General features: G+C 44.7%; 48 protein-coding genes (2 of these 48 only partly in view). 20 read left to right on the plus strand and 28 right to left on the minus strand.

The window, feature by feature from the left end; genetic code table 11:
- Positions 1–847, plus strand: partial view of a maltose ABC transporter permease MalF gene (malF, locus tag AC3CKG_RS21230; protein WP_017108968.1) — the 3' portion only. The gene continues 725 nt to the left of window position 1, outside the view; only the last 847 of its 1572 coding nucleotides appear in the window; its start codon lies beyond the left edge, outside the window; it ends in the stop codon at positions 845–847.
- Positions 848–858: 11 nt separating this feature from the next.
- Positions 859–1749: a maltose ABC transporter permease MalG gene (gene malG, locus AC3CKG_RS21235; protein WP_010431447.1), complete on the plus strand. Its 891-nt coding sequence runs from the start codon at positions 859–861 to the stop codon at positions 1747–1749.
- A gap of 671 nt (positions 1750–2420) precedes the next feature.
- Here the strand turns inward: malG and AC3CKG_RS21240 are convergent.
- The 4 genes from AC3CKG_RS21240 to AC3CKG_RS21255 form a co-directional block, all read right to left on the minus strand.
- Positions 2421–2666: a hypothetical protein gene (locus tag AC3CKG_RS21240; RefSeq protein ID WP_029223283.1), complete on the minus strand. Its 246-nt coding sequence runs from the start codon at positions 2664–2666 to the stop codon at positions 2421–2423.
- 300 nt (positions 2667–2966) lie between these two features.
- Positions 2967–3470: an acyl-CoA thioesterase gene (locus tag AC3CKG_RS21245; RefSeq protein ID WP_017104899.1), complete on the minus strand. Its 504-nt coding sequence runs from the start codon at positions 3468–3470 to the stop codon at positions 2967–2969.
- Between the two features lie 427 nt (positions 3471–3897).
- Positions 3898–5520, minus strand: coding sequence for a peptide ABC transporter substrate-binding protein (locus AC3CKG_RS21250; RefSeq protein WP_488529297.1), 1623 nt, complete (start codon positions 5518–5520; stop codon positions 3898–3900).
- Between the two features lie 211 nt (positions 5521–5731).
- A complete protein-coding gene (locus tag AC3CKG_RS21255) occupies positions 5732–6625 on the minus strand; it encodes a DMT family transporter (RefSeq protein WP_428780803.1) in 894 nt (297 codons plus the stop codon).
- 98 nt (positions 6626–6723) lie between these two features.
- On the opposite strand from AC3CKG_RS21255, the gene AC3CKG_RS21260 reads away from it, so the two are divergent.
- Positions 6724–7512: an AraC family transcriptional regulator gene (locus AC3CKG_RS21260; RefSeq protein WP_017104902.1), complete on the plus strand. Its 789-nt coding sequence runs from the start codon at positions 6724–6726 to the stop codon at positions 7510–7512.
- 253 nt (positions 7513–7765) lie between these two features.
- Positions 7766–8560 carry an endonuclease I family protein gene (locus AC3CKG_RS21265; protein ID WP_488529298.1) on the plus strand — a complete coding sequence of 265 codons (795 nt, stop codon included), beginning with the start codon at positions 7766–7768 and terminating at the stop codon, positions 8558–8560.
- A 177-nt stretch (positions 8561–8737) separates the two neighbouring features.
- Here AC3CKG_RS21265 and cyaB read toward each other — a convergent pair whose 3' ends face one another.
- From cyaB to AC3CKG_RS21290, 5 genes are all read right to left on the minus strand, one after another.
- Positions 8738–9289: a class IV adenylate cyclase gene (gene cyaB / locus AC3CKG_RS21270; protein ID WP_488529299.1), complete on the minus strand. Its 552-nt coding sequence runs from the start codon at positions 9287–9289 to the stop codon at positions 8738–8740.
- A gap of 101 nt (positions 9290–9390) precedes the next feature.
- Positions 9391–10524 carry a lipocalin-like domain-containing protein gene (locus AC3CKG_RS21275; RefSeq protein WP_488529300.1) on the minus strand — a complete coding sequence of 378 codons (1134 nt, stop codon included), beginning with the start codon at positions 10522–10524 and terminating at the stop codon, positions 9391–9393.
- On the minus strand, positions 10524–13064 hold the full coding sequence (locus AC3CKG_RS21280; protein ID WP_488529301.1) for an ABC transporter permease: 2541 nt from the start codon (positions 13062–13064) through the stop codon (positions 10524–10526). Before AC3CKG_RS21280 ends, AC3CKG_RS21275 begins: the two co-directional genes overlap by 1 nt.
- Positions 13051–13788 carry an ABC transporter ATP-binding protein gene (locus AC3CKG_RS21285; RefSeq protein WP_488529302.1) on the minus strand — a complete coding sequence of 246 codons (738 nt, stop codon included), beginning with the start codon at positions 13786–13788 and terminating at the stop codon, positions 13051–13053. The genes AC3CKG_RS21280 and AC3CKG_RS21285 overlap by 14 nt, the downstream gene beginning before the upstream one ends.
- Positions 13789–14210: 422 nt before the next feature.
- Positions 14211–14540 carry a winged helix-turn-helix transcriptional regulator gene (locus tag AC3CKG_RS21290; protein ID WP_102560424.1) on the minus strand — a complete coding sequence of 110 codons (330 nt, stop codon included), beginning with the start codon at positions 14538–14540 and terminating at the stop codon, positions 14211–14213.
- An 89-nt stretch (positions 14541–14629) separates the two neighbouring features.
- Here AC3CKG_RS21290 and AC3CKG_RS21295 point away from each other — a divergent pair, with 89 nt between their 5' ends.
- Positions 14630–14917 (plus strand): YciI family protein, encoded by a 288-nt coding sequence (locus AC3CKG_RS21295; RefSeq protein ID WP_102560636.1) that lies wholly within the window; start codon positions 14630–14632, stop codon positions 14915–14917.
- Positions 14918–15242: 325 nt separating this feature from the next.
- Here the strand turns inward: AC3CKG_RS21295 and AC3CKG_RS21300 are convergent, their stop codons facing one another.
- From AC3CKG_RS21300 to AC3CKG_RS21340, 9 genes are all read right to left on the minus strand, one after another.
- On the minus strand, positions 15243–17147 hold the full coding sequence (locus tag AC3CKG_RS21300; protein ID WP_488529303.1) for a bifunctional metallophosphatase/5'-nucleotidase: 1905 nt from the start codon (positions 17145–17147) through the stop codon (positions 15243–15245).
- Between the two features lie 290 nt (positions 17148–17437).
- A complete protein-coding gene (locus tag AC3CKG_RS21305) occupies positions 17438–18427 on the minus strand; it encodes a zinc-dependent alcohol dehydrogenase family protein (protein WP_488529304.1) in 990 nt (329 codons plus the stop codon).
- Positions 18428–18447: 20 nt separating this feature from the next.
- The gene (locus AC3CKG_RS21310) at positions 18448–19236 is read right to left on the minus strand and encodes a phytanoyl-CoA dioxygenase family protein (RefSeq protein ID WP_488529305.1); all 789 of its coding nucleotides are present in this window, start codon (positions 19234–19236) and stop codon (positions 18448–18450) included.
- A 256-nt stretch (positions 19237–19492) separates the two neighbouring features.
- A complete protein-coding gene (locus tag AC3CKG_RS21315; RefSeq protein ID WP_102340494.1) occupies positions 19493–20611 on the minus strand; it encodes an HlyD family secretion protein in 1119 nt (372 codons plus the stop codon).
- Positions 20611–20919 (minus strand): DUF3302 domain-containing protein, encoded by a 309-nt coding sequence (locus AC3CKG_RS21320; protein ID WP_102291407.1) that lies wholly within the window; start codon positions 20917–20919, stop codon positions 20611–20613. The genes AC3CKG_RS21315 and AC3CKG_RS21320 overlap by 1 nt, the downstream gene beginning before the upstream one ends.
- 174 nt (positions 20920–21093) lie before the next feature.
- Positions 21094–21993: a LysR family transcriptional regulator gene (locus AC3CKG_RS21325; protein WP_017108982.1), complete on the minus strand. Its 900-nt coding sequence runs from the start codon at positions 21991–21993 to the stop codon at positions 21094–21096.
- Positions 21994–22217: 224 nt separating this feature from the next.
- Positions 22218–22463 carry a hypothetical protein gene (locus AC3CKG_RS21330; protein ID WP_488529306.1) on the minus strand — a complete coding sequence of 82 codons (246 nt, stop codon included), beginning with the start codon at positions 22461–22463 and terminating at the stop codon, positions 22218–22220.
- Positions 22464–22700: 237 nt separating this feature from the next.
- Positions 22701–23582, minus strand: coding sequence for a multidrug transporter (locus AC3CKG_RS21335; protein ID WP_488529307.1), 882 nt, complete (start codon positions 23580–23582; stop codon positions 22701–22703).
- A gap of 142 nt (positions 23583–23724) precedes the next feature.
- Positions 23725–25056, minus strand: coding sequence for an MFS transporter (locus AC3CKG_RS21340; protein ID WP_488529308.1), 1332 nt, complete (start codon positions 25054–25056; stop codon positions 23725–23727).
- A gap of 318 nt (positions 25057–25374) precedes the next feature.
- Between AC3CKG_RS21340 and kduD the strand changes: the two genes are divergently transcribed.
- Positions 25375–26136, plus strand: a complete 762-nt coding sequence (kduD, locus tag AC3CKG_RS21345) for a 2-dehydro-3-deoxy-D-gluconate 5-dehydrogenase KduD (RefSeq protein WP_488529309.1) — start codon at positions 25375–25377, stop codon at positions 26134–26136.
- Between the two features lie 53 nt (positions 26137–26189).
- A complete protein-coding gene (locus tag AC3CKG_RS21350; protein WP_488529310.1) occupies positions 26190–26828 on the plus strand; it encodes an RpiB/LacA/LacB family sugar-phosphate isomerase in 639 nt (212 codons plus the stop codon).
- A 133-nt stretch (positions 26829–26961) separates the two neighbouring features.
- On the opposite strand, the gene AC3CKG_RS21355 is transcribed toward AC3CKG_RS21350, so the two are convergent.
- Both AC3CKG_RS21355 and AC3CKG_RS21360 read right to left on the minus strand, forming a co-directional pair.
- On the minus strand, positions 26962–28473 hold the full coding sequence (locus AC3CKG_RS21355) for a DUF1214 domain-containing protein (RefSeq protein ID WP_372145158.1): 1512 nt from the start codon (positions 28471–28473) through the stop codon (positions 26962–26964).
- 124 nt (positions 28474–28597) lie between these two features.
- Positions 28598–29386 (minus strand): hypothetical protein, encoded by a 789-nt coding sequence (locus tag AC3CKG_RS21360; protein ID WP_102328230.1) that lies wholly within the window; start codon positions 29384–29386, stop codon positions 28598–28600.
- A gap of 129 nt (positions 29387–29515) precedes the next feature.
- On the opposite strand from AC3CKG_RS21360, the gene AC3CKG_RS21365 reads away from it, so the two are divergent.
- On the plus strand, positions 29516–30442 hold the full coding sequence (locus AC3CKG_RS21365) for a LysR family transcriptional regulator (RefSeq protein ID WP_488529311.1): 927 nt from the start codon (positions 29516–29518) through the stop codon (positions 30440–30442).
- Positions 30443–30455: 13 nt separating this feature from the next.
- Positions 30456–30734 carry a hypothetical protein gene (locus AC3CKG_RS21370; RefSeq protein WP_281054163.1) on the plus strand — a complete coding sequence of 93 codons (279 nt, stop codon included), beginning with the start codon at positions 30456–30458 and terminating at the stop codon, positions 30732–30734.
- 94 nt (positions 30735–30828) lie between these two features.
- On the opposite strand, the gene luxN is transcribed toward AC3CKG_RS21370, so the two are convergent.
- Together luxN and AC3CKG_RS21380 are read right to left on the minus strand one after the other, a co-directional pair.
- Entirely contained in the window at positions 30829–33477 is a 2649-nt protein-coding gene (gene luxN, locus AC3CKG_RS21375) for a quorum-sensing autoinducer 1 sensor kinase/phosphatase LuxN (protein WP_488529312.1), read from the minus strand.
- Complete coding sequence (locus AC3CKG_RS21380; RefSeq protein ID WP_488529313.1) at positions 33470–34723, minus strand: acyl-homoserine-lactone synthase; 1254 nt, start codon at positions 34721–34723, stop codon at positions 33470–33472. Before AC3CKG_RS21380 ends, luxN begins: the two co-directional genes overlap by 8 nt.
- A 439-nt stretch (positions 34724–35162) precedes the next feature.
- On the opposite strand from AC3CKG_RS21380, the gene AC3CKG_RS21385 reads away from it, so the two are divergent.
- Positions 35163–37622, plus strand: a complete 2460-nt coding sequence (locus AC3CKG_RS21385) for a M9 family metallopeptidase (protein ID WP_488529314.1) — start codon at positions 35163–35165, stop codon at positions 37620–37622.
- A 258-nt stretch (positions 37623–37880) separates the two neighbouring features.
- Positions 37881–38282 carry a cystatin domain-containing protein gene (locus AC3CKG_RS21390; protein ID WP_076666980.1) on the plus strand — a complete coding sequence of 134 codons (402 nt, stop codon included), beginning with the start codon at positions 37881–37883 and terminating at the stop codon, positions 38280–38282.
- Positions 38283–38414: 132 nt separating this feature from the next.
- Here AC3CKG_RS21390 and AC3CKG_RS21395 read toward each other — a convergent pair whose 3' ends face one another.
- Both AC3CKG_RS21395 and AC3CKG_RS21400 read right to left on the minus strand, forming a co-directional pair.
- On the minus strand, positions 38415–39008 hold the full coding sequence (locus tag AC3CKG_RS21395) for a hypothetical protein (protein WP_488529315.1): 594 nt from the start codon (positions 39006–39008) through the stop codon (positions 38415–38417).
- A gap of 189 nt (positions 39009–39197) precedes the next feature.
- Positions 39198–40796 (minus strand): isocitrate lyase, encoded by a 1599-nt coding sequence (locus AC3CKG_RS21400; RefSeq protein WP_017097741.1) that lies wholly within the window; start codon positions 40794–40796, stop codon positions 39198–39200.
- 141 nt (positions 40797–40937) lie between these two features.
- Between AC3CKG_RS21400 and AC3CKG_RS21405 the strand changes: the two genes are divergently transcribed.
- Both AC3CKG_RS21405 and AC3CKG_RS21410 read left to right on the plus strand, forming a co-directional pair.
- On the plus strand, positions 40938–41891 hold the full coding sequence (locus tag AC3CKG_RS21405; RefSeq protein ID WP_009845781.1) for a LysR family transcriptional regulator: 954 nt from the start codon (positions 40938–40940) through the stop codon (positions 41889–41891).
- 155 nt (positions 41892–42046) lie between these two features.
- Positions 42047–44233: a malate synthase G gene (locus AC3CKG_RS21410; protein ID WP_488529316.1), complete on the plus strand. Its 2187-nt coding sequence runs from the start codon at positions 42047–42049 to the stop codon at positions 44231–44233.
- Positions 44234–44428: 195 nt separating this feature from the next.
- Here AC3CKG_RS21410 and AC3CKG_RS21415 read toward each other — a convergent pair whose 3' ends face one another.
- On the minus strand, positions 44429–45856 hold the full coding sequence (locus tag AC3CKG_RS21415; protein ID WP_488529317.1) for an NAD-dependent succinate-semialdehyde dehydrogenase: 1428 nt from the start codon (positions 45854–45856) through the stop codon (positions 44429–44431).
- Between the two features lie 147 nt (positions 45857–46003).
- A complete protein-coding gene (locus tag AC3CKG_RS21420; protein ID WP_016790487.1) occupies positions 46004–46786 on the minus strand; it encodes an IclR family transcriptional regulator in 783 nt (260 codons plus the stop codon).
- Between the two features lie 153 nt (positions 46787–46939).
- Between AC3CKG_RS21420 and pta the strand changes: the two genes are divergently transcribed.
- Complete coding sequence (pta, locus tag AC3CKG_RS21425) at positions 46940–48013, plus strand: phosphate acetyltransferase (protein ID WP_488529318.1); 1074 nt, start codon at positions 46940–46942, stop codon at positions 48011–48013.
- Between the two features lie 65 nt (positions 48014–48078).
- Positions 48079–48846, plus strand: coding sequence for a TSUP family transporter (locus tag AC3CKG_RS21430; RefSeq protein ID WP_488529319.1), 768 nt, complete (start codon positions 48079–48081; stop codon positions 48844–48846).
- Positions 48847–49012: 166 nt separating this feature from the next.
- Here AC3CKG_RS21430 and AC3CKG_RS21435 read toward each other — a convergent pair whose 3' ends face one another.
- On the minus strand, positions 49013–50731 hold the full coding sequence (locus tag AC3CKG_RS21435) for a cobaltochelatase CobT-related protein (protein ID WP_488529320.1): 1719 nt from the start codon (positions 50729–50731) through the stop codon (positions 49013–49015).
- Positions 50732–50734: 3 nt separating this feature from the next.
- Positions 50735–51718: an AAA family ATPase gene (locus AC3CKG_RS21440; protein WP_050650932.1), complete on the minus strand. Its 984-nt coding sequence runs from the start codon at positions 51716–51718 to the stop codon at positions 50735–50737.
- Positions 51719–51980: 262 nt separating this feature from the next.
- Here AC3CKG_RS21440 and xsc point away from each other — a divergent pair, with 262 nt between their 5' ends.
- From xsc to AC3CKG_RS21465, 5 genes are all read left to right on the plus strand, one after another.
- Positions 51981–53792: a sulfoacetaldehyde acetyltransferase gene (gene xsc, locus AC3CKG_RS21445; RefSeq protein ID WP_488529321.1), complete on the plus strand. Its 1812-nt coding sequence runs from the start codon at positions 51981–51983 to the stop codon at positions 53790–53792.
- A 365-nt stretch (positions 53793–54157) separates the two neighbouring features.
- Positions 54158–54973 (plus strand): FRG domain-containing protein, encoded by an 816-nt coding sequence (locus tag AC3CKG_RS21450; RefSeq protein ID WP_488529322.1) that lies wholly within the window; start codon positions 54158–54160, stop codon positions 54971–54973.
- A gap of 264 nt (positions 54974–55237) precedes the next feature.
- Positions 55238–55675, plus strand: coding sequence for a nuclear transport factor 2 family protein (locus AC3CKG_RS21455; protein ID WP_102541315.1), 438 nt, complete (start codon positions 55238–55240; stop codon positions 55673–55675).
- Positions 55676–55723: 48 nt separating this feature from the next.
- Positions 55724–57190: an NAD(P)/FAD-dependent oxidoreductase gene (locus AC3CKG_RS21460; protein WP_135441940.1), complete on the plus strand. Its 1467-nt coding sequence runs from the start codon at positions 55724–55726 to the stop codon at positions 57188–57190.
- Positions 57191–57307: 117 nt separating this feature from the next.
- On the plus strand, positions 57308–57671 hold the 5' end (the start) of the coding sequence (locus AC3CKG_RS21465; protein WP_488529323.1) for a TRAP transporter substrate-binding protein. The gene runs 638 nt beyond the window's last position; 364 of the gene's 1002 nt are visible here — the first part of the coding sequence; the start codon lies at positions 57308–57310; the stop codon falls past the right edge of the window.

A 57671-nucleotide genomic window follows, 5' to 3' on the forward strand; every position in this document is an offset into this window, starting at 1 on the left:
AGAGGGTTTCTATCAACCTGTCGATGCCAATGGTGAGTTTACTGGTAACACCATCTCTCCGGGCTTTGTGGTTAACATTGGCACACATAACTTTGAACGTGTTTGGAAAGATGATGGTATTAAAGAACCATTCATCAGCATCTTTATTTGGACGGTGATCTTCTCGGTATGTACCGTAGCGTTCACACTTGTTATCGGGCTTGTACTTGCAAATATCGTGCAATGGGAAGAGCTAAAAGGTCGTTCAATCTACCGTGTTCTACTGATTCTGCCTTACGCAGTACCCGCGTTCATCTCGATTCTTATCTTTAAAGGTCTATTCAACCAGAGCTTTGGTGAGATCAACATGGTGCTTGAGAATATCTTCGGCTTAAGCCCGAACTGGTTCTCTGACCCAATTCTTGCGAAAACCATGGTGTTGATGGTTAACACGTGGCTAGGTTTCCCTTACATGATGATTCTATGTATGGGTCTGCTTAAAGCGATTCCTGATGATTTGTACGAAGCGTCAGCGATTGATGGTGCGAACTTCCTTGATAACTTCAAGCGTATTACATTCCCATTGATGATTAAGCCGCTTACACCGCTATTGATTGCAGCGTTTGCCTTTAACTTCAATAACTTTGTAATGATTCAACTATTGACGAACGGTGGCCCGAACATGATTGGCACCTCAGAGCCAGCGGGCTACACAGATTTGCTTGTAAGCTACACCTACCGAATCGCATTCGAAGGCGGCGGCGGTCAAGACTTTGGTCTAGCAAGTGCAATCGCAACGCTTATTTTCCTATTGGTTGGTGGACTTGCGTTACTAAACCTTCGTTTCACTAAACTGTCTCAAGATTAAGGAGCACGACAATGGCTATGGTACAAGGTAAAGGCCTTAAATACCGAGTATGGGCAACGCATGCAGTGTTGTGGTGCTTCTTGGCGATGATTATCTTCCCACTACTAATGATCATCGCGATCTCGTTCCGTGAAGGTAACTTCGCAACAGGTAGTCTGATTCCTGATAACCCTTCACTGGAGCACTGGAAACTGGCTCTTGGTATGTCGGTAACGAATGCTGACGGTTCGGTGACACCACCTCCTTTTCCAGTACTGACTTGGTTATGGAACTCGATCAAAGTGGCGGGTGTTACATCGATTCTAATCGTGGCACTGTCAACGACATCGGCTTACGCATTTGCTCGTATGCGCTTCAAAGGTAAAGAAACTATCCTGAAAGCGATGATGATTTTCCAAATGTTCCCAGCGGTACTTGCTCTTGTAGCTATCTACGCGCTGTTCGACAAACTTGGTCAATACATTCCGTTCTTAGGCTTGAACACGCATGGCGGTCTGATCTTCTCGTACTTGGGCGGTATCGCACTACATGTATGGACGATTAAGGGCTACTTTGAAACGATTGATAACTCATTGGAAGAAGCGGCTGCACTTGATGGTGCAACGCCTTGGCAAGCATTTAGACTGGTTCTACTGCCATTGTCTGTGCCAATTCTAGCGGTTGTGTTTATTCTTTCGTTCATCGCAACAGTGGGTGAAGTGCCTGTAGCGTCTATCCTGCTAACCGATGTGAACTCTTACACGCTAGCGGTAGGTATGCAGCAATACCTATACCCTCAGAACTACCTATGGGGTGACTTTGCGGCAGCGGCTGTACTTTCAGCACTTCCAATTACTATCGTGTTCTTACTTGCTCAACGTTGGTTAGTTGGCGGTTTGACGGCAGGTGGTGTAAAAGGATAAGCTGTACCCTATAAGAAAGACAAAGAGCGACCTTATAGGTCGCTCTGTATTGGCATTTTTATTACATCATTTGGTTTGGCCGCCGATCAGTAATAAAAATAACCCTCAGGTTACGCATAGCTGGCTACTAATCAGGTTCCTTACGCTATTAATGATTAGTGGTTTTTGTAACTCTAACCCAGGTATTTACTTGGGTTTTTTTATGCCTGCTACTTTTTACTTTCTACTTGGTCTTCGCTTTATCTGTCAATTTTTTTGCTTATAGCTGCTTTATCCATTAAAGCTTCGAGCCATTTCTCTCCTGAATCTCACCTGTCTCATTCTTCTTACTTGAAGACATGAACGAGTCTCACAAATCAGACACTCAGTATAAAGGGCTGTTGGCCTATTGATATATTGCTAATAATCCAATGCGTGATACTTCAATGATTTGCGTGCAACAAATACAGAAGTTACAGAGAAAATGTATATAGAGGCAGTCGGTAGCTGTGGATTGCAGGAAACTATATCCCTGACCTATGGAATGGGTTGGAGAAGTATTGAATGACTAACGGTTGATATCGGCCGCTGATTCAAGCTAGATGCAGATAGCTGTGATTAGTTAGGAAAATGATTCGCTAGGACTAATGATCAGTTAGGACCTATGAACGACTAGCGATGAACTATAAAAGCTAGAATTCTTTGCTTGAGGGAGCACAGCCCAAGTGTTGCAACAACACATAGATGCTTTCTTGATCGAGTGCGACACGGCGAAAGAGATCCGCAAACGTGTTGTCCCCGCCAAAACAAGTCTGGATATAGTGGTTAATTTCATTGCTATCGTAACCTTCTACGTACAATGTTCTGACCCATTGGTACTCAACTGCCTTGAGGTTGTTCAGTGTAGATTCGCTAAGAGTGGTGCGTGTGACGCTCAAGAGTAGCTCCGGGAAATTCAAATACATCCATTATGATTGGCGGTATTTAACCAGAGCTAAATGACGACTTTATTACAGTTCAAGCAAATCGCTCAACAACAGTGAGTTCATTTCAACCCTTGGCTGAGTATCACGCTATATAAGCCTTGCTGACATAAGTAGTATTGAGATAGGCAGTATTGGTTAAGACGCAGCTTTGTCTGTGAGAGTTTGTATAGGGGAGCTGAGTTAGATAAACAAATGCCAAGCATGGGCTTGGCATTGTAATTAGGTTTTGTAGGTTAGGGCTAGTGATTGACCTTATTTAAGGTACTTCACGTGCGCTTCCATCTCTTCACCTATCTGCTTTCGCATGTTCATCAGGCGAATAGCCGAATCTCTTAATTCAATGTCTTCTGGCGTTTCTGGCACCCATTCTGGCACCTTAGTCGGGTTACCATTCTCATCAACAGCGACCATAATAACGATACAGTGAGTCGTTAGGCGGTTGTTGAGTTCTTTAGGGTCACTAGCTTGAACGTCGATAGCGATGTGCATGGAAGATGAACCGGTATAGATGACCTTCGCGCTTACTTCAACAAGGTTGCCCACATGGATTGGCGCAACGAATCGAATACCACCTGCGTAGGCGGTAATACAATATTTACCACTCCATCCAGCAGAACAAGCATAAGCCGCTAAATCGACCCATTTCATTACTGCTCCACCATGAACTTTACCACCAAAGTTCACATCCCCGGGTTCAGCTAAAAAACGCAGAGTAACGTCTCGTTTACCATCTTGTCGGCTATTGTTACTGCTCATCTATCTTCCTTCATTATTATTGTGCTGCATAACATGCTTGTTACTTGCTAATAACAATATACTTAAGATGACATAAATTAAAGTGGATAATCTCACGATCGAGACTATTTTTTCAAACAAGTGATCAACGGGTGAATATTGATGTTTAAAGGCGGTTGGGGCAAGTGGCAAACACGGATGAAGCAATATTGAACACTTGGTTAGAAATTATTGATCAAGCAATTAGAAAGTTTGATCAGCGAGCTAGAAAGGTTGATAGCAAAAAAAAACACCTAGCGCAGTGCTAGGTGTTTTCAAGCCGTTAGGTACTCATGTCGGTACCTTTTTATGTTTGCCAACTAACCGCTGTTAATCTGGTTTAGTTAAAATGATTCTAGTGTTTTTACCACTAAAGTGGTAGTAAAATCTTTTGTTATTTAGCTCATTTTTACTCTTGAACAAAGTATAGATCCTTTGCGTAGATATTTCCTTTCGGATTATTGTTCGGGAAGCCTTTAAGTGTATTTCGCACTAATCGAGTGTGATTGTAGTGGTATAAAGGCATAACTGCTGCAGATTCGTTCAGAAGCGATTCAGCATGCTGATATAGAGCGAAACGTTTAGATTGATCTTCCGTTTTACTCGCTTGCTGTAAGAGCTCATCATAATCAGAGTTACAGTAACCACTCTCATTGGCCGTGTGCCCACAAGTGAAGGCTTCTAACAGAGCTGAAGGCTCTGGATAGTCCCCAAAGGCCCAAGAACGAGCAAGCTGATAATCTCCCGCTCCTTTAGCGGCGACATACGCTTTCCACTCCATGTTCTCTAGCTTTACCTTCACGCCAAGTGGCTTCCACATTGATGCAATTGCGATGGCGATCTTTTTGTGATTTTCACTGGTGTTGTACGTGAGTGTAAATTTAAGAGGATTCTCTTGGTTATAGCCAGCCTCTTCTAATAGCTGTTTGGCCTTGGCTTGACGTTTTGAGCTATCTAGCGCTTCGAATAAAGACTTAGGAGCCGTGTAGTTCGGGATGTTATTAGGCGTCACGCTGTAGGCTTCAGGCTCTCCTTGTCCCGTCACTTTATCGACTAAAATCTCTCGGTTTACTGCCATGCTTAATGCTTGTCGAACTCTTACATCATCAAACGGAACTTGACGCGTATTGAACGAATAAACATATGACCCTAACAAAGCCTGTGCTTTAATCTGTTCAGGGCTTTCTTTGACAAGCTTTTGGTAATACTCAAGTTGCACGCGGTTCGTCATATCAATCTCACCGGATTGATAACGAATCAGTTCAGCATTTTGAGATGATAAACCAAGGTAAGTAACCTTATTGATGACGGTTGAAGCGTTATCCCAGTAATTCGGGTTTCTGGTCACTTCTACGTATTCGTTAGGGACCCATTTACTCAGAGTATAAGCGCCGTTGGTTGCAATGTTCTCTGCGCGAGTCCACTGGTCGCCTTTCTCTTCAACCAACTTAGTAGGCAGAGGGAAGAAGGTTTTGATGCTCATTAAACTCATGAAGTAGGGCGTAGGCTTTGAAAGCGCAATTTCAACCGTGTGTTCATCCAATGCTTTAATGCCGAGTTCCGACGGGTCTTTATCTCCTTCAAGAATCTCACTGGCGTTAACGATATTCGCCGTCGAGAAAACAAAACCTGTATTGTTACCCGTTTTAGGTGACACGGCACGTTGCCAGCCAAAGACAAAGTCTGATGCTGTCACTGGCTCGCCGTTTGACCATTGAAGACCTTCTTTCAACATAAACGTGACGGTTTTGCCGTCTTTGCTGAACGACCATTCTTTAGCTTGTCCTGGGATGATCTGCCCATCGCTGTTCTCGATCACAAAGCCTTCAAACATATCATTGACGATAATGTCACCGGGCATACCAGAATTAACAAAGTTTGGATCGAGAGTGTTGGGCTCTGCGCCATTGCCACGCACAAAATGTTGTTCTTTAGCTAATGGTGTATCAGTAGGAACTGTGGCAGCAAAGCTTGAGGCAGAGGATAGAGCAAGCAGTGACGATATGATCACTGGGATCCTTGGTTGAGTCATTGTAATTCCTTTTACAACTTAAACAGTACTCAATACATTAAACATGAGTCAGCTCAAGGTTGCAACAACAGTCAGTACGCATTAAAGGAATTTGAAAACGGTGTGAACAGCACAGTTGAACAAAACAGGAAAACAACAATGCCTGCTGAGGGAGCAGGCATTATAAGGAGAGGTTGATTCGCGAATTTTCGTTCGTCTAATCTAAGAAAAGCTAGCTTTGCTGAGGTAGAGCAACCTCAAGCCTTGGTTTTCTTTTGATTTGAGCAAGAATGACACCCGAAATAACCATCACACCACCAATAATATGGAACTGATTAATCTCTTCGCCTAGCCAAGTGGAGGCTAATACAATCGCGATAACGGGCATCAAGTTCATAAACATCGCACTTGAATCTGCACCAATGGTGTCAATCGCTTTCACCCACATCCAAGGCGCCAAAATAGAAGCAGCAACCGCGGCATAAGCGATCAAAGGAATAGCTTGCTGTGATGGTAATAGTTGTTCGCTCGTTAACCAAAGAGGAGTCAGCATCGCGACAGCAAATAACCCTTGAATATAAATCACGACCCAACTACTAATTGGCATTTTCCAGCGTTTGAGTAACACGCAGTAAGAAGCGTAGACACAGGCCGCGATTAACATATAACCATCGCCTTGGGTAAGGTTTTGATGGATGAAGAACAGAGGGTCGCCTTTACCGAGCATTAACGCCAACCCAGCCAGAGACAAAACACCGCCTACAATACTCAGGCTAGAAATAGACTTGTTCAACAAAGGCACACTAAGGAACACACTGATGAGTGGAACCAAAGACGTAATTAATGCCATGTTAGAAGCGGAAGTGGTTAGGCCTGCGTAATAACCCAAAGATTGGTTTAGCACCATGCCCAAAAAACCAAGGAAAGCTAATTTAGACAAGTTCGGTTTAATGATTGGCCACTGTTTAATCACAGACCGGATGCAGAAAGGCGTCAAAATTAACATCGCAATAAACCAACGGTAAAAACTCATCGCACTTGGTTCTATCGTGCTCGCTGCTAGCTTGTTGACGATCGCATTTGCACCCCAGATACAGACTGTGAAAAATGGTAATAGATAATACATGTGAATTCCGTCGCAAATGACTTGATGCGGCTAGTTTGACAGGTCGTTATACTTACAGATATCTTTAAAAAGACATCAGACGCGATAGGAAGACAAGTTTGAAAAAACACTCAAGAAACCTTCACCCGTCCTTATCAATTGATAAGGCACCATCCAACGTATTTATGAATTTCGAAGCTTTCTTATCGAACACCGAAACTCGTATACATAGCCACCCTTGGGGGCAGGTTCAGTTGATCAGCGGTGGGATTCTTGAAATGGAAGCAGAAGGCATACGCTTTCTCGCGCCGCCACATCTCGCTATTTGGGTACCAGCTGGGGTCATGCACTGCAGCTACAACCGTAAGCCACTGGATTACTGCTCACTGAACATTGCTCATGAGTTAACTCAGCATCTGCCTGAGAAAACCAGCCTCATTAAGATCACCCCAATCGTGTCTTCGATTATCGATGACTTTCGCCAACGCGATATCAACGTTGCGCAAAGCGAACAAGATCAAAGGCTTGTTCGGGTGTTACTTGATCAACTTGCAGAGCGTCAAGTCGAGCATCACTTCTTACCTTCAACTGATAACAAGTATCTTGCCCCAATTCTTGCAGCAATAGAAGAGAACCCAACAGACGATATCTCGCTAAAGGATTGGGCAGAGAAAGTGCACGCAACCGAGCGTACTTTGTCGCGTCATTGCCAAAGTGAATTAGGTATGAGCTTCACGGAATGGCGACTACGAGTTCGCTACCTGTACTCAATGGATCTATTAAGAAATGGGCAGTCGGTTAAAGAAGTCGCACTCACATTAGGTTACAACCAAGCCAGCCCCTTCATTAGTATGTTCAAGAAATATTCAGGCCAAACGCCAGAGCAATATAAGAATCGTTTGTTGTAATTAGTATAGGGAGAGGCATCGGTTTGGAAACGGGTGTCTGTCACGGCAAAAATGTTAAGTCTTGCCAAACTAAAGTACCTAGAATCCATTGCGAGTTATTACTTATCAAGAACTGGATATTGATCCCTTCAATAATAAGGCGCTAGACTTCCCTTTTTATAAATAAAACGATTGCATATAAATTGTGTTTTGTAGAGTCTTAGGGCACTCATCAATGATGAGTGATTAAAACAATAATAAGGATACTAAAACAATGAAAATGCGTTTAAATCTAAGCCTTTTCCTAATTTCTACAGCTCTTAGTCCAGTTGCGCTTGCAGATATTACATACCCTGACGGCTACTACCTTGAAGCTGAAGGAATCAACGGAAATGCGTTAAAAGACATGCTCGGTGTCATTGCTGCTCGTGGGCAAAAGCAATTATCGTATACCCAGGTATGGTCGGCATTAAAAGATACTAACGAAGACCCGAATAACTCGAACAACGTGATTCTGTATTACAGCGGCCGTTCACAATCTAAAGATTTTACGTCGTCGGGAAATAACGATAAAAATGCATGGAACCGTGAGCACCTTTGGCCTAAATCTTTTGGTTTTAAGCGTAAAGATCAGTGGGGCTATACAGACATTCATCACCTGCAACCCACCGACGCAGAGATTAACTCTATCCGCTCAAACAAAGACTTTGATTTTGGTGGTTCGCCATTGAGAAAGTCTCCGTTGAACAAAACCGATTACGACAGCTTTGAACCTAGAGATGCCGTAAAGGGTGATACTGCTCGTTCGATTTTCTACATGGCCGTACGTTATGAAGGTAACAACGCAAACATGCCTGATTTGTATCTGGTTGATGATGTTTCGAGTACGTCAGGCAAGCCTAAGGTTGGAAAGCTATGCACATTACTCCAATGGCATAACGCCGATCCAGTAGACAATTGGGAGCGTAACCGCCATGAAAAAGCCGTGCAGTGGCAAGGTAACCGTAACCCGTTCATTGATAACCCAAGTTGGGTAAATGATATTTATGGCAGCCGATGTAATGGTTGATTGGTCGCTTTGTCGTCTGAACAGCGCTAAGCAGTAGGTACGCCTCTGTAATTCGTATTAAAAAGCCATCTTCGTGATGGCTTTTTTGATGTGAATCGGTCTTGGTCTTTAAGGCTATTTATGTACATTGTCTGCGGTATGAAGCTGAAAAATTAGCTATCGACGCTATAGCTTCTGTTATGCACCTTTTTCCACGAACATTTGCTTGTACGATTTCGTTTGCAAGGCTGTGGATGCTAAGCCAAATTTATTAGCCAAAACTTCCAACTCTACTTTGTAGGCTGATAACGTTGATTCATCATCAGTCATTATTGCGAATTCGGCAAAATCACCGATACCCGGCAAGGAATCGACGGTAATATGAAAATCTCCAACAAAGTAGATACTCCGCGTTTTCTCCGCTTTTAGTACCACTTCAAATCCCATAGTTTCCAACATGCTCCGAGCTTTCGAGGCGTCAGTAATGTTTGTCGCTTCACATCGGTCTGATTCGGGGCCTTTGACTATCCACAGCTTGATACCTGAAGGTTCCATTGTTCGAATGCACACGCTTTTGTTCTCGGCATGCAAGGCTTTATCTGATAAATCAAAATACCAGTCACATTCAACATTATCTTCGAGCAAAACTTCGTGAGGAATTAACCGTAAGACTTCGAGGAAGTCCGATTTCGAGTCAATCCGATACTTTAGCTCAACTTCGTATTTACCTTGGAAGTGATTGTGGTCCATAAGTTACTTCAACGTAAAAATGGAACTCTAACATAGGAGTAAATGGTAAAACTTGAATAGGCGCATAGTACGGTATTAAGAAAGTGTTCGTGCCGGTCTGCTTAATATCCCGTCAACTCCATATAGCCAGACCCAGAATGAGAACCTTTAATAACGATTGGCCCTTCCCAATAGGGCACTGACAGCGGCATTTTTGCTTCTGGATTGAGTGCCGAGACGGTCAGTTCGATTTGTTGAGTGGGAATCGAAACTTGCCACTCTGTTGGGTAGTCACGCCCATCGATTTCAATTTGCCTGATGGCGGTTAAGCTGATGTCTTGTTGCTTAATCGCGATGCCGGATCCATCTTGATTCATCAACCTTGCGTCAGAATAACTGGCTTTGCCTGATGTTGAGTTGCGAAGCTGAAATACCACCAAACTGGTTTCATCACTCAGCCTTAGCGCAAACCAATCCCAGCCTTGTTGTGAGTCGAGTAAGAACTGCGAGCTCCATTCTCGGTCTATCCAACCTTTACCAGACACCTGATGCGTGATGCCATCAATGGTTACTTCGCCTGATACATCGATGAATGGTTGGCTGTAGTAATAGGAAGCCACTTTGCCATCGCCACTTTTGGTGCTGTAGCCTTGCTCGCCTTGCTTTTGATAAGGCGCGTTACTGGTTAACTTAAGCGAGTAGCCAAACTGATCGGAATTAGCGTTCAAGGTTGCGGGGAATAGATCATTGCTTGATGAGTTCCATTGCCAATCATCGAGATAGACACGAAATGGCGAAGCGCTTACACCTGCCAGTTCAGCTTGGTCACGTGACCACTTCTCATCAGCGTAGTGTTTGTCTTTAGTGGTGACAGCACTGTGCGCCATGTAAATCTGCTGGCTTTGCCACGTGGTTTTCTTAGTACCATTGCCACTGTCCTGTGGTGCAGCCGCGAAGCGGAATTGTGTCCACTGCACGCCCAACGTATTGCCTTCTTCATCAATTAAGTTTGCGGTTAAGTACCACCATTCATGACGAAAATTAAGGTGTGCTTGATGGTCGGCAGGGAAGGTGATGTCGACACCTTTTACTACTGGTGTGAATTGCTCCGTCTCTTTTTGTGTTTCATTATCGGCTTGTGTTCCAGTGCCGAGTATCGAACCCATATTTTGAGCGGTTTGTTGTGTGGACTCCTCACACCTTAAAAGGAGCAAGATGCCAAGTGTGAGAACGAAAACTCTCATTGGTCGATTCATCACAACACCTCACTCTGTAAACTGGATACCACGGGTTTACTGACCAAACGCCACAGCGGAATCAAGGTCGCTATCACAGCGACTAAAATGGTGATGACTGCGATGCTGAGTGCATCACTCCAATTCCACACGTAATTTAAGCTCCAACCAAAGGCGCGCAGGGTAACGATGTCCGTCAACACATAACCGACCATAGCGCCGAGTGGTAAGGCGATAACCAGAGTAAAAGTAACCAACACGACAATTTGCCCGATCACCATCGCCATCAATTTTTTCTTACTAACACCGAGCGCATACAGCCTTGCAATGGCGGCTTTGCGTGCATCGAGCAACATGAAACAGGCGCAGAACAACCCAATCACCGCCACCATTAATGTGACGCCATTAAGCGCCCGAGTGATGGCAAAAGTTTGTGAGAAGATATCTAAAGCGATCGATTTGATCTGCGCTTGATCGTAAAGCTGACTTGGGTGCAGGTTCAGTTGCTGGCGCAGGTGTTCGTACACCACTTGTGGGTCCCCAGATACTTTGATTCCCAAGCTGGTGGGTAAGTCAGTAAATCCGCTTTCGAGCCATAAATTAGGTGCAAGCAACACTTCACCATTCGGTGAGCCGTAATCGTGGAAAATCGCCCCGACGATGAGTGTTTTGTCTTGGATCGCGTCGAGCTTGAGTTGACTTCCAAGGGACAGGCCGAGCTTCACCGCCGTAGGTTCGCTGATTGCCACTAAGTCACCTTTGTAAAAGCGCGTCCAAAAGTTATCAAGGTGGGATTGGAACACCATGGTTTGCTCAAGTGTGTCTTTGTCTTTGGTGCCGAGCAAAGTGGGTAATCCCTGCAAGTTATCATCGACGTAGTATTGCTTATAGACGGTTTCAACGTTCTCAAACTGTTCTAACGCACGCTCCACATTGGCGATTTCACCTTGGGCAGGGCTAACGTAAATATCGGCATGTAAGCGCTGTTCAAGCCATTGCTTTAACGTGGATTCAAAGCTGCCGACTAAGGTATTCATTCCCATGTTAGCGGTAACCGCTAGAAGCAGCGCCATCATGGCAAGGGATAGGGGAGATATTAGCTCTCTCAGTTCAGCAAAAAGATATTGTATTAACCCTGACTTGCTGCGCTGTTCGCTCCAATTTGCTAACACGCTGAGCGTTTTGGGTAGATATAAAGGAATCGACACCACTAACATTCCAAGCCAGGCCATGGTGAAGCGATGATGTTCGCTGAGCCATAACCCCGCTAACGCGATAACCGTCAGCACCAAACCGATAGTAAACAACTGGTTTTCGTTTGAAGCCTCTGGCGCTTGGTAAAAACCACCATGGGAAGAGAGTGGTTGTCGAATACGCTGCTTAAAGTGTTGCCAACATGCAACTAACGTAGCCGCTAACGTGAGTAATAAAGCCTGCACTAGCCATTGCCATTGCCATGTGCCGGGAAGCAGTGTTGCACCATAAAGTTGCTCAAGCGTTATCGCGACGGTTGGATGCAGCCAATGGCTGAGTTGAATGCCGAGAATGAAACCAAGTGATGCGCCTAGTGTGACTAAAACCGTGAGCTCGATTAGCAGAGCAGAAAACACGATGCTTGGCGCAACTCCAGCTTGTTGAATTTGTACCAACAGCCGATTACGCTTGAGCAAACTGTACTTCACACCGTTGTAAGCGATGAACAGACCAACCAAAAAAGCCAGTAAGCTCATAGCGGTAAGATTGAGGTGAAAGCTGTCGGTAATTGAACCGAGATCCGTGCTTTGGTTGTTGGAAATCCATTGCCCCTGTTTGCCGATAAGGCTTCGCCACTTATCCTGAGTATTGCTGTTAGTGTCGCTCTTAGTGTCAAAAATAGCGATATAGCTCAGTTGTCCTTGCTTGTTAAGCAGTTGCTGAGCGAATCCAATATCCATCAACATTCGGCTACCCAATTGCCATTTATCTGGTAGCACTGCTACTTGGGTGAGCACTTCATCCAAAGTGAGCGTGTCTACTTCTCCCAAATTCTGGTGTTGTGACTGGCTCATCATCACGATGGGCTTGCCAGCTAACAGTTGAGGAAGCGGTAAGGCGCTGTCGAACAGGGATATGTTTTGACTGTCTTCTGAGGTTCTAGCGTTTTCGGCTAGCTTGTCGTTAGAATAGCGAGATCTTGAGGTGAGAGCTGCGATCAACTCACTGCCTTGTACCGACCAACGACGGCCTTGTTCGTCCCTTACTCTCCCTTCAATCACAGGCAGTGCTGCGCTTAATCCATTCTGTCTTAGCTTGAAATAGAGCGCTTCCGGCAAATAGTTTTGCCCTGCTGGTGGAATGATCAGGTTCTGCGCTTGGGCGCTAAGTTGTTCGGTAGATTCTGCATAACTGCGCTTGGCATTGAGGTTGATCGCTTGCACCGCGACAAACAAAGTGACTGCTAGCACGATGCCGATCAGAATCGCTGCGGCTTGTAGTGGCGATTGACGATAGTGTGCCGCGAATAGATTCAAGGTGAGCTTGGTGTGTGGAAGCCAAGTTTGAGCGAACTTAACTTGCTTCATTGGATTGCTCACAAGATTGGTGCTGATTCAGTTTTAGATCAGCGTTCTTTAAAGCACCATCATCTAATACCAATTGTGTTTGCATAAAACTGGCACATTCCGGGCTGTGCGTAACCAAAAGCACGGCAGTGTTACCTTGCGTGGTGATCTCACTCAGCAGCTTCATTACCTCAATGCCAGCTTTGTGATCTAGGTTGCCAGTGGGCTCGTCGGCAAGCAATAGTTTGGGTTTATGGGCTAGCGCACGCGCTATTGCGACTCGTTGTTGTTGACCGCCAGAGAGTGCAGATACATGCCTATCGAGCAATTCACTGATGCCTAACGCTTCCACTAAGTAATCGCACCAGTCGCCCCATTTTTGTTGATTTAAATGGAGAGGGAAGGCGATGTTCTGTTTTACGTTGAGTGGGGTCAATAAGTTGAACTGTTGAAAGATAACGCCCAGTTTTTGATGGCGGAAACGGCTCCATTGTGGATCTTTCCAATTTGATGTGTTCTCGCCATCGAGCCACAATTCTCCACCAGATAATTCGCCACCGGATAGAGGTTCAAACCCCGCAATGATATTCAGCAGAGTACTTTTTCCGCTGCCACTCGCCCCTGTCAAAGCCACGCTTGCCCCTGTCGCCAAAGCGAAGTCGACATTTTCCAGCACGTGATGGGTATCTTTACCATCAACAAAGCTTTTGCTGGCATGTGTGAGTGTGACAATTAGGCTTTCCATTACCTTTCCTCATAACCAAAACTAACCATCAAAAGGTGTCGTTACTTGTGGCAATTACCAAAGCGACAAGCTCTATAAAACTGTAGACAACAATTTCAAATATTAGAGCGATTTATATCGAATTATTAATAACTTGTACTTCGATAAGAGGGAAATAGATCAGTGTACGGATGAATACAGATGTTAGTGAGAGTTTTGAGTCGCTAATGAGGCTTTTGAATTTATCGTCGGATTTCGTCCAACAACTTGCCTACCATCTTTAGTTTCTTTCTACTGTATATACAGTTTATTAAGTTTGAATGTGGTTTGAGTATGGAAAATTGTACATAACAAATGCTTTAAGTCTGATTCGCAAATGCGTGCTCAACTCGCTAACACTCAAACATGGCATAGGCCTACTCACGGTTTAAGTAGGCGCTAGGCTACTTTGATATTTTATCTTCCCACTCAGCAGCCCAATCTCTCAAAGGGTTAAGTGTCTTCATTAAGGACAATCCTAATTCTGTTAGTTTATAGCCTTCTGATGTTGTAAAAATCAATTCAGCTTCAGTCAATTGCTTAATCCTAGTGTTTAAAACAGAAGGAGACATACCGTCACATCGTTCTTGTAATCCTCTAAAACTTAAAGGATCGGAGTTAAGTTCCCACATGATCCTCATATTCCACTTTCGGCCTAACAGATCGAATACAGCCATGATTGCTACACCCGAATTCGAGCCTCTTACTAATTTTTTAGGTAATGGTGTTGTCATAAATGTTGCGCTTCTAAAAAAGTAGCGATATAGTCCGCTACGAAATGAGTAGCAATTTTATATTAATCTATATGAAAAGCGAGAATTATATGTATCTAGTAGATATGACTTTTATTGACATGGCAAAAATAACTCCGGAACTAACTAATAAGCATAAGAATTATCTTGAACAAGAATATAAATCAAACAAGCTAGTGTTTGGCGGAAGAAAAGTACCTAGAACTGGGGGCATACTTATTTCACAACATGCGAACGAGAGTGAGCTTGAACAAGTTTTAGACTCAGACCCATTCGTTACAAGTGGAGCTGTAACTTATTCAATCACTGAATTTATTCCTGTAATGGCTTCTAAAGCTTATGAGGGTATCGTAGCCTAACAAGAGATCATGGCGTCAATAGTAACTTCTGACGCTATTGTTATCCCACATTACACCGCCTTTGAGTATCTAATTTAAGAGAACAACTATCTTCTCATGTAGGTAATTATCGTTTAAGGGTTCAACATACTTTTCCTAATCTGAGAGAAGCGTTTTAAAGCAACTGACCTAACTCATTTCTGTCCAACTATGAGTCAGTCTTTGCGGCTCATTCATCCAATATCACCCGTTTTACTCAGTACAGATATGATGTTGCAGGACGGGAACGACAACGACCTAACCACGCTCTAAGCGTCGTTAAGTCGTTATTGGTTGAGGTCAGGGATTAATTGAGCGCTTCAATCAGAGTGATTTCGCGTTTGATTTGCTTACTCTCTTGCTCAGTTGCCTGCGCCAGTTTCTTTTCGCGTGTGGTTATGGCTGTTTGTTTGGCTTCGTCAGATTTGAACATCAGTTCTTTTACGTTGATAGAAGCGATGTTTGTGTAGCGGCCATCGTTACTGGTTGGGATTGATATGGTTTCGTCATTAATCAATGACTTTACGATCTCACGCTGTTCATTGTAACGACTCTCTAAACCAGAAAGAGCCCAACGTTGTTGAGGTTTACCTTCATACTGACCGTTCTTTTCTTCTTTAAGATACTTGATGGTCATGTTACGGATCGTGCCTGCTTCTTCTCCATACTCTGCTTCCGTATCAAAGAGTACAGGGAATGATTCACCTTCTAGCACGCCGCCTTTCTTGGTTAGATGACCCATTCGATAGCTATTCATACCAATACGGATTTCTGTTTGATCAGTAACCGGTGTGCCATCTGCAAACGCGAGGTTGGTGATGCGTGTACCTGCAGGCTGAGTGAGGTCGATGGTATAAGTTACGCCCGCGAAGAAGTCATTGGTCGAGTATTTTGATGCTCTGCGCTCGGGATTAAAACTGTAGGTTACATCGCCAGGTTGTACTGAGTTGAAGTAGCCCGCGGACCATTCCATGTAGGTTCTCAGTTCTTTGCCTGTCATCTGGTAGACAGTGATTTCGCCACCTGCGTATTGGTAGTTGTACGCGATGTCTTTGGCTTTGATTGGGCCAACATCGAGCTCTGCATTGTCGTTGTCTATTTGAAGTGCGATGACATTGGCTTTGGGTGCATAGAAGAAGCTCGCTTCTTGGTATAGCGCACTGATGCCTGTGTCTTGAACGTGGACTTGAGGGATACCGCGGATTTCATTTTCAGGGACTAAATCAACGCCGGTAAGCTGAGCGACTGGTCTATTCGCCATTTCTCGGAGTTGTTTATGATAAGGCTGGTATAGCTCGTCCATATTCTCGTCAGAATCTATACCTTTAATTTTATAGGTGAAACTGTCTTTGTTAACGAGAGTGAATGTGTCATCGCGCTCTTCAAATTGAAGATCGATACGAGATAGGGCACGGCCATATTTGTCGGGTTCAGTAATGATAACGCCATTCACAATGGCCTTGTCGATGCGAGTGTGCATGTGGCCAGCGACGATGGCATCAAGCTCTGGGTTTGCATTGGCAATGTCGGTGACACCAGTGTCAACAATGTCATTCTCGTTCTCAATCCCCATATGGGCAACCAATACGATGGCATCCACTTTATCATCAATTTCTTTGACGATTTTCTTCACTTCCAAGGTTGGGTTAGTGAATGTGACGCCTTCTAAACGGTTGGTACCTTGCGCAAAGACCTCCGTCATCGGGGTATCCATTCCTATGACACCGATCTTAATGCCACCGCGTTCTAGGATGGTGTAACCAGGCAAGAATGGGTTTCCGTTTTTGTTCTTGATGTTGCCACCGAGAGACTGCCCTTTAAATTGCGTAACGGCTCTGTTGAGTGTTTTAAGGCCAAAGTCAAATTCGTGGTTACCCAAAACCCATACATCGTATTTCATGTGATTAAAGCCAAGCATCATTGGATCAACGGGCTCGTCTTTGAAGGTTTCAACGAAGTTGCCTTGGATGGTGTCGCCAGCATCGACAAGGATAATGTTAGATTGCTCTTTGCGGATCTCACCAACCTTGGTCGCGATTTGACTCAAACTACCACGAGTGTTGAGTTTATCTGCCGCGTAATCCCACGCCATAAAATGACCGTGGATATCTGAAGTACCCAGTATCGTGACATCGTGTATGTCGCCATCAGCTGCAAAAGTTGGAGAGGCTAGAGAGAGTAGAATGGCGCTTGATAGTATGTGTCTTTTCATAAGTATGTTCACATCGTGGTTTTAAGTATGACGCTACCATATAGAATCGATGTGACCTTATGGGTGATCAGTGTCATATTTATAGTGATGTAACTTATTGATGTTTCAAATAAATGTGACTCATGACCATCTCGCAACAATTTAAGTTACAGGAAAGCCACCACAACTTTTCGCAGCCTTCTGATTTTCTGAATCAAACTTTCTAAGCGATGGTGTATTAACAAGCACGTTTGTAGGCTGTTGAACATCTTGCCTGTTGAGATAAACAAGGTATATCGTCCAACTTTTACTTACTGTGGAAGCAATATGATCTTGCCATCTAATCGTGTGGTTTTCGATTCAATGAGATCAATCGCGGTTTGCACTTCATCGAATGGTAGGTAGCGGTCGACGTCGAGCTGAATGTCGTTTGTGATGAGGTGATCTAGCATGCTTGTGAACGTATCACGGCGAACATCTTTGCCTTCAGCCTCTTCCCAATAACGTAAAAAGAAGGTACTGAAATCGATGTCTTGGCTTTTCGCGTACTCAAAGAAGCGTGGCTCGTAAAAATCCAGCGACAGCGTCCCATAGTTGATAAAGCGCCCATTGTTGCCAAGGGTGTGAATAAGATCGGTTCCGGGTGAACCGCCAATCGCATCAAAGGCAACGGTTGGCATAGGCAAGCCTAACGCCTTAATTTGAGAAACTAAATCGTCGTTTGCATCTAATACCCAGGTTATAGCAGTTGGGTATCGTTTCGGCTGTGATGTAACGACAATGATTTTGAAGCCGAGTGATGCTGATAACTGGGATAATATCTTACCGATGGCTGAGCAGCCTGCGTTGATGATCAACACATCTTCTTGGGTCAGCTTAGCTACTTCTGTCGTCAACACCCATGCGGTTAGCGCATTAATGTACAACTGGCAGGCGTAGCCATTTTCTAGATGCTGAGGAATTTGGAACAGGTCATCTGGTGATACATCGACATAGGTCTGCCATGTTCCACTGGTTGCCACAAGCACGCGCTGGTTCACTGCAAACTCAACATTGCTGGACTCTACAACTCTTCCGACCGCTTCAAATCCCGGAACTCTCGGCGGCTGGTGGCTGTGCTTGTACTGCCCAACACCATAAATCGACAACAGATCACTAGGATTGATGTTGGTCGCCTCAACTCTTACTCGAACCTTATCCTTATCTAGTGTCCCTAGAGTGACATGTTCTAGCTTGAGAGACTCCTTCGGCTGACCGAAGCGGAACTGGCTAATTCGGGTATTTTGCTTAGTGTCAGTCATGGTTCGTGCACCTTTGTGGTTTATGAGCACTGCATCGACTTTAAGTGTAGCGTGTTCATAAACAGTCTAGGATCGGTAATCTTGTTCAACATTGATGGAGTTGGTAAGCAATCGTCATCGACGTAGTCGACATAATCGGCCGCAGAATCAAAGATCAAAATATCCAAGGCCAAACGATCCAATCCGTATCTACCTCGATGGATCATATCCGCTGAAAACACCAAGAAGTCGCCCGCTTCTAACGGTATCTGCTTGCCACCAGAGATATCATCACTGCTCACTTTACCATTTTCTTCTTGGCGAACGTTGTATTCTTCTTCATTGTCCCAGCGTTTGTGTGTTCCGGGGATAAGCTCCATGCCGGGTTCGTCAAAAATAGGGACTCGCAGGTGCAATACTTGGGTTTCCATGATGACTTTCATCTGGTCATCAATGTCATAGTCGTATTGACAGTCGCGATGCCAGAAGTCTTTTTGTTGCGGGTTCACAGGGTTGAAAAACAGCTGTGTGTTCATGAAGGCAGGTTTGTTCGGTATCACCGCATCGACCACTTCCATCACTTTTTTTGAGCTGATGAAGTCAAACAGTACGGTTCTATCGTCGGCAGGTAGATACTCGCTTCCGGTAATCAAAGATGAGTTAAAGGCCTCTTCTTGATAGAACTCTTCGTTGTCTGCTTTCCATGATTCATGGAATTTCAGCACGACTTTTCTAAGCGATGCAATTTGAGCTTCATCGAAATAATTTCTGATAACAAAGTAACCATGTTCGTCGTAACGGTTACTTAATTGTTGGCTGTTTTCTACCACTGACTACCTTCGTTCATTCTTTACCAAGTAATAACCACAGATTTCTTGGGCGCATAATGCCAGACAGTCGTCATTCAACCAAGTAACTTAGGTTTTCCTTCTTACACTTACCTCTATGTTTACATCAAACAATGCGAGCGCGACAAGCACGCTCTTTACAGTTGTATTTGTGATGTGCGTTGAGTTCATTCTAGTTATCTTTACGGGTTTGAATTCAAAAGCATTAAATTCGCAGTTATTGATTTGACGCTAATTGTTAACCTTCAAAAACCCAGTTTTGCCAGCTTTGCATACGTAGAATCACTTTACGCACGATAGAGAACATTTCCCATTTCGGTGAATACACGGCGACATGCGCATCTGTTCCTGCAGGGATAGGTTGACCATTCAATAGCTCTGGTTGAACAAGCTCAACTTTCACTAATACGCGACCACCGACTCTCTGAAGAGGATCATTTAGATTACCCGAAGGTGTGACGGCACCTTGTTTGAAGATGTCCAATACATCCACGACTTTTGCTCGGTAAGCGTGGCCGGGAATCGTTTTGAAGGTCACTTCTGCTTCGTAGCCGGGTTTGATATAGCGCGCTGGGTTTTGTTTGAATGCTGCGACAATGGTTTTAGATTCGTCATGCACAAACGTTAGGTTCCCTTGGAAAGGAACGACACGGCTTTTCATGCCTGGGCGCAACGCTACCTGTGTGACATAGCCATCTGTTGGCGCAACAACCAATGTTTTATTGAGGTCGAACTGAGCTTTATCGAGCTCGGCAAGGTGAACCTTTTTTGCGGCCAATTGTTGTGCAATCTTCGAATCCGCCACGTTAAGTTGAATATGGTTTTGTGCCTGAACTGCTTTGAGCTCTGCAATGGAGTCGGTAAATTTGTCTACTTTTGTTTGAGAGGCAAAATCACTTTTTGCCAGCTCGATAAAACGGCTTAATTCTTTTTCATTGAAGACAAGTTGAGCTTGTGTTTTTTTGATTGATTCGCGGATGTTTTGCTTTGATAGAAGCAGTTCATCAATGGCGGCTTTCGTCGCGGTTACTTCCGCTTTGGCTCTGTCTACACTTGCTTGGAATGGGGTCGGATCTATTTGGTACAAAGGGGCTCCTTTCTTCAAAGCAACATTACCTTGCACAAAAACATCGGTGACTTCTCCCGAAACTTCGGATGTGATTGGGGTGGTAACACTATATACACCAGCGACTCTTGCTACTGGCTGATACATCGCCATGTATAAGAATATCCAACCTACCAAGAAGGCTCCGATGACAGTCGCGGTTGTAATTGTCCATTTGTTTTTAGGCAGCTTTAATACACGGAATACAATCACACACAGTGCGATATAGCTTAAAATTATCAAGGTTTCCATTACTGTTCCCCCTCGGTTTTTGCTTGCAGCGCATCGATACGTTTTTCTAGCTCATCGAGCTTTGATTGTTCGGTATTCGTTGCTCTCAAAGGCTCACTCAACATGGCCCAAACCCAAAGTAGTGGCCACATTACATGTAAGAAAAAGAGGCTGACCCAGCCCGCTACGTGGATGGCATCTTGATGGGGGTGATTGCGTTTTACAGCAATTTCATAAGGAATATCGTGAATAACAACGAGTCCGTACACTAAGATCAGTAGTACGAGGATCAAAATACCCAAAGATAAGTAATCTAAAGTAAGGTTCATAATGTTCTCTCTATTACAGATGAAATCGACCATTAATTTCAGCAGAATTAGAGAGCATAAAAGTTAACCCTTACCCAATCGATAGGGTAAAGGTTAAATGATATTTAAGTATTACTTAATCCAGAGTGCGTTTTGGCTTAATTAGAGAGATAAGGGGCTTAATTAGAGAGGGGGCTAAGTGAGGGATTGAGTGGCGGAAATCAATGCGTCGCGAAACCACTTATGTCCGTTGTCATTCCGTTGAGAGTGATGCCAAGTCATATAAATGGGCACTGGCTCAGTGGAAAATGGCAACTCAACAATTCGATATTGATCGTTTTTGGACACTTTCTCTGCAATGGAACTCGCTGTTACACACAGCCACTCTGTCTGGCTAGCCAATACCAATCCAGTGAGTGCGGAACTTGTTTTGTAGGCGACCCTTCGTACGGGCAACGGTACGTTACTGACCGAATCAAGGGTGTAGTTATTCATTCTTTGTGTTTGCCAAATGATGTGTTCTTCGGCAAAAAATTGCTCCATCGTTATGCTGCCTTGAATGCGAGGGTGACTTGCATTCAGTACTACTACAAGGCGTTGTTCAAACAGCTTCACGTTGTCGTAACCATGTTCTTCTAGGGGAACGGTAGACAAAATAACATCGACTTTGCGTTGTCTTAAATCGGCTTGTCGTGATTGTTCATCAAGGTGTTCAATGTCAGCTTCCATATTGGTATTGGGAGCATGCTCGGTTCGATACTTGGTTAGTTCGGGAACGACCAATATATCGATGTCTTTGTGGCTGGATATTCGGAAGGTACGGCGACTATTTTGGGCATCAAAATGTTGGCGAGACTTAGAACCATTCAAGAGTAAATTCAAAGGCTCTTGCACTTCTGCATGCAACTCAATGGCAAAGTTTGTTGGTGCAATTCCACGTCCTTCGCGTATGAACAAAGGGTCGTTGTATTGTTCTCTTAATCGGTTGAGGGATTGGCTTACCGCCGGGGCTGAAATGCCTAATGCTTCCGCTGCAACGTTCACACTGCGAGCTTTCATTACCGCATCTAGGGTTTTGAGAAGATTGAGATCCATTAAACAAACCATTTAAGCTAACGTTAACAATAATTAGATTATGGTTGAATCTAAGCTTAATACTAGTCATCGAAGCCGTGCGAATCGATTTCCTGACAAGAAATTAACTGTAGTGCTGAACTGCTTGATTGTTGTTGCTTTCTCAACGATGCCGTCCACACCTAAGCTGATGTGAACGTTTTCGATGACGAGTAAATCAATGGTTTATCTTACTGGTGCTATCACTATATCGCAGACTGTGGCGTTGAGTTTGTTTTGTGATTTTGCGTTAGTGTCTGAGGGTTAGCAGTTTCAGCTTCGTCTGGAGACGTAAAATGCTTATCTGTTAGCGTCACGGTCATTGATTCATGTTTCACTGTTATGGTCGAAGCTTCGGATTGGGCTTCATTTGTCGTCACAGGTTCAGCGAATACCATTAGTGAGGTTGTAAATACGATTGTTGCTAGTGCGATTTGAGTGAGTGTTTTCATTTGGCTGTATCCTATTGAGTAAAGGTAATTACGAATAGCTGATACGTGCACTATAGAAATTATGTGGAAGTGGTTCTTATCATTTTACGCCACCGTAAAACTTATACGGCGGCACAACATATTTACTGAGGTTATGGCTTTTGATGTATAACTTCGAACATATAGCTTTGGATATGTAGGTAAGATGATTTGCTAATTCCTTCTCGCTCTTCATTCATTGTTGGTGGTATCACCCACTTACTGCCACATTACCAACACAGCTGCGATTGAAAGCAAGATCAGTGCAAGAATGTCTTTGCGAGCAATGCTTTGCCCCAACCAGAAGTAAGAGATTAGCACCATAAAGACTACTTCGATTTGCCCTAACGTCTTTACGTACGGTACGGCTTGAAGTGACATCGCGCTAAACCAGCCAAGAGAACCAATCACGCTCGCTAAGCTTGTCATCACCACCAGTTTCGACTTAGTAAATATCTGGCGCAATGTGTCGCGTTCTTTGAAAAAGAGATACGTGCAGATAATCACCGTTTGAAGGGAAATGACTAGAAACAGCACCCATGCAGCGCTATGAGGGAAGGGTAGGCCGATGCTCAAGCTGGCTTCTCGAACCCAAAGAGACGTTAAAGCAAAGGCTGTACTGCAAGCCATACCTAACAAAAACACTTTGGGAGAAAGGCTTCGCCAGCCAGAAGAGCTACTCATTATGAGTACGCCCAAAGTACCAATAAGTACACCAACCCAACCTGTAATAGTCAGAGCGGTGCCAAAAAACAGCACGGACAATACCGCCGAAACTGGAGCTTCACATTTGGCGAGTCCGGCACCTATCGCATAGTTCTCTAGCTTAAACAGCATCACCATCAAGCCTGTCGCAAGGATCTGCATAATCGCAGCAGCAACAATGTAGAAAACAAACTCACCGGAAAAACTCGGCGCTGAGACTGGCTGCCATTGGTACAGCGAATAGAGATAAATAAGCGCGATTGGGCCAGCCCAAATAAAGCGAGCTAACGTCACGCCAGCCACACTCATTGTGCCCGCTAGTTTACTTTGAAATGCATTGCGCCAAGATTGGCTGAAGGCTGCGAGAAGAGTAAAAGCTATCCAACTAAAAGACATGACGCTTCCATGTGTTATGTAATTTTATGATTATCTTAACAAAAAATCACATGATAAGAAGCGACATGGTCTATTTATAGCCAGAGGCTCACTTTTACTCTCTATTCGGTATTAGAGCGCTCTTGAAAGGTCGACGCTTTTTTTAAAAGATAGGCTCCTTCTTGTTTTTGAAATAGAACAGCGCGCTGATCGAAACGAACAATAAGGTGAAGTAATAGAAGAACGAAGACAGTGAAGCCAAGAAGTCGAGGTTCTGTTCTATCTCTTGTGCGGTGTAGCCTTGAGACACTAACTTATAGTAGTAGGCATATAAAATACCGATCAAACCATACCCAAGGTTAAACATCAGGCCTTTGAAACTGAGAACGGTGGCTCTGTTGTGTGATTCCGTCTTTTTGTTCAGATGGTAGCTGATGAATATGTTCATCGTCATGATGATAAAGATCAGTACCAGTGCAGGGAGCACACCATAGATCGACCAACCTAAACTGATCCAATAGTAGGTCGCCATGCTCGCTAAACCCATAACCACAATGAAGGTTTTAGGCTCGATGCTTTCTGCCAACCTTCGGCTTTGTCCTGCCAATATAATTTTGAGCAAACTGATCCCCGCGCCAATAAAACCGAAGTAGATGATAGGAATATCGATGGCAAGATAGTATTGGCTGTTCATGGTTAGGAACATTCTCGAGGTGTGTTCGAACAAGCTGTAGTACAGCAAGATGAACAGCACGTAAGGCGTAGCAAGTACCCACTTACCTGTTTCAGCCGTTAATTTAAGGCTGGCAATGGTGGTTGCTAATTTGGTTTGATCGCTTGGCATCACCTTTTTCTCTTCGCGCATGTTAATCGCGGCATAAATGGCGATCATCGCGACAAGTAGGGTAGCGAAAACAGGAATACGCATGAGGTCTTTGGTGCTTTCTGGCTCTGCTAATCCGAGAGCATGAAAGATGTTCGCCATAAAGTTTACATCGTACATCGCAGCACCAATTAAGGTGACAAAGATCCCCACACTAGAGGCGACACGAAGCTGGATTTGTAACACTCGCGGCCATAATTCTTCATTGCCTTGTTCTTTCAAGGTGTCGTAAGCCAATGCCTCGTCGGCTCCGCTGGCTAACGCCATCGCTAAACCACTTAATATCCGGTTAACCAGAAACACAATGAAGACTAGATTGGCATCTCCAGTCGGAACAAGAGCGATCATGGCGATCTCAATGAACATCACAATTGAAGAGAGCACCACAAGCTTTTTACGCCCTAAGGTATCGGCGAACGCTCCTGATGGTACTTCTGCAAGCACAATGGTGGCCGCCCAAACCACATTGAGCATGGCAAACTGAGAAAGGGTTAATCCGTAATCTAAATAAAGTAGGGTGAAAATAGGGTAATAAAAACGCGCAAAGTAGCTGCTTCTGAACATCAAGAAGTAGCGGACATTGGGAATTTTCAGGATTTCTTTGGGCGTCATGATAATTTCAGTACTTTAAATAACACATTATTATGTATAAACCGTTTTACCTTATAAATCATGGAATTGTTGCCATAATCCAGAATTAAGTGATTTAGATAACCTTCTGGCTCTCTATTCCTAGTCGGTTACAGATTCACTCCTCTTCAAATCACCATCCTATCCATTTATTTTGTTGTGATCGTTTCAACTTGTAAGACGGATTTTGGTTCAAGATCGAACTTCTAAAACGTCGCTCTCGCATTTACATCTTATTGTATGATTTAATTGTTGGTGATAACGATACGCAATGAATCCAATGTAATTGAGGAAGCGAGCATGATCTTAGAGTCATTCAGTCTGGAAGGGAAAGTAGCGATAGTGACGGGCTGTAACACAGGGCTTGGGCAAGGTATTGCATTAGGCCTAGCGGAAGCCGGTTGTAAAGTTGTCGGTGTTAACCGTACAGAGCCTGAAGAGACTATTGAGAAAATGAGTGCAGCAGGCCATACGTTCCTAAACGTCAGTGCTGATCTTCTCGAGCAAGCGTGCATTCCAGGGATTATAGAGCGCACTTTGGCTGAGTTTGGTCAAGTCGACATTCTTGTGAATAATGCAGGAATTATTCGCCGCCAAGATGCTATTGAATTCTCAGAGCAAGATTGGGATGACGTAATGAACGTGAACACCAAGACCGTGTTCTTTATGTCTCAGGCGGTTGCAAAGCAGTTTAAGGCTCAAGGCTCTGGCGGAAAAATCATTAACATTGCATCAATGCTCTCATTCCAAGGTGGCATTCGAGTTCCTTCCTATACGGCTTCAAAAAGTGCTGTGATGGGAGTGACACGTGCGATGGCGAATGAATGGGCGCGCGACAACATCAACGTGAATGGGATAGCACCCGGTTATATGGAAACGAACAATACCCAAGCTCTGCGCGAAGATGCTGTGCGCAATCAAGCGATCCTTGAGCGTATTCCGGCTGAACGTTGGGGTAAGCCGCAAGATATCGCAGGTCCTTGTGTGTTCTTAGCATCATCAGCATCGGACTACATTAACGGCTACACCATCGCTGTTGACGGTGGTTGGTTAGCACGCTAATTGGTTTTTTATTCTAAATTTTGAGTTTGCAGCAATCTTGCAGGAGAAGATAAATGAAAATCGCTTTAATGATGGAAAACAGTCAGGCAGGTAAAAATGCCATGGTTGCAGCTGAGCTGGAGTCAGTGGCGGGTGGCATTGGCCATGATGTTTTTAACTTAGGCATGACCGACGAGAACGATCACCACTTAACGTATATTCATCTCGGTATCATGGCGAGCATTTTGATCAACTCAAAGGCTGTGGACTTTGTTGTGACAGGTTGCGGTACTGGTCAAGGCGCTTTGATGTCATTGAACCTGCATCCGGGTGTAGTTTGTGGTTACTGCCTAGAGCCATCAGATGCTTTCTTGTTTAATCAAATCAACAACGGCAATGCTATCGCTCTTGCTTTTGCTAAAGGCTTTGGCTGGGCTGGCGAGCTGAATATCCGTTACGTATTCGAAAAGGCTTTCACTGGTGAGCGTGGCCAAGGTTACCCATTAGAACGAGCAGAACCACAACAGCGTAATGCAGCCATTTTGAATGAAGTGAAAGCGGCGGTGGCAAAAGATAACTTTATTGATTCACTAAGAGCAATCGACCAAGACCTCGTGAAAACAGCGGTTGGCAGCGAGCGTTTCCAACAATGCTTCTTCGAACATTGCCAAAACCCAGACATTGCGGATTATGTTCGTTCACTTTTAGATTAACGTTATCAATAGCTTAATTGGCTGCTAGATGAAAATAGAAAAGAGGAGCCCTGAGGCTCCTCTTTTGTTTTGCTCTGTGAGTCTGATAGTTATTTTTGGCGTGTACAGGTTATATGTGATTCACTCTAGATAATCAGTTCACACGTTTGAAGTTAGGCAATAAGGTTTCTGGCTGTTGCTCTACAAACGCTTTGCTTGGTGAGTAGGCACGGAAGTAAACAAACCAGTTTTCGTCTTCTCGGGTTTGCACCCAGTTCGCTTCATTCACACCTGCTGGTTTCGTTGGTGAGAAGTGGAACGTGTAGTTACCTTGTGCATCTTTAACCGTTCCATCGATGTTTGAGCCCACATCGGCACGCTCAATGTCATTGTCGATGATGGCGCGGTTTTCAACGTTATAAACAGTGATTGTCCAGAACAGATCGGCGAAGTTAACATCACCATCCAGAGTCAGAGTGTAGTGGTTGCTGCCATTAAGCCCCTTACCACTGTCATCACGGTAGTTGTCTAGGTAAATCTGACCCCAGCCACCATTCTCAAAACCGTGCATTGCTATGTCGTTGGTTACAGCTTCGTAAAACCAAGCCGCGCGCCCGTCGAGATCCATACCATGGTAACGATCTTGGTTTGGTGTTGAAGCGGTTGCGACTTCCCAAAAATTACCTTCCTTACCATAAGCTGCGTGTGGCAAGCGCTCTGTTTTGTTGAAGTCGATGTTCTTCACCATCGCTTCACCCATGACAACGGCTTGCTCTAAGATCTCACGCTGCTGAGCTGATGGTTCAAATGCCTTGCCTTTTTCGATACCTAGTGGGCGTAACATGTCGTGCATCATGCGATCTCGCTCTGCTACTGTCTCAGTTTGAATGGCTTCATTCAACGTATTCCAAAATGCCATGCCTCTTGGGTGTTTGGCATCTTCACCACGCTCAGGGAAGTTTACGCCGTTATCACTCAGTGGCTTGCCGTTGAGGTCTGTAATCTTGAGAGCCTCTAAGTCTTTCATACGTTGTTTGTCTGAATCTGCCATTAAGCGAACGCCGAAGAATACATAGTTGGTGTCCGACTCAAAAACCTTAGCGCCCTTTGGTAGGTTGGCTGGTGTTTCAGTCCCTTTGGCTTTGACCACGTAAACACCCGGTTCGGTCATCTGTGAAATACCGATTTGCCACATGGTGTGTACCGCGCCACGCAGTTCATTTGTGGGGATTTCTATGATTACAGGTTCTTTTTCGACGTTAAACCAAGTAATCGCGTAAGGCGTAGAGGTGTTGTAAGTTAAACCTCCGAGCTTAGATTCATGAGACTCAACATAAGTAATTTGACCGTCCTCTGCACCCATGTCGGCATAGGCTTGTTTCCATGCGTAGTTTGACACCAAAGGCACCGACCAAATGTAAGCTTGTGACGCACGTTGATAGTCCATCAGTTCAAACAGTTTCGCTGAGCTTTCTTGTGTTGGAATGCCATGAAGAAAGTCGGTTTCGAAGGTGAAATCTCCCGCACGTGTTTGAAGGGTTTCTGTTGGGTTATCGTTTCCAGCAATCGCTGTTGCTGAAAACAAAGCCGCTATAGAAACGAGCATCGCTGTCGATCGTAGTGGACAAGTGAAAGTACCGGCAATTGCTTTAGATAAAATGTTCATGTTGTGTCCTCAAAAATTCGAAACTTGGTTTTTAATTTGAAACTGTTCTTAGAAATTGAAACCGTTCGTTAGAAATACTCAGTTAAAGCGGCTTTGCTAAAACTGATTGGTTAGAACTGATTTGTTAAAACTGATAGTTAAATTCGATACGGTGATCACCGTCTTCGATACTTGTGTTTTCAGTCCAGTTTGCGAAATAACGAACGTTCGCTCTTGGGTTGATTTGGTAACTCGCTGCAAATTCATGCGCGAGTACAGAATCACTGCCCTCAAAACCATGATCCTTGAACGTTGAAGAGCCTGACATTGTGCCTAAATACATTGGGTTATAGTTCAGCCAAATCTTGTCTGTGAGCTGCATTTTGGCGTACATACCTGCCACGTAGAAAGTACCGTGCATGTTATATCGGTCACTAAGCTGATCTGCATCGAGATCGCCTCCCGTGCCTTCAACCAATTCTTCGCCCGCAGCGATACCGACACCTGCGAGAGGGTAGAAGTTAAACATGCCCATTTGTGGCAATGCTTGAATAAAGCTGTAAGACGCACTGCCTTGGTTGCTATCGAAATCCCAAGACATATCAACTTGAGTGCCTCGGCCATTGGTTAGGTCGACACCGAAGTTTCTAAAGCGGATGGAATCAATACTGTCGTCAGCACCTCGATCGTTCCAACCAATAGCTTCACCAGCGATACCTTTGATTTCAAAAACATTCATGCCCATGGTTGTTTCGCTGCCAGTGTCGTAGGTTTGTCCGACTTTAAGGTTTAAGCCTTTGTCGGTGTAGCCGAAGCCACCTTGTGTATAAACGGCTAACGGGTCTGACATGTCTTGAATTTCGGCCTCTTCCGCGAGAACGTTACTTGCTAAAAAGAGAGGGGTTAGAGTAAGGATGGAACGTCGTAATAACATAGTTGCCTCATAGAATTATCTCACTACATCCTTGTACTTCGTGAAGGTGGGATAACTATACAAAGTGGACTTTATTAAGTTAATTCATATAAACTTAACTATTCGTTAAGCAATGATTTATGGTGTCTCATGAAACTGAACAATGTCGATTTGAACTTATTGAAAGTGTTTGTGGTGGTGTATCAGGAGAAGAGCTTGCGAAAAGCCGCTGAGAGGTTATTTGTCTCGACACCCGCGGTTAGCCAGAGCATCAAGAAGCTAAAGGAGTCGCTAGGTGAAGAGTTGTTTGTCTTATCTCACCAGAAGTTTCTACCAACGCCTTATTCAGACGACCTGTATCGACGAGTTTTTCCGCTATTGGACGGGTTAGTCATAGCGATAGAGGAAGGAAAGCAGTTTAAACCTGCGGATCTCAATGAAGATTTTAAGCTAGAGGTGAATCCTCATGTCCTCCCTTGGTTGACCCCCGCTCTTTTTCATCAACTATCAGTAGAAAGCCCACTTTCAAGGTTGATTAGTCATACGAGTTCCCACAATTCATTAGAAAGGCTTAAGAGTGGCGAGATTGATTTTGTCATTCATTTTGAAGCTGAGAATTTGCCTGCCGAGATCATAGCTGTGCCTCTCGTGACCTTAAAGTTTGTATTGGCGGTGAGAGCTGATCACCCTTTCAAGGCGTCTATCGCTACAATTGATGACTTGTTGTCGTTTCCATTTGCTCACGTTGACCTTGCTTATTTCGACCAAAACAAACATTCACGGTTGGAAGAGGAAGTGTTAAGCCAGGGTAAGACAATTAACATGGCACTGCGAACGACTTCCATCGTTGGGTTAATTGAAACGATTAAGAACTCTAATATTATCGCCCCTTGTATGCCTCCTGTGATTGAGCAACATAAAGGTGTATTGCGCTCAATCGTGATTGAAGGACTAAAAGAGGGGAGTGAAGATATGGCGGTATTTGCTTATCTTAACAAGAAAAATCAACACTCAGCCAAATACAAATGGTTATTGGATTTGATCGAAACGGCGATGGCAGACGCTAATCACAAGTAAGATACATGCTTGTTTGTCTCTACTTTTCAGAACTACATATAACTACTCTTTGATAACTTATGGTGCGGACGGCTGGATTGATTCTGAGCATTTCTATGCGTCGGGTGAGTCCATGCGTGATAACGGTGATGGTACGGTGTCAGTGACATTTAACTGTGGATCCGGTGAAGCTTATGATTTTGAAGTGTCTGAAGGCTGGGCGGGAGTGTTACGCTTATACGAGCCAGTCGATGTGAAAGAAACTTTGGAGTACATGGAAACGCTGCGTCAGATCGAGATTAAAGAGCTTTAGTATTTCTTCGAATTCCTGAAATATCCAAAAAAAATCCCCTCAAGAACCTTTCTTGAGGGGATTTTTATCAGTCGTTGATTAACTTGTTAGCCGTTTACTCTTCACCTTCGGCTTCTTTAGAAGCATTAGATGTTGTGCCTTTTTTTAACCAATTATCAAGCACGTCTTGCAGTGCATTCAATGAGGTTGGCTTCTCTAAGCGGCCATCCATCAACTTGCTGATCATATCGAGTTCACGTTGTCCTGATTCACCAGACAAAGCAATGATCGGCGTGTCGGGCGAGCGCGCCTTGATGATTTGGCTTGCGTCAAAGCCGTTCATGACAGGCATTTGTACATCCATCAAGATCAAGTCGACTTGGTGCGTTTTAAACAGATCAACCGCATTCTCACCGTTCTTTGCTTGCAGGCTGTTAACACCGAGTCGGCTCAAGTACATCTGAACAAGAGTGCGTTGTACCTCTTTGTCATCAACGATCAGCACGGTGGGTGCGAGATGATTTGATACTGATGGGTTTGTTGCTTGCGTCTTTTCAGTTTCAGTTTCAGTTTCAGTTACAGGCTCAGGAACGTTATCAGCACTTGGTACTTGCTTTTCTGGTTTTGCTTCAGCTTCGGCTTTATTTTCAGCTGGTTGGTTGTGTTTCCAATCGTTGAAATAAGGCGTGCGCAGAGCGTCTGCTTTCGGTGCATTCGGCACGACAGGGAAGTAGAGATGGAATTCCGTAAACTCACCAAGCTTAGATTTACATTCAACTCGACCACCAAATGAACGCATTACGCGTTGGCAATAACCTAAACCTAAACCACTACCACCGCTTTTTTGGTAAGAGAAGAAGTCATCGAAGATTTTATGAGCAATGGTTTCATCGATGCCCGGTCCGGTATCTCGGAAAACGAGGATGTTCTCGTAAGAACCCGTCGTGGTACTGATCTCTATTTGGCTGTTTGGATAGGAATCAAAGTAGTAGATTGCGTTACGGATCAGATTGAAAATAACGAAGTTGAATAAGGTCTCATTCAGTTTTGCCACAAAATCAGCATGTTGTGGTAAACGAATTCGCTCAATAATCTTCTCATTCTCGAAGCCATAGTGGCTGACGGCTTGATCCACGGCTTTGTGGATTGAGGTCATGGTGATTGGCCCGTGCTCAGGTGAGCTGTCACTGACTTCTCGCAAGATGATATCAATCAGTTGTCGGCCGCGTTGAATCGCAGCTTGGCCGTTCTCAATATCCAGTAGGATCTGTTTTGCTGGGGCTTGATTATCAATATGCTGCTTCAGGATTTCAAAGTGCAATTGTACTTGAGCAAGCGGGTTACGCATTTCGTGGGCAATTGAGTTAGCTAATGCACGGCTTTGACGTATGCGTCTATCTGCTTCAATCGTGCTTTGTACACGCGTTAGTAAGGTCTGTAATGCAGAGATCTCTTCGTTAGAGAACATCTGGTCATTACTCTTGTGCGATGACACCAACAAATGCGTAACGGACTTACCTTGACCAAACAAAGGCATCACCAAGGCAGTGTTGTTCGAACTCATCTTTTCATACAGCGCTTTGATCGAGCTTTTCGCTGGCGCGGTGTAATCTAACTCTTCAGACAGTTCGTCAAACACCAAAACAGACTTGTTCGTTGAAAGATAATCTTCGTAGAAGGTTTCGTTGTAGTTGCTGTTAACAAGGCGCAATTTGTCTTCTGGGATTTGCAGTAGGCTACCTAAACGGCGCATTGCATCATCAATTGATAGCTTGAAGTCTTCTTCTAATGCAAGGATTTGTTGGACGGGTGTTTCCTTGTTTCCGTAGACAAAGAAAGAGGCGTAGCGACCCAAACGTTTGTAGAGTACATGCCAAGTCACCCCAATAAGTGCACAGATGGGGATTGCGATTAACCATTGGTTGTCGTCAGTCAGCGGGATAAAGATCGCGCCGAAAGGTATCACTAAAATGGCGCACACTAACAAAGCATTCAAGCTCATATACGCAAGGTATTTCACGCTGTAGAAGCGAGAAGTCAGCAGGGCATAGCCAACGAACAACATCTCACTGATCGACAAGGCGGGTGGTAGCCAAGTGAGTGAAAAATCGCGCAAGAAAAAGGTCATACCAAGGTGAATCGTTGCCGTCGACAGCATAAACACCAAGATACCCGCAATCATGTAGCTGGTTTTGGTGAGTGTCAGCTTGCTGCTGTTAGCACGCATCGCGACTAGGTTGACGAGAGTCAGGACAACAAAGCTAATCATGCCAATGAAGAAGTACGATGTGTGCGGTCCAAACTCAATCACGAATTGGCTTGGTCCTACAATAGTAACGTCTTCAACGGTTAACCCTGGATTTAAATTAATAAAGAAGGAGTAGACAGTTAGGGTGACGAAAATCGCTTGTTGCCATACATGCACCTTGCCATTGCGTTGCTCTGCGGCGAGCTGACACGAGAAGTAATAGGCAAAGGCAAACGCAAAGAAAGAGGCGAGGTTGGCAAATTTCGCAGCCAACACAGCCGTTGAAGCGCCAAGCTGTGGTAGTAAGTCGGTATGGAAGTAGGCATTACTGCTGATCCACGCAACAATACAGACAGAGTAGGCGATGTACGCGACATGGTGTGTGCCCGCGATCGCTTCATTTTTGAGTTTAAGGCGGTAGCAATAGTAGAGTAACCACATCACGACGACGGCCACCGTTGCCAGCAGCGTTATTGCTTTGGCGTAGACGATTGCCTCTAAGCCGAAATCAAACATGTTCATCCTTTTTTACCGAACTTGGTTTGTCTACCGAGCTTGCTTTATTTACTAAGTTCGCTTGTTCTGCTGAGCTTAGCTTTCTGATCTCACGCACTGCACGTTTGTAGTGGCGAAAATCGGTATCGTTGAATACGTTGACCATTAATTCGAAATTCCAAAATCCACGATAAATGGTGGTGCCATCATCGTTTAGCTCGCAATATCCTGAGTGGAAATACGCTTTTGGGTCGATGGCTTGATAAAACTGAAGCATGAAAGGTTGCTCGATAATGGTGAAGCCGATCTTATACCCAACTTGATGTAACACACTCATCAGCTCTTTTTGAGCAAGATAGAGGAAGTAGAGCTTTTGTTGGGTGTTACCGCTGACGGTTAAACGCAGTACTTCACAAATAGACTGCGTATCAGATAATTGTAACTGGAATTGATTATCGAATTCTGGGAGAGAATAACATTTTGACAGTGTCGATGGCGTGAAAAGCTGCAACCCAGCGAGTTCATCGTAACCATGCTTTGGCAAACAGTATTGCCATTGCTCATTACTGAACGGTGGCGCATAGCTTAACCATGTTTCATTCTTTGACCAGTCTTGAATCAACGCTGAAGAAACCAGAGTAGGAAAGGCTTCATCTGTTGGGTGTTTGAGTAGAATAAAGTGCTTACCCGTTTGCGAAAGGTGTAGTAAAGGCAGCATTTCAAACCATTTCTCACCTTTGATGAACACCTCAAGGTTACTCAAAGCGATGGCATCACTGATTGGCATTCCTTGAGGATGACAGGGCGTTTGCACCACAAGCGGATCATCTTCTATTCGTTCAATGATTGCACCATAGTAAGCACTATCTTTGATCGGGAGTTCAGTGTGAGAGGGTGCACTTGCATCCAGCGGTGATTTTACTTTGATGGCTGCAATTTCACATTCACACCAAAAGTCTAACCAATGCATGTAACACTGGCCTGCGGCTGCTTCTAACAATGCCATCTCTTTCGATAAGGAACTTGGATAGCGTTGAATAAGATCGCGATAGTCCATCAGTTCAAATAAAACGGAGAGGCTTTTGTGTTGATGTTCGGGGAAGAACGACTCCAATAGTCGTCTACGATAGTCTGTGACGGTTTGAAAAAGAGCGGTACGTTCTTGTGGCTGATAAGCGTTGATCATGAGCTCGATCAGCGCTTGTTGTTTCTTTTCGATAGACAGACTGCTAGCCAACAGTGAGTCTAAAGACGACGTTAATTTCATGGTGTGAACCTAGCCTAGGTTTATATAATTATTTTTATTTGATTTGCACCAGTCAACTCGACACGGATTTATAGTAAGTATTTGAAATAAAGTTACTTTGATGAACAAACGTAACTCTAATTGTGTCTATTGTTTTTAAAAACAAGTTGCATAATCGAGCGCAAGTCTACTACTTGTGCTGACCCTTAACAATATGGGTTAGTCATGTACGAATTAATTAATGATTCCCTAAATTAGAGTGCTCTCAATCACTTATATGGTTTGATCATGTGTGGAAGTTAATTTATTCAATCTGAGAATATCCTTTTGAATTTATAAATTAGTTCTGGGTGTTTATTTTTTGAACCAAGCTCATAAATCATACGCAACTCAATTCACCTTATGGATTGTAAGGAATATAACAGCGCGCTCAAATATATAATTAACTAATGAGTGTAGTATGTCTCATCTCCGTCTATTTCCACGTCATCGCTTGGCGACCGCTTGTATGCTTGCCAGTGTGTCCAGTTTCTCTTTTGCTCAAAATCAGTGTGAGGTGCTTGATCTTCAACAGGCGTCCAATCTTGCACTCGCTGTCTCTTCGGCAAACAACAGTTGCTACAGTTCTTGGTTCTCTGCATCGAATAATTCACTAGATAATATCTATAGCGAAGCGAACCTAAGCCGTATTCACGCTGCACTGAACTCAGAAATAACTCGTTACCGAGGTGAAGCTGAACAAGCCCGTAAACTTGAAAACCTTGGTGAGTTTGTTCGCGCCGCTTATTACGTTCGCTATAACGCGCAAGCGCAAGACTTCAGCGAAGCGTTGAGTCAGCGTTTTGCTCAGTCGACCATTGCTTTCTTAGCTAACCCTAATGCGTTAGATCAAGGTCGTGAGCAGGTGGGTGCATTGAAAAGCCTGACGCTAATGGTCGATAACGTTAAACAATTGCCACTGACAATGGATGCGCAACTTGCGGCATTACGTCACTTCAACCAAGAAACGGCGCAAGACTCACAATGGGTCGACGGGTTAAACAATCTGTTTCGAGCAATGGCAGGGCACGCAGCTAGAGATGACTTCTACGATTATATGGCTAGCCATACCCAGCATATCGACACGCTTGCAGCATTCGCCCGTGATAACACGTGGGCTTTAGATACTGATGCGAGCTTCCTTGTTTATAACGCCGTCCGTGAAACTGGTCGTTTGCTGGCAAGCCCGGATAAATTAACGAAAGACAAAGCGCTGCGTTTTATGCAGCAAGTGATGGTACAAAACCCACTTGGCAGTGAGCATGACAAGCTTTGGTTAGCGGCGGTTGAGATGATGGGGTATTACGCGCCAGACGGCTTGAATGGATTGGATCTAGAGCAAGCAAAACGTGATTTAGCAATGCGTGTACTTCCCAATCGTCATGAGTGCCAAGGGCCTGCGATTATCCGCTCACAAGATTTAACGCAAGCACAATCAATTGAAGCGTGTGATGTACTCGCGGCAAAAGAGGCGGACTTTCATCAAGTTGCGAACACCGGCCAACAACCTGTCGCCGACGATAATAACGAGCGAGTTGAAGTCGCGGTGTTTGGCAGTAAAGGTAGCTACACCGATTACTCGGCATTCTTGTTTGGAAACACCACCGATAACGGCGGTCAGTATTTAGAAGGTAACCCTGCAGAAGTGGGTAACGTGGCGCGTTTCGTTGCTTACCGTTACGCTAACGGCGATGACCTTTCAATTCTCAATTTAGAGCATGAGTACATTCACTATCTCGATGCGCGCTTTAACCAATACGGCTCCTTTAGCGACAACTTGGCACATGGTTACGTTGTATGGTGGCTAGAAGGTTTTGCTGAGTTCATGCATTACAAGCAAGGTTACGATGCCGCTGTTGGTTTGATTAGCAGCGGGAAGATGAGTTTATCGGACGTGCTTGCGACCACCTACTCTCATGATTCCAACCGTATCTATCGATGGGGCTACTTGGCGGTGCGCTTTATGATGGAAGAACATCCTCAAGAAGTGCAGAGCTTGTTGGCACTGTCTCGTGCAGGCAAATTTTCAGAATGGGCGCAACAAGTGAAAGTGCTTGGGCAGCAATACAATGGTGAGTTTGAGCGTTGGCTAGACACTGTTTCAAATGAACCAACAGAGCCTACTGATCCCACAGAACCGACTGAACCTACAAATCCAACAGACCAAGCCATGGTGCTTGTCGCAAACCAAGGTGTAGTGTTGAATGGTGAGGCGTACAGTGAGCAGTTGTTCTACGTCGATGTACCAGAGAACACCACGCATTTTGAGGTTTCGATTGAAGGTCATGCTTCAGGCCAAAGCCAAGGTGATGCTGATCTTTACATGAGCTACAACAAAGAAGCGCATTACTATGATTTTGAATTCAGCCAATACGGAAATGGAAGTAATGAGATGGTGACGTTTGAATCACAGTCATCGGGTTTCATCAAACCGGGTCGTTACTACATGAGTATTGCAGGACGCACCGATTTCAATGACGTAACACTGTTGGCATCACTAGAGACAGAAACGCCAACGCCGCCATCACAAGAACAGGATGATTTAACGCCAATAATACTGGAATCAGGTCAGTCTCAAATACTCACCGTGCACCAACGACGTTATGCGGCGGTTTATGTTCCACCGGGCGTGCAAGAGGTAAGAGTATGGTTGAATGATAAGAGTGACGTTGCGGAGAGTGGACAGTCGAATGCTGGCAACGTTGATCTATTTGCAAGTCGTTCATACTGGCCTACTTCGGGGCAACACGATTATGCCTCTAATTACCGTGGTAGCAATGAGTACCTGCAAATCCCTGTAACAGAAGAAGGCTATGTGCATTTCTTACTGAGTGCTGAACAGCAAGGGGATGATGTCGAGATGTTGGTGTTCTTTCACTAGTAAAACAGGCAGTAATTAAAAAGCACTAACGAAAACGCTACCCAATCTAAATGGCCAAAATATCAATTGAATAGACGGGTAAAAAGCCGGGCAGTAGTGTCCGGCTTTGTTTTTCTGACAGTGCTCTGTATTTATAGAGTAGTTACACCATAATCTCTGATGAAGTAATGACATTTAAGGTCTAAGCTTGCCTGCATATGAAACATCATTACGAGTAATTTCTCGTAAATGACTGAATGAACGATGTAGAGAGGATTCATGAAAAAAGTACGATTAACATCATTACTTGGATTAGCAGCCGTGTTTAGTGTCGCTGCGTTAGCTGGATGCAGTCAGGAATCTGATGTTCCCGCTCAACCGCAAGAGAAAGCGAATCCGATCTGTAGCACAAAAAACATGACAGGTGGTTGGTCACAAAGTGATATTACGCCAGAAGCAAAACAAGCTTTAGATGTGGTTCTGGGACAAATGAATACCGCTGCGAAGCTTGAGAAAATCTTGAGTGTTCGAACTCAGGTTGTCAGTGGTTTGAACTATGCTATCGATTTTGAGATGGATAATGGCGAAGTTTGGAACACCATTGTGTATCGTTCGTTGCAAGGTGAGATGACAATGACGCAAGCTGCACAAAAAGGTCGCTTGTGTCCGTTGATTAACTAGTCCATTGATTTACTTGTCTATTGATCAACTAACCCATTGATTAACGTGCATGTAAATAACGTCACACATAAAAAGGGCTCCTAGATTAGGAGCCCTTTTTTATTCTGTATAGTGCTTACGTAATGAACCTGATTAACTGGCCAGTTCTGGCTCTGACAGCTCGGGTTCATAAAGCTCTTGCACACAAGCACGGCTGATGTCTTCATCAATGTAGGCCATCCCAAGCTTATTGAGATAGTCCATACGATCCGCAGTACGCAGTTCGATGTCTGGGCCTGCGATGTTGTTCTCTTGATAGATCTCAGTTAAGTGAGCCATGAATTGCTCGCCAACACTCATCATTAATAGGCTCATTGCGCCAACGTCAGGCCTTACTTTGGCACTTTGTTTGTCTGTTAAGTTTACTGCTAATACGATAGGGCGTTCTTCACCTTCAAAACGAGTGCTGCGTTCGCGAATGGTTTGCTGAGCCCAGTAGTAGGCCAGTTCTTTGCTCTGAGTTAAGAAAACGGGCTCAACGGATTCGGTGTAGTTGTTGCCAATGGTTGCCATGGTTTTTGAAGCGGCTTCATTGAGTGCTTTGTCTCCTGAGCGTTTCAGTCCTTGGCCTTGGATTGAAGCGAGTAAGGCTGAAGATGTGCCGTGATACCAAGTATCACCAGTAGCGAAACCATTTTCTGACAGTAGTGTTTTAGCATCTTGTAGGTGTGTCGGTATTGAAGTCATAGGCACTCTCAATAAATAGGAATGTGATCAGTTTAAACAGAATTTTTCAGGGTCACAGTGGTGTGGAACACAAATTTGAGGCTTTGAGATGAAGCCGGCAGTACAAGCTTCATCCCAAAACCTCCTCCCTCCCAGCACCTAACAGGGAAAAGGGAGGGGGAGATTCTAGAAGGGAAACGCTGTTAACGATTAATCAAATTGATTAGACGTATTCGCTTCACCCGCTGCTTTTAGTGCATTTTCACCAGCAAAGTATTCTTTGTGGTCATCACCCATGTCTGAACCAGACATGTTTTGGTGTTTAACACATGCGATACCTTGGCGAATCTCTTTACGTTGAACATTAGCAACGTAGCCCAACATGCCTTGGTCACCGAAGTATTCTTTTGCAAGGTTGTCAGTAGACAGTGCTGCTGTGTGGTAAGTCGGCAGAGTAATCAAGTGGTGGAAGATACCCGCTTCGCGAGATGCGTCCGCTTGGAATGTACGAATCTTCTCGTCAGCGCTTGCAGACAGTTCAGTTTCATCGTATTCCGCACTCATTAGGCTTGCACGGTCGTAAGCTGATACATCTTTACCTGCTGCTGCCATTGCATCGTATGCTTGTTGGCGGAAGTTTAATGTCCAGTTGAATGATGGAGAGTTGTTGTAAACCAGTTTCGCATTAGGGTGTACTTCACGTACGCCGTCCATCATCTCTTTGATTTGACCGATGTGTGGTTTCTCAGTCTCAATCCAAAGAAGGTCAGCACCCGCGTTGATTGCTTCAATACAGTCGAATACACAACGGTCTTCACCTGTACCTTCGCGGAATTGGTATAGGCCTGAAGGGAGACGCTTAGGACGAACTAGCTTGCCGTCACGGTTGAAGCAAACATCGCCTTCAGCCATATCTGCAACATCAATCTCTTCAACATCTAGGTAAGAGTTGTAGATGTCACCTTGGTCGCCAGGTTCTTTCACTACGGCGATTTCTTTTGTTAGGCCAGCACCTTGTGAATCGGTACGAGCAACAATGATGCCGTTGTCGATGCCTAGTTCAAGGAAAGCATAACGAAGTGCGCGAAGTTTTGCGTGGAAGTCAGCATGAGGAACCGTTACTTTGCCGTCTTGGTGACCACATTGCTTCTCATCGGCTACTTGGTTTTCGATTTGTAGACAACATGCACCCGCTTCAATCATTTGCTTAGCCATTAGGTAAGTCGCTTCTGCGTTACCGAAACCTGCATCGATATCCGCAATGATTGGTACTACATGTGTTACGTGGTTGTCGATTTTGTCTTGGATTTGGTCTTGTAGATTCACATCACCCGCTTCACGTGCTGCGTCTAGTTGACGGAACAAGCCACCTAGTTCACGAGCATCCGCTTGACGTAGGAAGGTATATAGCTCTTCTACTAGGCCAGCAACTGACGTTTTCTCATGCATAGATTGGTCTGGAAGTGGACCGAAGTCAGAGCGAAGTGCTGCTACCATCCAACCTGAAAGGTATAGGTAACGACGGTCTGTCTTGCCATCAAAGTGCTTCTTAATAGAAATCAGCTTTTGTTGGCCGATGAAACCATGCCAGCAACCCAGTGATTGAGTGTATTGAGAGCTGTCTTCGTCGTAAGCCGCCATGTCTGCACGCATAATATCTGCCGTGTATTGCGCAATATCCAGACCTGTTTTGAATTTGTTTTGAGCTCGCATACGAGCTGCAGATTCAGGGTTGATTGCATCCCATGGAGCACCAGCAGCGCTTTTTGCAACTTCAATCTTTTCGATATCTTGTGTAATTTGCGACATAACTATTCCTTAGTTTCACGTGGACATGTTGGCCAATTTGGCGAGGTCATTCGATTTGGATTAAATCTAACCATGGACAAAGAATAACCATGTATGTGATAATTTTGTTAATTTATAGTTATTATATTCGGTATTTTTCTTATGAATATTGCTCGTATAGACCTTAATTTACTTGTGTATTTAGACATGTTGCTACGTGAAAGAAACGTAACACGAGCAGCAAATCAGTTGGGAATCACTCAGCCAGCCATGAGTAATGGCCTGCGTCGATTACGTGATCTATTTGAAGACCCGCTGTTGGTGAGAACCAGTGAAGGGATGATACCGACCGAGCGAGCACATAAACTGCAGCCATTGATTAGAAACATCTTGGCGAATGTAGAAAAGACATTGCAGCCGACCACGGAATTTAATGCAGAAGACAGTGAGCGTGTGTTTCGTATCATGGCGAGTGACTATGCTGAGTCGACTATTATTCAGCCGCTATTGAAAAAGTTGAGCGAGATAGCACCGAAAATACGCTTGGATATTATGACGCCAAGTGACGTGAGTTATCAGGATGTGGAGCAAGGCACTGTTGATATTATCATCAACCGTTTTGACGACATTCCACAGTCGTTCCATCAGATGAGCCTTTGGCACGACGGGTTCTCTTGCCTATTTAGTTGTGATAACCCGATAGCGGACAACTTCGATATTTTGTCTTATCTAAAGGCGCAACATATCTGGGTAAGTAAGACGGGTATGGGCACCGGCGTTGGGATTAACCCAAGCGAAGCGCAAAAGCTTGGTTGGATAGATGAAGCATTAATGCGCATTGGCAAAACGCGTAATATCACGGTGTTCACACGACACTACCTGTCGGCGATTCTCTTCGCTCAACAGAAGAACCTGATCCTGACCATTCCAACCAAAGCGGCACAATTGCAGCGCAATAACCCTCGGTTGTTAATCAAACCTGCGCCATTTGCTATTGAACCCTTTGAGGTGAAAATGGCTTGGAGTCCATTATTACAAACCAATCCAGACCATCAGTGGATGCGCCGATTGATTAAAAGTGTCGCCAATGAAATAGAGAGTGGTGTGACGGAATAACACAGTTTGTAGGGTATTTTTTATATGAATATCCAGTATAACTGGCATAAATTAGCTAAATTTATGTCCGTTGAGTAAGTTTAAGTTAGTAAAGTAAATTTGAGCTAGTCACGAAAATTTATTGAGTAGCCATCAGTTAGTTTGAGAGAGATTTTATGAGCAGTCGTATTCAACAGGGAAGCTTGAACATTGATAGCACCCTCTACCAATTAATTAATGAGCAGGTGATTCCTGGAACAGGCATTATCGCTGAAGACTTTTGGCAATCATTTGCAACCATCCTTGAAGATTTGGCTCCAAAGAATCGCGCATTGCTTATCAAGCGTGAAGATCTTCAACATCAAATTGATGTTTGGCATCAAGAGCGTGCCGGACAAGCGCTAGATGCGGCAGAGTACAAACAGTTCTTGCAACAGATAGGCTACTTAGTCCCTGAGGGCGAAGATTTTCAAGTAACCACTGCAAGCGTTGAGCCTGAAATTGCAACACAAGCGGGCCCGCAGCTCGTTGTGCCTATTATGAATGCACGTTTTGCACTTAACGCGGCTAATGCGCGTTGGGGCAGTTTATACGATGCGCTCTACGGAACCGATGTCATCAGCGAAAGTGACGGTGCAGAAAAAGGCGGAAGCTTTAACCCGGTTCGTGGTGCTAAAGTAGTGAGCTACGCTCGAGGTTTCCTTGATGACGCTGCACCGTTAAACGGTGTTTCCCATAAAGATGTGACCAAATACAGCATCAGCAACGTCAGCATTGGCAATACACTAACAGCGACCTTAGATAACGGTGAAGAAGTCACTCTAATCGATCGCAACCAGTTCATTGGTTACCAAGGTGATGCGAGTGCGCCTTCAAGCATTCTGCTTAAGCACAACAACCTACATATTGAAATTCAAATTGACCCGAGCGCACCGATTGGCAGCGTTGATGTTGCTGGCATTAAGGATGTGCTGGTGGAATCGGCTCTCACCACCATTATGGATTGTGAAGATTCGGTAGCAGCGGTTGATGGTGAAGACAAAGCACTGGCTTACCGTAACTGGTTAGGCTTGATGAAGGGTGACTTACAAGAGTCGCTAGAGAAAAACGGCAAAACCATCGTTCGTAACCTCAACCCAGATCGTCAATACACCAGCGTGACGGGAGGCGAGATCTCGCTGAAAGGCCGCAGCATGTTGTTTATCCGCAACGTGGGCCATCTAATGACCAACCCTGCCATTATTGATGCTGACGGTAATGAAGTACCTGAAGGTATTATGGATGGCATGATCACTTCACTAATCGCGATGCATGATTTAAAAGGCAACAGCGCGTACCAAAACTCGACCGCGAACAGCATCAATATTGTTAAACCTAAGATGCATGGTCCTGAAGAAGTGGCGTTTACCAATGAACTGTTTGGCCGTATTGAAGATGCATTAGGGCTAGATCGATTCACGATCAAAGTCGGCATCATGGACGAAGAGCGTCGTACTTCAGTCAATCTTAAAGAATGTATCCGTGCGGCTAAAGATCGTGTTGTGTTCATCAACACAGGCTTCTTAGACCGAACGGGTGATGAAATACACACTAGCATGGAAGCGGGACCATTTGCGCCTAAAACACAGCTGAAAACCATGACTTGGATTGGCGCTTACGAAGACCAGAACGTTGATCTTGGCTTAGCTTGTGGCCTGCAAGGTAAAGCCCAGATCGGTAAAGGCATGTGGCCAGAGCCAGACAACATGGCCAAGATGATGGATGCGAAAATCGGACACCCACAAGCAGGTGCCAATACCGCTTGGGTTCCTTCTCCAACTGCCGCGACTCTGCATGCTTTGCACTATCACAAGGTGAGTGTACCAAGCCGTCAGAAAGAGCTTCGTGAGCGTGTGAGAGCGAACGTTGACGATATTCTTACTATCCCGTTACTAGGTAATCAAAAGCTGACTGCTAAAGATATCCAAAATGAACTGGATAACAATACACAAGGTATTCTTGGCTACGTAGTGCGTTGGATTGACCAAGGAGTCGGTTGTTCGAAAGTGCCAGATATTAACGATGTAGGGTTAATGGAAGACCGAGCGACATTGCGTATTTCAAGCCAACACATCGCTAACTGGTTACGCCACGGCATTTGTGATGAAGCACAAGTAATGAAAACCATGAAACGTATGGCGGCAGTGGTTGATGGACAAAATGCTGGGGATCCAAGCTACCAAAACATGGCACCTGATTTCGAAAACAGCATTGCGTTTTCCGCAGCGTGTCAGTTGGTATTTGAAGGCTGTGCTCAGCCAAGTGGTTACACCGAGCCTGTGTTGCATGCTATGCGACTAAAGCTGAAAGGAACTGCACAATAAATAATAAAAAAAGAAATACCCCTATTTGAACCGAGCCCAAGGTGCCGCGCTAATTTAGCGCGGCTTTTTTTTGCTTTTTTTGGGGGTGAGGGCGAAGCTCAGAAGAGAGGTGTTAGTTGGGCTATTCGATGTTTAGGCTTATTGATGTTGAAGAGCTAGGCTTAACTTACGACCAAACCTAACTACTTCCGAGACCTAGTTACTACCAAAGCACAGATACTTGATATCCATGTACTCATCAATGCCTTCTTTAGCACCTTCTCGGCCAATCCCTGATTGCTTAACCCCGCCGAAAGGCGCGACTTCGGTTGAGATCATACCGTCATTAATGCCAACCATGCCGTATTCAAGCGCTTCTGCTACCTGCCATACGCGGTGAATGTTCTGGCTGTAGAAGTAAGACGCCAAACCATAAATGGTATCGTTGGCCATTTCGATTAGTTCTTCATCGGTTTCGAATTTCATCACAGGCGCGACTGGGCCGAAGATCTCTTGTTGAACGATGTCCATGCTGTGTTTCACGTCTTTAAGAACCACAGGTTGAATGAACAAGCCGTCAAGCGCTTGAGTTGGCGATGCGGGTTGTGCACCTTGTTCCATCGCTCGGTCAATCAAACCTTGAATGCTTTGTTTCGCCCTTTCACTGATCACGGGGCCAATAGTGACGCCTTCATCTAATCCGTTACCTATTTTAAGCTGCTGAACGGCTTGGTCGAATTTCGCCACAAACTCGTCATGTACCTTGCTATGAACGTAGAAACGGTTCGCACAAACACAGGTTTGGCCTGCATTACGGAATTTTGAAGCCATTGCGCCTTGAACGGCCGCGTCGATATCCGCATCGTCAAACACGATAAACGGTGCGTTGCCGCCCAGTTCCATTGAAGTGCGCTTAATGCCTTTCGCAGCTTGAGCCATCAAGATACTGCCGACTCGAGTCGATCCAGTAAAAGAGATCTTTTTGATCAGTGGGTGTGATGTGAAAAGCTCACCAATCTGTTCGGGGCTGTCGCCAAGTACGACTTGGAGTAGATCTTTCGGAATGCCCGCTTGGTAAGCCAATTCAACCACAGCAAATGCAGAAAGCGGCGTTTCATCTGAGGGCTTCACAATAAAACTACAGCCAGCAGCAAGGGCAGGAGCGGCCTTACGAGTGATCATCGCAATTGGAAAGTTCCATGGCGTAATGGCACATGCGACTCCGATAGGTTGCTTGATGGTCACCAAGCGTTTGCCAGCGACGGTGCTAGGAATTGAATCACCATAAGTACGCTTGGCTTCTTCGGCAAACCATTCAATAAAGCTCGCGCCATACACCACTTCGCCCGTTGCTTCTGCTAACGGCTTACCTTGTTCAATGGTCATTAGGCGAGCAAGATCTTCTTTGTTTTCAAGGATCAGTTGATGCCAACCACTTAGCAATGCAGCGCGGGATTTAGCGGGAATTTTTGCCCACTCTTTCTGCGCAACATGAGCACGTTCGATAGCGCTCTCTAACTCCGCCTCGGATGAGATTGGCGCATGGCCAATAAGATCACCCGTTGCTGGGTTTGTGACTGCAACTGCGTTGTTCGCTTCTGTCACCATAAAAGAGAGTAAGTGCTGGTTCTTAATGTTTAGCATCGTGATTCCTTTGTTGTGATTACTTTAGACGTGTTGCTTATGTGCGGGTTGGCGAGTGATTAAATGACTTCGACCAAATGTTGATTGGTCGAAGGGCATTGATGTTGATTCGCTAATTTGGGTCATTCTCTGAGATAGATCTGCTCACTAGCCCCAGTTATCAGACTCGATCTTAGCGAGAGCTTTGGCTGCTTTTTGAAGAGCTGGCAGAAACTTGATCGCTTCGTCTGGTTTTACTCGAATCACTGGTGCTTGTATTGCTAAGCCAAGATTGGATTGACCAGTAGAAGACGGTATCAATACGGCGATACAAACTAACCCGGGTAAGAACTCTTCATCATCAATAGCAAAACCTTGGATCTTCGCTTCTTCGATGTCTTTCTCCAGCGTCGAGTAGTCGGTGATGGTTTTTACTGTGTATTGAGTGAGAGGCACACTTTCGATCAGTCTTCTGCGTTGTGATTTCGACATGTGAGCCAAAAATAGTTTGCCTGTGGCTGAGCAATGTACGGGCACGCGAGAGCCGGGTTGTAGATGGAAGCGAAGCGGGGCTTCGGTCTCTGCACGGTCAAGGTAGATGATCTCACCGCTCGACAGTGCCGTTAGGTTGCAGCTCTCGCCGACTTCTGCTCGAAGGTTTTCAAGAATAGTGCGTCGTGCGCTGTGCATGGTGCTATTGAACAGCAGGTTTTCAGCAAGCTTTCTGAGTCGAATGCCAGAGCTGTAATGCTTTTCGTCACCATCTCTTTGAATAATACCCGCAGCTTCTAATTGTTGCAGCATGCGGTGCAGAGTTGGTTTCGGTAGTCCGGTTTCTTCGACGAGCCCTTGAAGAGAAATAAACTCATCTTTTTGCGCTATCACCTCTAATAGTGCAAAAAGTCGGAGAGTGGGCGTATCTCCTTGAACTTGTGGTGTTTCTGTTTGCATACAGTGATTCATCCTTGCGATATGTCTATGTATAAGAGTGTACATACCAAATTAAAAATCTTCAATTATCTGAATAAAATTTGACCTTTTTTATTATTTCAATAATATAAATATAAATTATGGAACAATTAATCTCAATAAATGGAATTTAAGATGAAGGCGATTGAACGGATTATTGATAAGGCTCACTTAGATCGTAAGCGAGTGGTTTTGAGTGAAGCAGAAGACCCTCGTGTACTCAAAGCGGCACGATCAGCGATAGATAAACAGCTTGCTTACATCACGTTAGTCGGCGATGAAAAGGCGATTATCGAAGCGGCGCAGTTGAACCACATTAATCTCGCCGGCATCCACATTGTTTCACCACAAACATCAGCACTCAAAGCTGTGTTGGCTGAACGGCTCTATGAGCTAAGAAAAGCCAAAGGCATGACTTATGAAGATGCATTGGAGAAGGTCAAAGACCCACTGATTTTTGCCAATTTGATGGTGAGGGAAGGGTTAGTAGACGGCACAGTCAATGGCGCGGTTTACACCACGTCTGATGTAGTACGGGCGGCGCTGCAGATCATTGGGCCAGCACCAGACAGTGAATTGGTGTCTAGCTTCTTTCTGATGATGTTGTGTGAGCCTTTCCATAACCTTAAAGGCGGCATGATTTTCAGTGATTGTGGTTTGGTGATTAACCCCAATGAAACCGAGCTTGCGTCCATTGCAGTAGCGGCATCAAACAGCGCTCAAACGCTGTTGATGGAAGAACCGAAAGTGGCAATGCTGTCGTTCTCTACCAACGGCAGTGCGAAACACGAATCGGTCGATAAGGTTCGTAATGCCGCTCAGTTAGTGAAACAACGTTGTCCCGGAATAGCTGTCGATCAGGACGTTCAACTCGATGCCGCGATTGTCACCGAAATAGCCGCGAAAAAGCTGCCCGATTCAGAAGTGAAAGGCCAGTCTAACGTATTGATCTTCCCTAATTTAGAAGCGGGGAACATAGGCTATAAGCTCGCAGAAAGATTAGGTGGCGCGGTCGCGATTGGCCCGTTACTGCAAGGATTGAATCAGCCTGCCAATGACTTATCCAGAGGGTGTAGCGCGGAAGATATCTTTAACGTAATTGCGGTGACTGCCGTACAAGCGCAGCAAGGGAAAATACCAAATTCAACGACTGACGCGGCGGCTGATTCTGAAAGAAGAGAAGAATCGACCTTTGATTTTAGATACTAAAATCTAGTGCCTGAAGCTGATATTCACATTCAAATCAACCCCAAACAACCTAATTAGGATTGCTAATGGAGTTACCTGTTTTACTCGCCATTCTTGCCACTATTGCGGTGGGTACCTACTTCCAAACTGTCACGGGTTTTGGCCTCGGTATCATCGTGATTGGTTTAACGGTCAGCCTTAATTTGGTTTCCTTACCCGTTATAGCCGCTGTAGTCAGTATTGTGACTTTGTTCAATTGCTTGGTCGCGTTGATGGGTAAGCCACTGCTTGGTGAACTCAAGATTCTGGTGGTGTTAGTGATCGGTATTATTCCCGGCGTATCGGTGGGAGTTTTCTTGCTGGATGAGTTGAGCGATTCGGCAACGCATATTCTCCGAGGACTATTGGGTGCGATGGTGCTATTCGCAGGTATGAGTTTTATGTTCAAACCTAAAACCAGAAAGGATCGTTCGGCAACTGTATCTTTCCTTGTCTCAGGCTTTAGCTCTGGGTTAGCGGGTGGGTTGTTTGGGATGGCAGGTCCACCGATTGTTTATCACCTCTATCGGCAGCCTTTTACTCTCGATCTGGTGCGAAGCACACTGCTGATGGTGTTCGCTTGTACGTCAATGTCCCGTACTGTCAATGTCTACGCTGCAGGCGACATGGAACCGAGCATACTGTGGTTATCAGCGATCGCTGTTCCCTTGGTGGCGCTTGTCACTATGTTTGCTCGGCGCTTCCCACCGCCGTTGTCCAATGATCAACTCAGAAAGTTGGTGTTTATTGTGTTGATGTTGATTGGTGGGTATTTAATGGCTGTCTCTGCATGGTCGTTGCTTGCTATTTCTTAGTTGCTTGCTATTTCTTAGTTGCTTGCTGTCTTTTAGTTGCTCGCTACTTCCTAGTTACCTCTTAGCTGCTTGCTACCTATTAAGCACATTCCGATAAAAGGCTAGCGGTTTGCTAGCCGATACTTCACAGCTCCCCGAAACGTAACTGCTTATATAAACAAAAACCTTAACGCTTTAGCATCTCAAATACGCTCTTAGATAATCCAAATAAGCAACTCTCCTGCACATCTAAGGTGATGTTACTGCGGTAGTACGGGCTTAAATCGACGCCCATTCCCACACCATGAATCTCGATATGGTTTTTGTTTGATTCACGCTCAATCACTTGTTTGAGGTGGTTATCCAAATAGAACTGATCGTTGGCGGTGCTGGTGGCAGTATCCATCGGACAGCCGTCTGAGAACACGATTAAAACCTTTCTTTGCGCATTGTGCTGTTGCAACCGCTGACTAGCGAACTGCACCGCTTCGCCATCAATTCCTTCTTTAAAGATGTCTGCTTTCCGAAGGCTGGCAATGCCAAGGCGAGAGCGTCTCCAATGTGTATCAAAATCTTTAAACACAATATGTCGAACTTCGTTTAAGCGGCCTGGGTGTTTCGGTTGGCCTTGCTTAAGCCATTGCCGATAGACTTTGCCACCGTTCCAGTTATTGGTAGTGAAGCCAATAATCTCAAATGGAATGCTGGTCAGTCCAACGGATTTGAGAATTGTATCCATCAGTAGGCTTAGCTTGTGACTGTGTTTCTGCATTGAACCTGAGCAGTCCATCAAAAACGTGATGGCACATTGATGAGATGCGCCGATGTCAGGTTGATAAAAGACAGTGCGATCTAATGGCGATGTGATGAGCTTGGTGATGGTCGTGGCGTTAACAATGCCTTCTTCTAAATGGTCCTGACGTCGATTCTTCTGTGGCGTGGCAACAAAGCGAGTGAGCATCGCGGCTAAACGGCGAGTGTTTACTTGTCTCGCCATGATGTCATCGGTGAGCTTTTGTCTCAGTTCGAGTAATAGGGCGCGCCTGACGAGTTTGTCTGCCGCGATGACTTGATCCAATTCTGAATTAAAGACCTGATAATTGGCGCCCGACAGCTCGAATACCTTACTACTGCCCGTGATGTCGGTATAGACGTCTTCATCTTGAATGTCACCATCCACAATCAACGCAAGCTGCGCAAGGATCTTAATGTCTTCTTCGACCGTTGGCGTGGGCGAGTTATCACTTTCTTGTTCTTGGATGATTAACTCTTGTGCAAGGGCTGCAAGATCATTGGCGCTGTGTGCAAATGACTCTTGGTCGGTTCTATGTTGCTTTAAGCGCTTCAGGCTGTACCCGAAAGTAGGCACGATGCCGGCGCGAGTCGATTCGATGGTTTCAGCAATGGGTTCAGACACCGGAACGCCAGTTAAGCGGGTGTGGATGACTTGCATCAGAGTAAACAGCAACATGCCGATTCGTGATTCGGTGAAGCCATTCTGATGATATTGGTCGCTCCAATACGCAAAATTGAACAGAATACTGGTGGTTACACCTCTTAAATAAGATGGAATTTGCGATTCAATTCGTACCTGTTCGCAGAAATCATATAACAGACGTTCGACTTCGTTTTTCGGTCGTAATGAATAGTGAAGATCAGCATCTGAAAGCAAGAGTCGTAATGCTGATGAATCGATCTTGCCTTGCATCGAAAGCTTGCTGTTTTTCAATTCATGGCGAGAAACAAAGGTGAGATCGTTAGTATGTGCAGACTGATAATAACAGGGGCTATTGCCTTTATAGAGACGTTCTCCCCGATAATTCAGACTCAACTCACCGCTGATCGCTCTGGCGACAGACACGCCAAGATCGAGGATCTTTTTCTGCTGGGAAGAAACATTGGCCATGGTTTACGACTCCGAGTGCGAATAGTTTTGAGTGGGCGTTTCTAAATCTTCACCAAAACAACGGAAATAATATTCGCTAACCAGTTCTTTTTCTTCGTCTTCACAGCGATTCAAGAATGACAGTCTAAATGCCGTCGCTACATCGTCGAATATTTGGATATTTTCGGCCCAAGTGAGCACCGTTCGCGGAGACATCACCGTTGAAAGGTCGCCAGCTCGAAACCCGTTACGCGTTAATCCTGCGGTGGCGATCATTTTCTCAACCAGTTGTCGGCCACTTTCATTATTCAGCTCTGGAAGCTTGGATAACACGATCTTGGTTTCATGTTGTGGGTCTAAATAGTTGAGCGTAGCGATGATGTTCCATCTATCTAATTGACTGTGGTTAAGCACTTGAGTGCCCGAATACAAACCGGAGAAGTTACCTAAGCCAAGCGTGTTGCAGGTAGCAAACAAGCGAAAAGAAGGGTGAGGCGTGATCACTCGGTTTTGTTCTAAAGAGGTGTATTTCCCGTCCTGCTCTAATAGTTGTTGAATCACAAACATCACGTCAGGACGACCAGCGTCGTACTCATCTAACACCAGTGCGATGGGTTGTTGAATGCTCTGAGGAAGAATGCCTTCTTTAAACTCTGTTACTTGCATTCCATCTTTAATGACGATGCTGTCTTTACCTATGAAATCCAAGCGACTTAAGTGTCCGTCTAGGTTGATCCTCAAGCATGGCCAGTTCAATCTCGCGGCGATTTGCTCAATGTGAGACGACTTGCCCGTCCCATGTGTGCCTTGAATCAGTGTGCGACGATTGGAGGTGAACCCGGCCAATATCGCTAGCGTCACTTCAGGGTCAAAACAGTAATTAGGATCGACTTTCGGCACATATTCGCCCGCATGTTCAAATGCCATCACGGTTAGATTGCTGTCGATCCCAAAGCGTTCTCTCACACTTACTGGTTGCGTTGGTATCAATTCCGCCTCTTTCATCATATTTCCCTCTATATAGCCCATCACTTGTCGCTGCTATCGCGATATGTCATCGATTATTAACAGCTCCGCTTAAGTTAATGGCACTTTTTGTACGAAAAACTACCAATAATGTGATCCAGTTTTATTAATTAGAATGAATTGTTCCAATTTAATATAAAAAGTTGACGCGCAAAAATTCTACTACTAAGGTGAAATTGAATTCGAAAAAGAGACAATTCATTCCGAAAAATGAAATTTTGGTTAACTCAAGGAGAATGGAAGAATGAGTGAGCAAGAAAAACGTACGGTTGTTTCCGGCACAGTAACAATGACACCATCAGAAGCGTTCGTTGAAACTATGGTTGCTAATGATGTTACCGACATGTTCGGCATCATGGGGTCAGCATTTATGGACGCAATGGATATCTTTGCTCCTGCTGGCATTCGATTGGTCCCAGTGGTACACGAGCAAGGTGCTGCGCACATGGCAGATGGCTACTCTCGTGTATCGGGTCGCCACGGCGTCGTTATCGGGCAGAATGGCCCAGGTATTAGTAACTGTGTGACTGCGATTGCAGCGGCGTTCTGGGCACATAGCCCTGTCGTAATTGTAACGCCAGAGACAGGTACAAAAACAATGGGCTTAGGTGGTTTCCAAGAGTGTAATCAGCTTCCAATGTTCCAAGAGTTTACTAAGTATCAAGGACACGTAACGCACCCAGACCGTATGGCGGAATACACGGGTCGATGCTTTGACCGCGCGATGAGCGAAATGGGTCCAACTCAACTGAATATTCCACGTGACTACTTCTACGGTGAAACTCAAACCGAGATCCCTAAACCCGCGCGTTTAGACCGTGGTCCAGGTGGCGAGAAGTCTCTGAACGAAGCAGCAGACCTGATTGCTGAAGCGAAATTCCCAGTCATCATTTCTGGTGGCGGTGTGGTAATGGCAGATGCAGTTCAAGAATGTGCAGCATTAGCAGAAAGACTAGGTGCACCGGTAGTGAATAGCTACCTACACAATGACTCTTTCCCTGCGAGTCACCCATTATGGTGTGGTCCTTTAGGCTACCAAGGTTCGAAAGCAGCAATGAAATTGATGGCTCAAGCGGATGTGGTTATCGCTTTGGGTACACGTCTTGGTCCATTTGGTACTTTGCCTCAACATGGCATGGACTACTGGCCGAAGAACGCGAAAATCATTCAGATTGATGCCGACAACAAGATGCTTGGTCTGGTTAAGAAGATTTCGGTTGGTATCTGTGGTGATGCGAAAGCCGCTGCGGTTGCTCTATCTGAAAGATTGGAAGGCCGCGCACTGTTGTGTGATGACAACATAGGCGCTCGTCAAGATACAGTGGCAACAGAAAAAGCATTGTGGGAAAAAGAGCTTGATGAATGGACACACGAACGCGATTCTTTCAGCTTAGATATGATTGAGGAAAACTCACACGAGACTCCGTTCTCTGGTGGTGAATATCTACACCCACGTCAAGTACTGCGTGAGCTAGAAAAAGCGATGCCTGAAGACGTAATGGTCTCGACGGATATCGGTAATATCAACTCAGTGGCAAACAGCTACTTACGCTTTGAAAAACCACGTAGCTTCTTTGCTGCAATGAGTTTCGGTAACTGTGGTTATGCGTTCCCGACCATCATTGGTGCGAAAGCAGCGGCACCTCATCGCCCCGCTATTTCTTATGCTGGCGATGGTGCGTGGGGCATGAGCTTGATGGAAACCATGACATGTGTTCGCCATAACATTCCAGTGACAGCCGTGGTATTCCACAACCGTCAATGGGGTGCAGAGAAGAAGAACCAAGTCGACTTCTACAACCGACGCTTTGTTGCGGGTGAACTTGAAAACCAAAGCTTTGCAGAGATCGCACGAGCAATGGGCGCTGAAGGTATCACGGTGGATAAGCTAGAAGATGTAGGTCCAACCTTGCAAAAAGCCATCGACATGCAGATGAACGAAGGCAAAACAACCATCATTGAAATCATGTGTACTCAGGAATTGGGCGACCCGTTCCGCCGAGATGCACTATCAACACCGGTTCGTTTCCTAGATAAATACAAAGATTACGTATAAGTCATAGGTAGTTTGTCCGGCCAGCGCATCATCGAGAATGTTATCGAGCGCATGGTCGGACAATATTAACGGGTAATTGGCAAGTGCTTAGGTGAAGAACGTAAACGCTTAGTTCAGTAATCTCTCGTTAAACATTAGAACACTAATTAAATGACTCATAAGTATATAAGTGGTTTTAGATATATACACTTTGTCACTCGTTATTATTAATCGGTCCTTAACTAATGGATCCACAAATAGTTCTTTTGACGAAGATATATACCTATTATCATTTTTAAATAATTACAACGAAACTAATTGAACCATTGATTAACGTGATTATTAATGCTTTAACTTTACCGAATATAAATTAAGTTACTTATTGTATGAATGTTGTGAAAAATAAACGTTATATAAGCTCACTCGAAGAGCTGTATGAAATAATCGATTCACTCATTGCTGACTGTAGTGGGCATCGTGGTTTGATTTATAACGTGTGTGATTATGAAAATAATAACTTGATGCCAAGCTTAGGTCGCTCAAATCGAAAGAATATTCGCCGTGTCGAACAAGAACTTCTCTCGACCGTGAGAGTTTATGGCGGGCATTCGTTGAGTGCACACGAGATAAACGATTGGTTATTGATGTGTTTAGCCAAGAAACAGGGGTTTCCAACCCGTTTACTTGAGTGGACAGATAACCTGATTAATGCGCTGTGGTCTGTATGTCATAGCCAAAGTAAAGACTGTATCAATATTATTAAAGCCATTGATTATCATAAGGTTAGTGTTTTTAACTCACCATGTGACTTCAATAGGACTCAGATATTCAATGTGGCTGATTGTGATCAGCAAGAGCAACGAAAAGATAAGTGGTATTCCATTCACCCATTTAAGGAAGGTGGCAATGATGCCATTCAGCCTTTGTACGATGAGAAAGAATATTCAAACGGTCTAGTGTCCGTTCATATTCTTCCATCAGAGAAAATAAACCTGATAAAGGAATTAATCTCCATGAATGTTTTAAATGAACCGACAGAATATATTGAAGAGACACTGGCTGATTTAAAAAATGAAGCCCATGTAGATAGCAATCAAGCAATGAATAAAGGTGAGGGTAATATCGAATTACAAGTTAATACTCATGATCGCCAGCTTGAGCAGTATGGCCGAAAGTACCATCAAGATTTTGATTTCGACTAAAGTCTAATATTTCTACTGATTTTATTTAGAGCTCATATAAATTTAGTGATTACGAGATAAATAAAATTAGAACACCAATTAATTTATAAAAAGATGAAATCTGTGAGCTTAAAGATTGTTTATAAAGTAACTCGAAGTTAGAGTGGCGAATCTTGTTATCAAGTTGTTAAATTTTCACAGATCTAGTTTAAACACTCTAATAAAAAAGTGGCGCAAAGCTACTGAAATTTAAACCAATAACGAAAACATAAAGGATTATGGAATATGAATATGCAAACCAATGCAACGACATTCGTGCTGGAAAACCAAGTCGACACCGCCTTTTTACAGTCTTTTAGTGATGCATGGAATAACCATGATATTGAAGCGCTAATGTCGTTTATGACCGAAGACTGTGTCTTTCACACCGTGGCAGGAGAAGGCGAACTTGGAAACACTATCGAAGGGTACCAAGCCGTTCGCAATAGCTTTGAATTGGTTTGGCAGAACTTTCCAGATGCAGCCTGGAGCGACCCTGTCCACTTTGTGTGTGGCGACCGCGCGGTAAGCGAATCAACGTTCTCTGCGACTAACCCTGATGGCACCGTCATCGAAGCTCGTATGGTTGATGTGTTTACCCTGAAAGATGGAAAAATCAGCGTAAAAAATGCATTCCGTAAAACACGACCTCTTTTGACTCCTAACAACACTCCCAAGAGCTAGACACGAAACCACAACCCGTTCACGTGTTATGACTAGGAGAGTCGAATTATGAGTTTAGTAATGGAACAACCGGCAGCCGATGTGCCGCCAAAGGTGACAAGCACCCAAGCACAAGAAAGTACCCAAGCAAAAGAAAGATACGATCCAAAATACGATCCACTTAAAGATAAAAGCCCAGGTCACGGCAAGGAATACGCCCCGACTTATTGGGTAGATACCGCAGGTGCACCACCTGAAGATGACGGCCCAATTACATCGGATATGGATGTCGATGTGGCGATAATCGGTTCAGGCTACACAGGCCTAAGTACCGCGATACACCTTGCTGAAATGTACGGCATTAAAGCGACTGTGATTGAAGCTAACCGCATGAGTTGGGGCTGCAGTACCCGAAATGGTGGTCAAGCTCAGTGTGCGTCAGGACGTTTGAAGCGTTCTCAGTGGATTGAACGCTGGGGACTCGAAACCGCGCTAAAAATGCACCGCGAATGCATCGATGGCATGAACACGTTTAAGTCTCTAATCAAAGACATTGATTGTGACCCGCAGCCGGGTGGCCACTTATACGTTGCTCACCGTCCAAAAGTGATGGTAACACTCGAGAAAGAAGCCAAGTTGCTACGTGACACATTCGATTACGATGCGCAGATCTTAGATGCGGAAACCGTAAAGCGTGATTACGTTGGCGACCAAGAAGCAGCAGGCGCAATGCATGAGCCAGAAGGTATTGGCATCCATGCAGGGAAACTGGCGTTTGGTTATCTAAGAAAGGCGAGAGCACTCGGCGTAAAAGTTCACCCAGCAAGCCCTGTGATGGGTTGGGAAACACGTAACGGTGTGCACTATCTAAAAACACCAGGTGGTGTGGTTAAGGCTCGTTCTGTCGGTGTTTGTACCGGTGGGTATACCAGCCAAGGTTTGCATTCAGAGCTTAAGAATCGCCTATTACCTGTACTTTCTAACTCGATGGTGACACGTCCGTTAACTCAAGACGAAATTGCCGCGTGTAACTTCAAAACCAATCAGGTGATTACTGATACCAGAATCCTGCGTCATTACTACCGTTTGTTACCCGATAACCGAGTGCAGATCGGTACACGCAGTGCCATCAGTGGCAAGAATGCACCTGAAAAGAAATACGAAGACATGTTGAGAGCGGATTTAACCCGAAAATTCCCTTCTCTCGATCAGATCAAAATCGATTATTCATGGTGGGGGTGGGTGGATGTTAGCCACGACATGATGCCAAGAATCTATCAGCCGAATCCAAAGCAATCCATATTCTACGCACTAGGGTATGGCGGCAATGGTGTGATGTACTCCGCTCAAGCAGGCAAGCGCCTCGCTCAGTGGATCGCAGGTGAAGGTCATAAGCTTGACTTGCCAATATTTGAATCAAAACTTCCGTTCCCCAACGTGAGGGAAGTGGTGGAATCTGAGATGTTTGCACCATTTCGAAGAGTAGGGCAACAGTTCCTTTATCAGTGGTATTCGTTAAAGGATGAAGTGCTTTAGCTACTCGAACATTGTTTCCAAAATAGGGAAATAGAACTACGACCAGGAAAGTTGTACCAGGTCACCTTGTGAGCAAAGTACAGGCAGGAAGCCTGTATGATATGAAAGGTTAAGACTATGAAATTGATTAAAAATAAAATTATTGCTGGCGTCACAATTGTAGCAACAGCGATGCTATCTCATACCGCGGCAGCAGCAAATTTTAAAATGGCTATCGGCGATGCTGCTGGTGGTACTCAGTGGGAATTAGCGACATCATTTTCTGAATTGATGGAGAAAAAAACAGACGGTAAAGTCAAAATCGACCTGTTCCCGAATGGTCAATTGGGCAACGAGCAAGACACCGTCAACGACGCGGCAATCGGCCTTCTCGACTTCTCAGTATTGGCGATCAACAACGTGACGCCTTTCTCTCCAACGGTTGGTCTATTGACCATGCCTTATGTCATTCAAAGTGCAGAAGAAGCGGTGCTATTAACTC

It is taken from the genome of Vibrio sp. QJM3NY_15 (assembly GCF_057785995.1).

Excerpts from the sequence above, each read along its gene's own strand:
- malG (WP_010431447.1), top strand. The coding sequence starts at position 859 with ATGGCTATGGTACAAGGTAAAGGCCTTAAATACCGAGTATGGGCAACG.
- AC3CKG_RS21245 (WP_017104899.1), bottom strand. The coding sequence starts at position 3,470 with ATGAGCAGTAACAATAGCCGACAAGATGGTAAACGAGACGTTACTCTG.
- AC3CKG_RS21250 (WP_488529297.1), bottom strand. The coding sequence starts at position 5,520 with ATGACTCAACCAAGGATCCCAGTGATCATATCGTCACTGCTTGCTCTA.
- AC3CKG_RS21255 (WP_428780803.1), bottom strand. The coding sequence starts at position 6,625 with ATGTATTATCTATTACCATTTTTCACAGTCTGTATCTGGGGTGCAAAT.
- AC3CKG_RS21265 (WP_488529298.1), top strand. The coding sequence starts at position 7,766 with ATGAAAATGCGTTTAAATCTAAGCCTTTTCCTAATTTCTACAGCTCTT.
- cyaB (WP_488529299.1), bottom strand. The coding sequence starts at position 9,289 with ATGGACCACAATCACTTCCAAGGTAAATACGAAGTTGAGCTAAAGTAT.
- AC3CKG_RS21275 (WP_488529300.1), bottom strand. The coding sequence starts at position 10,524 with ATGAATCGACCAATGAGAGTTTTCGTTCTCACACTTGGCATCTTGCTC.
- AC3CKG_RS21280 (WP_488529301.1), bottom strand. The coding sequence starts at position 13,064 with ATGAAGCAAGTTAAGTTCGCTCAAACTTGGCTTCCACACACCAAGCTC.
- AC3CKG_RS21285 (WP_488529302.1), bottom strand. The coding sequence starts at position 13,788 with ATGGAAAGCCTAATTGTCACACTCACACATGCCAGCAAAAGCTTTGTT.
- AC3CKG_RS21290 (WP_102560424.1), bottom strand. The coding sequence starts at position 14,540 with ATGACAACACCATTACCTAAAAAATTAGTAAGAGGCTCGAATTCGGGT.
- AC3CKG_RS21295 (WP_102560636.1), top strand. The coding sequence starts at position 14,630 with ATGTATCTAGTAGATATGACTTTTATTGACATGGCAAAAATAACTCCG.
- AC3CKG_RS21300 (WP_488529303.1), bottom strand. The coding sequence starts at position 17,147 with ATGAAAAGACACATACTATCAAGCGCCATTCTACTCTCTCTAGCCTCT.
- AC3CKG_RS21305 (WP_488529304.1), bottom strand. The coding sequence starts at position 18,427 with ATGACTGACACTAAGCAAAATACCCGAATTAGCCAGTTCCGCTTCGGT.
- AC3CKG_RS21315 (WP_102340494.1), bottom strand. The coding sequence starts at position 20,611 with ATGGAAACCTTGATAATTTTAAGCTATATCGCACTGTGTGTGATTGTA.
- AC3CKG_RS21320 (WP_102291407.1), bottom strand. The coding sequence starts at position 20,919 with ATGAACCTTACTTTAGATTACTTATCTTTGGGTATTTTGATCCTCGTA.
- AC3CKG_RS21325 (WP_017108982.1), bottom strand. The coding sequence starts at position 21,993 with ATGGATCTCAATCTTCTCAAAACCCTAGATGCGGTAATGAAAGCTCGC.
- AC3CKG_RS21330 (WP_488529306.1), bottom strand. The coding sequence starts at position 22,463 with ATGAAAACACTCACTCAAATCGCACTAGCAACAATCGTATTTACAACC.
- AC3CKG_RS21335 (WP_488529307.1), bottom strand. The coding sequence starts at position 23,582 with ATGTCTTTTAGTTGGATAGCTTTTACTCTTCTCGCAGCCTTCAGCCAA.
- AC3CKG_RS21340 (WP_488529308.1), bottom strand. The coding sequence starts at position 25,056 with ATGACGCCCAAAGAAATCCTGAAAATTCCCAATGTCCGCTACTTCTTG.
- kduD (WP_488529309.1), top strand. The coding sequence starts at position 25,375 with ATGATCTTAGAGTCATTCAGTCTGGAAGGGAAAGTAGCGATAGTGACG.
- AC3CKG_RS21350 (WP_488529310.1), top strand. The coding sequence starts at position 26,190 with ATGAAAATCGCTTTAATGATGGAAAACAGTCAGGCAGGTAAAAATGCC.
- AC3CKG_RS21355 (WP_372145158.1), bottom strand. The coding sequence starts at position 28,473 with ATGAACATTTTATCTAAAGCAATTGCCGGTACTTTCACTTGTCCACTA.
- AC3CKG_RS21360 (WP_102328230.1), bottom strand. The coding sequence starts at position 29,386 with ATGTTATTACGACGTTCCATCCTTACTCTAACCCCTCTCTTTTTAGCA.
- AC3CKG_RS21365 (WP_488529311.1), top strand. The coding sequence starts at position 29,516 with ATGAAACTGAACAATGTCGATTTGAACTTATTGAAAGTGTTTGTGGTG.
- luxN (WP_488529312.1), bottom strand. The coding sequence starts at position 33,477 with ATGTTTGATTTCGGCTTAGAGGCAATCGTCTACGCCAAAGCAATAACG.
- AC3CKG_RS21380 (WP_488529313.1), bottom strand. The coding sequence starts at position 34,723 with ATGAAATTAACGTCGTCTTTAGACTCACTGTTGGCTAGCAGTCTGTCT.
- AC3CKG_RS21385 (WP_488529314.1), top strand. The coding sequence starts at position 35,163 with ATGTCTCATCTCCGTCTATTTCCACGTCATCGCTTGGCGACCGCTTGT.
- AC3CKG_RS21390 (WP_076666980.1), top strand. The coding sequence starts at position 37,881 with ATGAAAAAAGTACGATTAACATCATTACTTGGATTAGCAGCCGTGTTT.
- AC3CKG_RS21395 (WP_488529315.1), bottom strand. The coding sequence starts at position 39,008 with ATGACTTCAATACCGACACACCTACAAGATGCTAAAACACTACTGTCA.
- AC3CKG_RS21400 (WP_017097741.1), bottom strand. The coding sequence starts at position 40,796 with ATGTCGCAAATTACACAAGATATCGAAAAGATTGAAGTTGCAAAAAGC.
- AC3CKG_RS21405 (WP_009845781.1), top strand. The coding sequence starts at position 40,938 with ATGAATATTGCTCGTATAGACCTTAATTTACTTGTGTATTTAGACATG.
- AC3CKG_RS21410 (WP_488529316.1), top strand. The coding sequence starts at position 42,047 with ATGAGCAGTCGTATTCAACAGGGAAGCTTGAACATTGATAGCACCCTC.
- AC3CKG_RS21415 (WP_488529317.1), bottom strand. The coding sequence starts at position 45,856 with ATGCTAAACATTAAGAACCAGCACTTACTCTCTTTTATGGTGACAGAA.
- AC3CKG_RS21420 (WP_016790487.1), bottom strand. The coding sequence starts at position 46,786 with ATGCAAACAGAAACACCACAAGTTCAAGGAGATACGCCCACTCTCCGA.
- pta (WP_488529318.1), top strand. The coding sequence starts at position 46,940 with ATGAAGGCGATTGAACGGATTATTGATAAGGCTCACTTAGATCGTAAG.
- AC3CKG_RS21430 (WP_488529319.1), top strand. The coding sequence starts at position 48,079 with ATGGAGTTACCTGTTTTACTCGCCATTCTTGCCACTATTGCGGTGGGT.
- AC3CKG_RS21435 (WP_488529320.1), bottom strand. The coding sequence starts at position 50,731 with ATGGCCAATGTTTCTTCCCAGCAGAAAAAGATCCTCGATCTTGGCGTG.
- AC3CKG_RS21440 (WP_050650932.1), bottom strand. The coding sequence starts at position 51,718 with ATGATGAAAGAGGCGGAATTGATACCAACGCAACCAGTAAGTGTGAGA.
- xsc (WP_488529321.1), top strand. The coding sequence starts at position 51,981 with ATGAGTGAGCAAGAAAAACGTACGGTTGTTTCCGGCACAGTAACAATG.
- AC3CKG_RS21450 (WP_488529322.1), top strand. The coding sequence starts at position 54,158 with ATGAATGTTGTGAAAAATAAACGTTATATAAGCTCACTCGAAGAGCTG.
- AC3CKG_RS21455 (WP_102541315.1), top strand. The coding sequence starts at position 55,238 with ATGAATATGCAAACCAATGCAACGACATTCGTGCTGGAAAACCAAGTC.
- AC3CKG_RS21460 (WP_135441940.1), top strand. The coding sequence starts at position 55,724 with ATGAGTTTAGTAATGGAACAACCGGCAGCCGATGTGCCGCCAAAGGTG.